Raw genomic sequence first — 57,671 nt, forward strand, 5'->3', positions numbered from 1 at the left:
GGCCTGCCGCTCGCGAGCGACAGATACGGGCTGCTCGTGACGGGCACGCCCGGACGCAGCACGGCATTACGGAAATACGGCCGATGGTCCCAGCGCGCATCGCGCGGATTCGCGACGGGATGCAGCGACCCGCCTTCGACCGCCGACGCCCTGCCCATCACTTCATGTCCGATCTGCCGCCCCGTATCGTCGAGCACGAAACAGCTGACGCATAGCTCCAGCTGCGCGAGATCGCAGAATGCATCGGCGAGCGGCACGCCCTTGAGCCATGCATCGACGCCCGCATCGAGCGCCTGCCGGTACGGCCGCACTTCCGATTCGAACAGCGCGTGCTGATGCGCGCGCCCTTGCGCGATCACATCGAATGCGTGATCGATGCGCCGGTGCACGGCATCGGGCGGCGTGACGGACGGCGACGGCCGGCCAAGCAGAAAGCCTTGCGCGAAGTCGACGTTCGACTCGACGGCGAGAATCAGCTGCTCCGTCGTCTCGACGCCCTCCACCACGACCAGCATGCCCGCCTGATGCAGCAGCGAGACGAGCTTCGGCAAGATCGGCTGCTCGACGCCGGGGCTCGTTGCGCGTATCAGCTCGCCGTCGAGCTTCACGAGATCGGGCCGGATGCGCAGCAGACGATCGAGGTTCGAGTGGCCCGCGCCGAAATCGTCGACGGCAATCAGAAAGCCGTGCTCGCGATACTGCCCTGCCGCGCGCGACATGTCGTCGACGCTGCCGCCATGCGACTCCAGCAGTTCGAGCACCACGCGATCCGGCGCGAGCCCCGCCGAGCCCACGAGCTGCGCAAGCTGACGGGCATAGCCATCGGCGATGAAAGTGGCAGGCAGGATGTTGAGAAACAGCCATGCGTCTTCAGGGATCAGGCGGCGCGCATTGCCGATATGCAACGCGTGGCTCGTCCGATCGAGATCGCCCTGATCGCTGAACGGCCTCGGCGAGAACAGCACGGCGGGCGGCACGTGCGAGCCGTCCTCGCGCTCGCCGTGCAACAACGCCTCGAAGCCGACCTGCTTCTGGTGCGAGAGGCTGTAGAGCGGCTGGAACTGCGAGGTCAGCCAGAAGTCGTCCCACAACTGGCGGATCGGTTCCGACGACGCGCCGTCCACGAGATCATGCGCCCATGTGAGGCGCGCGGGATCGACGGGCGCCGCGCGTTCGACGCACACACAGTTGCGCCCCGTATGCTTCGCTCGCAGCAAGGCCTCGTCGGCGCGATCGAGCAGCGCCATCACGCTTTCGCCGCATCGGTATTGCGCAACGCCGAAGCTCGCGCTCAAGAGGCCATCGGGACGCGCAATGCGGCCGATCGCGCTGCGCAACGTTTCGGCGAGTTGCGCAGCGGGACGCAAGGCCGCGTCGTGCAGCAGCACGAATTCTTCCCCGCCGATACGGCCCACGATGTCGGCGGGCGTCGTCATCTCCTTCAGCACGCGCGCGACGTTCGACAGCGCCTGATCGCCGATTGCATGGCCGAACCGGTCGTTCAGCGACTTGAAGTGATCGATGTCGATAAAAATGGCGCTGACGCTCGCATCTCCGTTCAGCTTCGACAGACGCATCGCCGCCTGATCGAGAAACGCGCGGCGGTTGTGCAGCCCCGTCAGCGGATCGGTTGCGGCAAGACGCGCGAGGCGGTCTTCGAGCAGAAAGTGATTGCGTCTGAAGCGGTAGAAGCCGAAGTGAAACACGGCGGCCGTCGGCAGCGCGATGGCGAGCCACATCCACCACGCGACATTCGCATCGTCTTGCGCGCGCGGCAGGCTCATCAACAGCGGCACGCCCGTTGCGCAAAAGAGCGCGCTGCCGACGAAGAAATGCGCAGGCGTGAGCCACAGCGGCGCCGCGCAGACGGGTATCGCCACCATTGCAGGCAGCACCCACACCAACGGCGCGTCGAGCCCATCGACATTCAACGCGAGCCCCGCGAGCAACACGAGCATATACGCGACGCCGAGCGCGCCGAATTGCGATGTGCTCCTCGCGCGGGCAATCGCGGCGACGAGCAGCGCAAGGCACGCGCCGCACACGAGCCGCCAGATGAGCGGCACGGCCGGCCCCGTCACGAAGCAGCGCGCGAATGCGAACGCCATGAATGCGATGACGGTAAACGCCATCGTCATGGTCGCAAGGGGTCGCTGATGTTCCAGTGAACGTCGGTGAAACCGGTGTTGCAATCCGGCGTCGGACGTCCGATCCGTTAGGGAGGAAAGCATTATTAGCTCAGGCCAGTTCCGGTGACTCTGCCGATGTATAACGGCAACTCCGGCCCGAGGTTGATACTTCATATGAAAACAGCAATGCGCGTTGGCATCGACCGATGCTGCATTTGACAATTGCTAGTCTCGCAAGCGCGAATCACTTGCACCCGTCACTTGCATCAAATGTCAATTGCGTCGCGGGTGCTACCTTATCCTCCCTCTGTGTGAGATCACGAGCGATCGAACACGTGCTCCTTCCCTTTAGAGAACAAGTGAGAGAAAGCGCGTCCCTGCAACGGGGTTCGCGTAATAGGCGGCCGTTTCGGTGAAGCCCATACGTTCGTACAGACGCTGCGCGAAGGCCGTTTGAGGAACGGAATCGAGCACGAGCTTCGCATATCCCAGCGCCTTCGCTTTGCCGATCACCGATGCAACGAGTTGCTCCCCGAGCGACAGACCTCGATATACAGGACGCACATAAAGCCGCTTCACTTCGGCAACTTCATTTGAATGTCGCAGAAGTCCCACGCAGCCCGCTATATCGCCGTCTGCTTCCGCGACGAAGAACATGCCCGATGGCAACGTGTACGTCTGTTCGAACGTCTGCATTTCATGCTCGAAGCCGCGATACGACAGGTCCATGTCGAGCCATTTCACGTATTCGCGAACGATCGCAACAACAGCAGCCGTATCGGCCGGGAAAACGGCTTCGCGAATTGAAGGAAGCACCTGATGCGTGATTGAAGCCGACATGTCGCCCTCGCGCTGAATACCCGGATCATCCGTACGGGACACAGCGTAATGCTCGCAACGGCGCACAGTCTTGAACGTTTGTGCAAACGTGTTGCGCACTTGCATTCGCACCTCTGGCGCAGAGCGCTAACGCGCACATCGATGTCGATTTCAGCTATCGTCGATCGTCGTAACGATGAAAGCCGCCTGATCGCGCGGTTTCGACAACCCATTCGAGGAGATGCAGCGATGAAAGTGATGGTGATCGTCAAGGCCACGGGCGACTCGGAAGCCGGCAAGATGCCGGGTACCGAATTGCTGGCCGCCATGGGCAACTTCAACGAAGAGCTCGTCAAGGCAGGCGTGATGCTCGCGGGCGAAGGCCTGCATCCCAGTTCACGCGGCAAGCGCGTGCGTTTCTCGGGTCCGCAGCGCACCGTGATCGACGGGCCGTTCGCGGAGACGAAAGAACTGATCGCCGGCTTCTGGCTGTGGCAAGTGAAGTCGATGGAAGAAGCTATCGAATGGGTCCGGCGCTGTCCGAACCCGATGGAAGGCGAATCGGAAATCGAAATCCGCCAGATATTCGAAGCCGACGATTTCGGCGACGAGTTCACGCCCGAATTGCGCGAACAGGAAGACCGCTTGCGCGCCGACATCGAAAAGCAGGCGAACAAGGCGAAGTGACGCTCCGCTCGTCGGCGCAATGGAATGCCCTCAGCGTCCGCTCAGCGTGTGCTCAACGCGGGCTCAACGCGTACGCAACGCATCGACGATGCTCATGCGAGCGGCACGCATCGCGGGCAGGAATCCGCCGACGAGCCCCATCGTCATCGAAAACGCGAGCGTCTTTATGACGATGGCGGGCGTCAGGATGAAACGGAACGACAGGTCCGCAAAGGTCTGAAAGTTGGTGGTCGAAAACGACGCGAACTGCATGAAGGCCGCGCAGCCCAGGCCCATCATCCCGCCGACGAATCCGAGCAACATCGCTTCGACGAGAAACGCGGCGAGCACGTTCGAGCGCCTGAAGCCGAGCGCGCGCAACGTGCCGATCTCCGCGACGCGATTCGCGACGGACGCATACATCGTGATCATCGCGCCGATCATCGCGGCGATCGAAAAGATCGTCGACAGCGTGAAGCCGAGTATGTTGATGAACGTCGAGAGCGCCTTCGACTGGTCGCTGTAGAACGTCTGCTCGCGCTTCGCTTCGTCGGCGAGGCGCGGATCGACGTCGAGATCCCGTTTGAAGCCATCGAACTGATCGGACTGCGCGAGGCGCACCACCATCGACGAATAACTGCTGCGGCGAAACGACTGCATCAGCTGATCGACGTCGCCCCAGATTTCGGAATCGAAGCCGCTGCCGCCGGCGTCGAACGTGCCGACCACTGTCCAGTCGCGCTGCGCGAAGTGCAAATGCTCGCCCGGCTGCGTGCCGCTGAAGCCCTTTGCAACGCTGCTGCCGACGATGATCTCCGACGAGCCTGGCGTGAACATACGCCCCGACGCGAGCTTCACTTGCGGCCGCAAGCTCATGCCCGCGGGCGATACGCCGCGTATCACGACGTTCGACGGTTTCCCCGTACTGAGCTTGAGCAGCGAGATCAGCACGACGGATTCCTTCGACGCCATGCGCCTGCCGTCGCCGCCCATCGCAACGGCAGGATGCATTTCGATCACGTTCGCCTGAGCGCGGTCGATCGCGCTCTGCACTTCCGTTTCCGCGCCCTTGCGGATCACCACGACGTTGTCTTCTTCGCCCGTCGAAACGAGCGTTTTCTTGAGGCCCGCGTCGAGCATCAGCACGGTCGCGAACACGAACACGACGAGCGCGAGTCCGCTCGCCGTGAGCGCCGTGGTCAGACGGCGCGTCCACAGGTTGCGAGCGATGTATGAGAGCGGAATCGCCACGATAGCCTCGCCTCTAGCCGATCGCCCGCAGGCCTTCGACGATCCGCACGCGCGCGGCCTGCATCGCCGGAATGATCGCGGCGGCAAGTCCGACGGCGAGCGCGCATGCGGCCTGCAACAGCATCGTCTGGTGCGATACGACGAACACGGGAAACACGCCGCCCGTCGCCTGCTTGAAGAAGCTCGCGGCGGGCGGCGTCGCGAGCATGCCGAGCGCGCCGCCCACCGCGCTGATCGTCACCGACTCGCCGAACATCAGCAGCGCGAGAAAGCCCGGTCCGAAGCCGAGCGCCTTGAGCGTCGCGTATTCGACAGTGCGCTCGCGCGCGCTCATCGCCATCGCGTTCGCCATCACGGCCATGATGATCACGATCACCACGTACGACACGAGACGGATCGCCGCGATGATCTGATTCGACATCGCGACGAAGCCGAGCTGGAATGCCTGCTCCGTTTCCGTAAGCGTTTCGGCGAGCGAGTTCTTGAACACGGCGTCGACGTTGCGCGAGATTGCGGCGGCATCGTCGGGATTCGAAATGCCGAGCACGTACACGCCGACCTGATCCGGTTTGCGCCCCGGCATCTTGCGCACCGTTTCGTTCAGATAGTCCCAGTGGAAAATCAGCTGACGCGTGATCGTCGATTCGTCGCGCCCATCGAGAATGCCGCGCACCGTGAATTCCCACGTGCCCGGATAGATCGTCCCCTTGATGGGAATCACGTCGCCGACCTTGAAGCCGAACGCGTTCGCAAGCTGCCTGCCGATCAGACAGCCCTTGCGGTCGCGTGCGTATTCACTACGCTGCTGCGCGGGCAGAATGAATTCGGGGTACAGGTCCAGATAGTTGTCCGACACGGCGAACTGCGCGAAGAAGTTCTTCGGCTCGCGATAGATGCCGCCAAACCAGCTCGAACGCGCGACCATCGTCACGCCGTCGACGCCTCGAATGCGGTTTTCGTAGCTGAGCGGCAGCGGGAACGTCAGCGAAATCGCATTGCGCGTGACAAGCCGCGCATTCGACGCCGCCGCCGCGCCCGCGTACCACGCATCGACCACGGTATGCAGCAAGCCGTATGCGAGCACGGCAATCGTCAGCCCGAGCACGGTCAGCATCGTGCGCAGCTTGTGACGCAGCGCGTTGCGCGTGATCAGCTTCAGCAGATGCATGGCAGCCTGCGGTTGCGCGCTTCATTGGGCATTTCAGCGAGCCATTCCATCGATCAGCTCCCCTTTCTCCAGATGCACGAGCGCCCTTGCCGCGCCCGCCGCATGCGCGTCGTGCGTCACCATGATGATGGTCTTGCCCAGCTCGCGGTTGAGCCGCTGCAACATCGACAGCACTTCCTCGGCGGACGCGCGGTCGAGGTCGCCCGTCGGTTCGTCGGCGACGATCAGAGTCGGATCGGTGATCAGCGCGCGGGCGATCGCGACGCGCTGCTGCTGGCCGCCCGACAGCTCCGACGGATAGTGATGCGCGCGGTTCGACAGATTGACCATGTCGAGCACGAGCGCCACGCGCTCGCGGCGCTCCTTGCGCGTCAGGCGCGTGAGCATCAACGGCAGCTCGACGTTCTCGAACGCCGTCAGCACGGGCATCAGGTTGTAGAACTGGAAGATGAAGCCGACATGCGCCGCGCGCCATTGCGCAAGCGCCGCTTCGGAGAGCCGCGTGATGTCGACGCCGCCGACGCGCAGCTCGCCGCCGTCCGGCCGGTCGATGCCCGCGATCAGATTGAGCAGCGTGCTCTTGCCCGAGCCCGACGGTCCCATCAGCGCAATGAAATCGCCTTCGCCGATCGCGAGCGTAATGTCCGACAGCACGGGCACCGTCTGCACGCCGCGCCGGTACGACTTCACGAGGTGACGGATGTCGACGAGGGGCATCGCCTCTTTCAGTGCCGCGCTCGCGTCATGACTCATGTCGTTCACGGCTTCTTCGCCACGGTGACTTTCGCGCCGTCCTTGATGTGCTCGTTCGGCGAGCGCACGAGCACATCGCCGGGACGCACGCCGTTGACGGCAACCAGTTCGCCGAGCGTCGCGCCCGTCGTGACGGGCACTTCGCGCACGGCATCGTCCTTGATCGCGAACACAACCTTGCGCCCGCCCCGATCGACGATGGCGGCCGGCTGCACCGCGACCACCGGCTGTCTGTCCTGCGGCGGCACCGGCTTCGACAAAAACGCGATCTTCGCGCTCATGTCCGGCAGCACGCGTTCGTCGCGATCGACGAAGCGCACCTTGACGAGCACGGTCGCCTTCGAGCGGTCGACGGTCGGCACGATGCGCGACACGCTTCCCGCGAGGCGAACCTCCGGCAGCGCGTCAAGCTGGATCTCACACGGCTCGTTGACGGTGATCTTCGCGATGTTCGATTCGGCGACGTCGGCCTCGACTTCGAGCGTCGCCATGTCGGCGATCGTCACGACCGCGCCCTTGCTGTCGGAGGCCTGCGAAAACGGCGTGATGTTGTCGCCGACGTTCGCGTGCTTTTCGATCACGACGCCGTCGAACGGCGCGCGGATCACGGTCTGATCGACGGAGACCTGCGCGGCCTGCGCGTTCGCCTTCGCCGACACGATCGCGGCGCGGGCGTTGTCGATCGACGCCTTCGCCTTGTCGTAGCGGGCGAGATCGGCGTCGTACTGGGTCGCGGGCATGGCGCCCTTCGGTGCAAGGATTGCCGAGCGGCGCAGATTGATTTCCGCGTTCTTCAATTCCGCTTCCTGCAGCGCGAGATTGGCCTGCGCGACCTTGACCTGCGCCTTGGCCTGCGCGAGCGCGGCCTCGACGTCGTTGCTCTCGATGCGCGCGATCACCTCGTTCTGCTTGACGCGCGTGCCTTCGAGCACGCCGAGCCATTCGAGCCGCCCTTGCGCCTTCGACGCCACGGCCGCCTTGCGCTGCGGCACGACGTAGCCCGTCGCGTTGAGCAGCGTGTAGGTTTGCGAAGGGTAAGCGGACACCACGGTCGTGGTGTCGACGGTCTGCGGCCCGGCAAGCCTCAGGCCCGCGAAAAGTGCGCCGGCAAGCAGCAGCGCGACGGCCCCGTAGCCGATCCAGTTGCGCCGGCAGCCGCCCGTAGCGACGGCCGGCCGGTCGATTTTGAGCCGCTTCAGATCGTGATCTGCCAATTTATATGTCGTCGCCGGATGGCTCGTGCAATTCCGAACGCCTCATGTGATTAAGAGCGCATCGGGGCACCGCCATGCCGGCTACCTGTCCTGTAGTCGGGCCCACAGTATAGCGCCGCGCATCGTCCGTACTTTTGTCCGCACGCGTGCGATTGCTTTACAGTCTTGCCGTCGACATCCGATTATTCGCAGGGAGAACATCATGCACGACAAGCAGACGGTGGCGGCCGACAGCACCGCCGTACGCGTCGCGTTGTGGCGGGCCATGCATGTGCAGGTCGATGCGCCGCCGCACGTGCTCGACGACGAGATCGGCTTGCGCCTCGCCGCGCCCGACGAAGGCTGGCGCAACCGTCCCGACATGGACGCTCAGGGCACGCGCGGCTATCGGGCATCGATCGTCGCCCGCGCGCGCTTCATCGAAGACCTGGTGACGCAAGAGGCGAACCGCGGCGTGTCGCAGTACGTCATTCTCGGCGCGGGACTCGATACGTTCGCGCAGCGCAAACCGGAAATCGCAGCGCGGCTGCGGGTGTTCGAAGTGGATCGTCCGGGCGCGCAAGCGTGGAAGTGTCAGCGCCTGATCGAACTCGGCTATGGCGTTCCGCCGTGGCTGCGGCTCGTGCCCGTCGACTTCGAAGCGGGCCAGTCATGGTGGGACTGCCTGTCGGGCGCCGGCTTTGAAGCGGGCGCGCCGTCCGTGGTCGCATCGACGGGCGTGTCGATGTATCTGACGCGCGACGCGAACCTCGCGACGCTGCGTCAGATCGCGAAGCTCGCGCCGGGCTCGACACTCGCGATGACGTTCCTGTTGCCGCTCGATCTCATCGATGCCGCCGAACGCGCGCAGCATCAGGCCGTGTATGAACGGGCGCGCGCGGCGGGCACGCCGTTCGTCAGCTTCTTCAGCCCCGACGAGATGCTGGCGCTGGCGCGCGAAGCGGGTTTCAGCCAGGTCCGGCACGTATCGACGGCCGATCTGACCGAACGCTATTTCTCTCATCGATCCGATGGGCTGCGGCCGGCGACGGGCGAGGCGTTTCTCGTCGCGAGCACCTGAGGCCCCTCACCACGTCCGCGACGCACTGGACGCCAGCGACGCGTTCGACGCGCGTCGCGGGCTGAACCCGCGGTTGGTTGAACCCGCAGCCCACGGTTGGAACCTATAACAACAAGGTGTCGAGCATGCGCGATACAAGTGAAAGTCCCGCACGCCTGAGCGTTCTGAAGGGCCTGCTCCCCATCGACCGGTCCCGGGCCTTGCGCGATGTGTTCGCGGGCATATCGCTCGCGTCGATGGACATTCCCCAAGTGCTCGGCTACGCGCGCATCGCGGGGATGCCCGCCGTGACGGGGCTTTACACCGTCTTTGTGCCGCTCGTCGCGTTTGCGTTCTTCGGCGCGTCGCGTCACCTCGTGGTGGCGGCCGACTCGGCGACGGCCACGATCTTCGCGAGCCGCGCCTCGGCGCTTGCGCCGATGGGCAGCGCCGACTATGTGGCGCTGGCGGGCATGGTCGCGCTGCTCACCGCGGCGCTGCTGCTGCTCGCGCGCATTTTCAAGCTGGGCTTTCTCGCCGACTTCCTGTCGCGCACGGTGCTGGTCGGCTTTCTGACGGGCGTCGGCATTCAGGTGTCGATCGCGATGCTCGGCGACATGTTCGGCATGACGGTGCCCTATCCTTCGTCACGCAGTCTCGCGCAGTTCGCCTACGTGATCGGCCATCTCGCTAACGCGCATCTGCCGACGCTGGCGCTCACGGCGCTGGTGGTGGCGGCTATCCTGGGCTCGAAGGCGCTGTCGCCGCGTCTGCCGATACCGCTCGTCGTCGTGGTCGGCAGCATCGCGGCCAGCAAGACGTTCGACTTCGCGTCTCACGGCATTTCCGTGCTGGGACCGCTTGCAGGCGGCTTGCCGCCGCTGCGTTTTCCGGACGTCACGTGGCAGCAGTTTCTCGATCTCGTGCCCGTCGCGGCCTCGTGCTTCGTGATGATCATCGCGCAAAGCGCGGCGGCAGCGCGCGTATTCGCGCAGCAGTATCACGAAGACGTCGACACGAACGCCGACATCCTCGGGCTGGCCGCTGCCAACGCAGCCGCCGCGTTCAGCGGCACGTTCGTCGTCAACGGCAGCCCGACGCAGACCGCGATGGCCGAACGCGCCGGCACGCGCAGCCAGCTCGGGCAGCTCGCGTTCGCCGCTGTGGTGGTGATCGTGCTGCTGTTCCTGAGCGCGTGGCTGCAATATCTGCCGCACTGCGTGCTGGCGGGCATCGTGTTCACGATCGCGATCGGCATGATCAATGTGCAAAGCCTGAAGGCGATCCGCAGCGAGAGCCCCGGCGAGTTCACGCTGGCGCTCGTGACGGCCGCCGCCGTCGTGATGGTGGGCGTCGAGCACGGCATTCTGCTCGCCGTCGCGCTGTCGCTGATGCGGCATGTCCGGCACAGCTACCGTCCGCATACGATGGTGCTGGAGCCCGCGCCCTCGACGGGACGCTGGCTGCCCGTGCCCGCGCAGCCGGGAACGATGACGGCGCCGGGGCTCATCGTGTATCGCTTCGGCTCCGATCTGTTCTTCGCGAACGATCACTTCTTCACAGCGGAAGTCTCGCGGCTGATCGACGCGGCGTCGGGTCCGCTGCACTGGTTCGTCGTCGATGCGGGCGCGATCACCGATCTCGACTATTCCGCAGCGCGCACGCTGAACGATCTGATCGACAACCTGCACGAGCGGAAAATCGGCGTGCTGTTTGGACGGGTGAACCGCTATCTGCGCTCCGATATGGACCGGCACGGCATCACGCAGACGATCGGCGACTCGAACATCTTCGAAACGCTGCACGAGGCGCTCGCGGCGGCAGGCGTCAGGAGTCCGTCGGCGCACGAACCCGGCGTGCTGTAAGGGTTGCGCCGCGCGGACAGGCGCCACGGAAAAGTACGACATGCCGTGCCATACTTGCGAACCGTCCTCTTCACACGTCAATGCGATGACCGCCCCTTCCGCTTCCATCGGCTTCAACCTGAACCCGCTCGACCGCCGCTCCGACAAGCGCGACGACGACGCCTTCATCGAACGCCTGCGCAGCGATCCCGCCGCGCGCTTTTTCGTCTTCGATGGCGACGTCCCGTTGCTCAGGCGCGGCGACGGGCAGGATGCGTGGTTTCTCGCCCGTGAAGCAGCCGCATTCGGCGAGCCGCTGCAAAGCGTGTTTCTGGGGCAGCACGACGACGGCAGCGGCCGCTTCGCGCTCGGCTTCACGCTCGGTCTCGAACCCGGCGAAGGGCAGACGCACGGCGTGCTGCACGAGCGCATCGATTTGCGCTCGATTGCGATGCGGGGCCTCGTCGCGCCCGAACTGATCGGCATGCTGGGACAGGCGAAGTCGATGCTCGACTGGCATCGCCGCCACGGCTTCTGCGCGAACTGCGGCGCGGCGAGCCGTTCGGCGGCGGCAGGCTGGCAACGCGTGTGCGATGCGTGCGGCACGCGGCACTTTCCGCGCGTCGATCCCGTCGTGATCATGCTGGCGATCGACGGCGAGCGGTGCCTGCTTGGACGCCAGCGCCAGTTTGCGCCTGGCATGTACTCGGCGCTCGCGGGTTTCGTCGAGCCGGGCGAAACCGTCGAAGATGCCGTGCGCCGCGAAGTGTTCGAAGAAGCCCACGTGACGTGCGCGCAGGTCGTCTACTTCGCGTCGCAGCCGTGGCCGTTTCCTTCGTCGATGATGATCGGCTGCTTCGCGCGGGCCGCCGACACGCAGATCGTCGTCGACGAGGCGGAGCTCGAAGACGCGCGCTGGTTCACGCGCGCGGAAGTCGCCGCGATGCTCGCGGGCACGCATGCGAGCGGACTGTCCGCGCCCAAGCCGTTTGCGATCGCGCATCATCTGCTGCGGGCCTACGTCGAGCGCGGCGAGGCGGTGTTGCAAGGCGATGGCGATCAAACGTTGGCGGCGTCAAGAGCCTCGTCATAAACCTGAACTGCCGTGCGCTCGCAAGCGAGAGGAATATCGCGCTTCAGTCGATGACCGCCACGACATTGACCGTCCCCTGGCGGGCCATCTTCGCGTAGGGACACAGGCGCTCGGCATTTCGCACCATCTCTTCCGCAATGGCCCGCTCGACGCCCGGCATCCGTACGCGGACATCGATGACCAATGCGTAGCCGCCGTCCATCGGATCGCGGCCGAACGCAACCTGCACCTCGACGGCCGTATCGTCGAGTTCCAGCTTCGCGCGCTTTCCGAGCAGATTCAGCGCGCCATGAAAGCAGGCCGCAAACCCCGCCGCGAACAGCTGCTCGGGATTCGTTCCGTTGCCGGGACCGCCGAGCGCCGTCGGCAGCCGCAGATCCACGACGAGATTCCCGTCATCCGAACGGGCCACGCCGGATGCGCGGCCGTGCCCCGTCTCGCCGCCCGAAACCGTCACCGTCGTCGTGTACAGCGGAGCGAAATCCCGGCCCCGATACCGGTCGAGCAGCGAAAGCGAAGGGGCTTGCAGTGCCTCGTTGTCTTTTTCGTTGTCCATGTTGCCCTCTGGCTCGGCGACGAGCGCGCCGGTTCCCTCTGGTTCTCTGTAGACGAGCGTACCCGATTGCCTTCGGCCCCGATATCGGCGAATCCGCTGCCGTCTCCGACGATTTGCGCGGAACGAACGATCGTATAGCCGGCATCGGCGTTCCGTTTGGTGTTCGCCCGGACCCCGGACGTATCCGCTTTGAAACGACGTGTCCGCAGGCGCAACCAACATGCTAGGCGAGCGCGGACGGGGGCGGTAGTGCCTTCCACGGCCTCACGGTGTTTCCAGTCCGGCGTCAATCGAAAGGACGGCCGCCAGAACGCTGTACCGCATCTCTTCAACGTGTCCTACACTACGAAAGCCGGCCTACAGCCCCGCCAACGTTCTGCGGCTGCGCAAAAAACTCCCGATGCTCGAATACAGACAGGCACCCCGCACGGCTCGGCGATGAAGGTGCCCATGGTCGGAGCCCTCAATGGATCAACCGGATATACCGCAGCATGGTTTTCGCGTTGGCCTGCCTAATCCCGCCGATGCCTTGTCGACCTGTTTCGCGACGAGCTACGCGGGCATCATCTCGTTCATGGCCGTCGCCACGGAAGGAAGCTTCGCCAGGGCGGGCGAGCGATTGGGAATCGGACGCTCGGCCGTTAGCCGCAATGTCCAGAAGCTCGAAACGCAGCTCAGCACGCGCCTCTTTCTGCGGACGACTCGGACGACCCATCTGACGCGCGAAGGCGAGCGGTTCTTCGAGAACTGCAACCGGGGCGTGACCCATATCGTCGAGGCGATGAACGACATGCTGGATCTTCGCCACGGCCCGCCGCGCGGCTTGCTCCGCATCAGCTCGACTGTGGGATTCGGGCGCAAGGTGGTTGCACCGTTGATTTACACGTTCACCGAAGCCTACCCGGATATCGCAGTCGATCTGCTTCTGGACGACCGCCCTACGGATTTCGCCGCCGAGCAGATCGATGTCGCGTTTCGCGACGGGCGCATCGAAGACTCCAGCATCATCGCGAAACAACTGATTCCGATGCAGATGGTGCTCTGCGCGTCCCCTCTCTACGCCGAAAAGCGGGGACTGCCCACGACGCTCGAAGAACTGGGCCAGCACGAGTGCATCAACTTCCGCTTCTCTGGCGGGCGCGTATTCGAATGGGAATTCAAGGTCGACGGCCATATGCGAAAGTTTCTGCCGACGGCGAGACTGACTTTCAACGACGTGGACCTCGTATTGCGCGCAGTTCTCGACGGACATGGCATCGCGCAAATGCCCGGCTACCAGATATGCGATCACATCGCGCGCCACGAACTCGTGATGGCTTTGAAGCGGTACGCGCCGGACGATCGCGGCCACTACATCTGCTACCTCTGCCGGCAGCATCTGCCGTCACGCATTCGCGTGTTCGTCGATTTCATGACCGAGCAGATCCGGGCGCTCAATTTGCTTTGCTTCGAAGATTTTTATACGGAATGTCCTGAACGCGAGCATCACGCATGAAAGCCGTCCGTGCCGTGGCGATAGTCTTCTGCAATTGATGCCGCTACGGAAACGGTGAGTGTTGCGATGTGCCTCTACTGAAGCAGCGACTTGGGACCTACGATTCGGGCATGGTAACGCGGCCGGCCGACTCGGTTGACGAGCCGTCGAGACCGTGAGTGGAGAACATCATGTCTCGTTTCGGACCTGCGCTCGTATTCGCCGGCTGGATCATCCTCACCGCCGTCAACATCGGACTTGCGCTTGCGGTCTCGTTCAGCGGCGCCGTCTGACGGTTGTCGACAAGTCATCGATGAATTGTCGATTTACGGATGAACCGCAGACCGGTCGCAAGCTATAAAGCTGCAACCGGCCACGATCGTCCTACCGCGCACTACGTGCACTGCACGCGCTACTGTGCCGCGGTTAGCTTCAAGCCCGCTGGCCGCAACGGCGGCGGTACTTCCTGGTGCCCGCGGCGGTCGTCGGATACCTGCTCGATGCCTTTCTTCTGCACTTCCTCGCAGAACGCGATGCGCGAGCGGTAGTAGTCCGCCTGCATCTGCGCGTCGAGGACACGTTGCTCGGCCTGATAGAGTTCCATCCGTAGATCGTGCAGCGCACGTTCAGCCTGTCTTTCAGGGGCGGCAGAGTGATGTGACGCCCAGCGGATCAGCCATTGCAGCATCGTGGAGCCCTCCTCTTCGCAGTTGTGCTTATGCGGCATGAAACACGCGCGCTGTTCCTGTTCACCACGGCTCTAGGCTATCAAAAATAAGATAGGCACTTCTGTGTCTTATCGCACGTGTTGCTAAAACGATACCTCGGCAAATCCCCCGTTGCGCATTGCCGTGGATTGCGGTGTGCATCCCGCCGACCGCGCGGCTCGGCTCGCGATCCCGTCACAGATTGCGGATGGTTTGCACAATCATTCCAGCCGGGCAGACCAGCCGATTTCAGAGCACGACGAAGCCGCACCCACAGCTCTTGAACCTGAACGCACACGTTCACGTTGACGTATAATGCGGTTCATTCTGACTGCATCTCCCGCCGTACCGAAGCGTTCGCGAAGCACGCCGTGGAGCGTTTGAACAGTGGATACATTCACCAACATGCGGATATTCGTGCGCGTCGCGGAAGAAGGCAGCTTCACGGCCGCCGCGCAGCGCCTGAACATCACGACACCCGCCGTATCGCGCGCCGTCTCCGCGCTCGAAGCCTATCTGCGCACACGCCTGCTGAATCGCAGCACCCGCAGGGTGGTCCTGACAGAAGCCGGGCATCGCTATTTGCAGCGCTGCGAGCAGATCCTCATGTTCGTCGAACAGGCGGAAGCCGAAGCCGCCGACGCGCAGGTTCGCCCGACAGGTCAATTGCGCGTGCACGCGACGTCGAGTTTCGGCCAGACGTATGTCACGCCCGCCATCGTTCGCTACCGCGAGCAGTATCCTTCCGTGTCCGTCGATCTCACGCTGTCGCAGCACATGCCCGACATCATCGACGAAGGGTATGACGTCAGCGTTCTGTTGAGCGTCGAAGAGTTGCCTGATTCGAGTCTCGTCGCGCAGCGGCTCGGCACGTTGCGCAGCGTGTTGTGTGCGGCACCCGTCTATCTGCGCGAACACGGCATGCCGCAAGATGTTCACGAACTGTCGCGGCACGCGTGCTTCCAGTTCGTCTCCGCCGTCTATCCCGTCGACCGCTGGCTGCTCGAAGGTCCGAACGGAATAGAAACCGTGCATCTGCGAGAAGCGGGTTTCAGGATCAACTCGGCCAATGGACTCGCCGTGGCCTTGAAAGAAGGAATCGGTATTGGTGCCGTGCCGATATCGACGGCGGCAGAAAGCTTGCGCGATGGCTCACTGACTCGCGTGCTGCCGGACTACCGGCTGCAGCCGCTGACCGCATACGCACTGTACACGTCGCGACGCTATCTCGATGCCAAGATAAAAACGTTTGTCGAACATCTCAGGGACTTCATTCCGCAGATGCTCGAATCTTATGAAGCGAGCCTGAAGAGCATGGCATAACGCGCGTGCACGAGCAGCACGAAACGCCTATCCGGCCAGCGCCACAAGCTGCGCGTGAAGCGCATCCGGAATCTCGATCCCGTCGCGCGCGGCCGCATCGGCGAGACTGCGCCGGCGCTCGCCTGGCAAGCGCACCTCCGCGTCCTGAAGCATCGCGGCGATCAGCGCCTCCACTCTCGACAGATACGCTTCGCTGCCCGCCAGCGCGCCCGGATCGATCGCCCAGAACAGATGGCCGATCTGCGATTTATCGCCCTCTTCCGTCAGGAACGAACCCGCCTCGTAGCCGAAGTTCGCGCCCGCTAGCGCAGCCGCGAGCACTTCGACCATCAGCGCGAGCATCGCGCCTTTCGCGCCGCCGAACGGCAACATCATGCCGTCGAGCGCGGCTTTCGCATCGGTGGTCGGCAAGCCGTCGCGCGTCGTCGCCCAGCCTTCGGGAATCGGCTTGCCTTCGCGCGCCGCCACCATGATCTTCCCGCGCGCCACGTTCGACAGCGACAAGTCGATCAGCAGCGGCGCTCCATCGCGGCGCGGAAATACAGCCGCAATCGGATTCGTGCCGAACAGAGAATGTCGCCCGCCCCACGCGGGCATCGCAGCGGGCGCATTGCTGAACGCGAGCCCCACGAGACCCGCCGCGCCGAGCGCTTCGAGGTGATACGCGCCGACGCCGAAATGATGGCTGCGCCGCACGCTCGCGACCGCGCTGCCATGCTCGCGCGCGCGGCCGATCAATGTTTCGGTCGCGAGCTCGCAGGCCGGAAACGCCATGCCGTCGGCGGCGTCGATCAGCACAGCCGCGTTGCGCGCATTCGCGATGAACGCCTGCGCCTGCGGATCGACACGGCCATTGCGCAACTGCGCGACATACATCGGCAGACGCGCGACACCGTGCGAAGACAGCCCGCGCTCGTCCGCGTAGACGAGCGCGCGCGCCGTCGCCGAGGCCGTCAGCTGCGTCGCGCCCGCAGCCAGCATTGCGCGCGTGGCGAGCGCATACAGGTCGCCGGATGAAACACGCGTCATGTCGAAACTCCTTCCCGTCGTTCTATATCGCGCTCGCCCTCGAGCAGCGCCTGCGTCACGCGCGCCGCCACGAGCGTGCTGACGCGTTCGTTCGATTGCACTGTGAGTCCCGCGATATGCGGCGTCAAGATCAGGTTCGGCACGCCCGCGAGCGGCGATCCCGGCTTGAGCGGCTCGTCGGCGAACACATCGAGCGCCGCGCCGCCGAGGCGCGCGTGCTTCAGCGCGTCGGCGAGCGCACTTTCGTCGATCACGCCGCCGCGCGACGTATTGACCACTACGGCATGCCGCTTCAGCGTCGACAGTTGCGCGGCCCCAAGCAGATTGCGCGTGCTCTCGACGAGCGGCACGTGAACCGACACGACATCCGCCGCGCGCAACGCGTCGTCGAATGTCATGCATTGCGCGCCCGTCTCTTTCCAGCACGCAGCGCTCGCCGGCTGCTGCGGATCGTAGCCCGCCACACGCATGCCGAGCGCGCGCGCCAGTTGCGCGACGAGCTGTCCGATCCCGCCGAAGCCGATCACGGCCAACGTGCTGCCCGCCGCTTCGCGTCCGTTCGACAGCGCGGTGCGCGGCCATTCGCCCGCCGCCACCGAAGCGCTCGACAGATACGCGCCGCGCAGCAGCATCAACGCCGTCGCGATCACATACTCCGCGACGGCACGCGCATTCGCGCCCGTCGCAGGCAGCACCTGCACGCCGCGCTGTGCGCACGCCGCGAGATCGATATTGTCGAGCCCGACACCGAGCCGGCCGACGGCAATCAGTTTCGGCGCGGCATCGAGCAATGCCTGCGTGACCTGCGTGCGGTTGCGCACGATCAGCGCATCGGCATCGGCGAGCAGGCTGCGCAGCGTGTCGGGCTGATCGACGAGCGATGCATTCGCATGCACGTCGAAATGCTGCCGCAGCGCTTCGATGGCGGATGCATCAATGAACTCGCTGACGACGACTTTCTTGCGATCGTTCTTCAATTCGAGCGCTCCTGTGCATAGGCGGGCGTTCTTTCGCTGATCTCTTCCGCCGTTTCGGCTTCTTCGTCCTCGCTGCTTATGGCGAGCGGCTCGGCGAGTACCTTGCGCGCGGCTTCGGCATCGAATGCGCCTTCCCAGCGCGCGACCACAAGCGTCGCCACCGCATTGCCGATCATGTTGACGATGGCGCGAATCTCGTTGAGCACGCGGTCGATGCCGATGATCAGCGTGATGCCCGCGACGGGGATGATGTCGTGCGTCGACAGTGTCGCCGTCAGCGCGACGAGCGCCGCGCCCGCGACGCCCGCGCCGCCCTTCGACGTCACCATCAGGATCGCGAGCAGGCCGATCTGCTGAGCCAGCGACAGATGCGTATTGGTGGCCTGCGCGATGAAGAGCGACGTCATCGTCAGATAGATCGCCGCGCCGTCGAGGTTGAACGAGTAGCCTGTCGGCAGCACGAGGCCGACGACAGGCTTCGGGCAGCCGAGGCGTTCGAGCTTTTCCATCAGCCGAGGCAGCACCGATTCCGTCGTCGACGTGCCGAGCACGATCAGCAGTTCTTCGCGCAGGTACTTGAGCAGCGGCCACAAGCCGACGCCCGTCCAACGGCAGATCGAGCCGAGCACGAGCACGACGAACACGATGCTCGTCAGATAGAAGCAGACGATCAGCAGGCCCAGTTGCTGCAACGTGCCGATGCCGTACTTGCCGACCGTGAACGCCATCGCGCCGAATGCGCCGAGCGGCGCGAGCCGCATGATCATCTCGACGATCTTCATCAGCGCTTCGCCGCTCTGCTCGATCACGCGCGACAGGAAGCGGCTGCGGCGCGACATGATCGACAGCGCGATGCCGAACAGCACCGAGAACAGCAGCACCTGCAACAGATTGCCGCGCGCGAACGCGCCGACCACCGAGTTCGGCACGATCTCTTCGAGGAAGCTCTGCGACGCCGCCGTATGCACTTCCGCCACGTAGTGACTGACAGCGTGCGTGTCGAGCGTCTTCGGGTCGATGTTCAGCCCTTCGCCCGGATGCAGCACGTTCGCGACGATGAGACCGATGACGAGCGCAAGCGTCGTCACCGCTTCGAAATAGAAAATCGTCTTCAGACCTACACGGCCGACGTGCTTGAGATTTTCCATCCGCGCGATGCCCACCGACACGGTGCAAAAGATCACCAGCGTGATCAGCATTTTGATGAGGCGGATGAACGTATCGCCGAATGGCTTCATCTGCACGCCGAGATCCGGCGAGAAGTAGCCAATGAGAATGCCGGCCGCAAGGCCGATCAGAACCTGCACATAAAGATGTTTGAGCACGCGCAAGATGGTGTCTCCTCCACTCGCTGCTGCTTGAAGTGAACAGCGTCGCGCATCGTGTGCCGGCCTGATGTTGTTCTATGGCCCGTTACGCACGGTACGCACGCTGTAGCGAAACTGCGTTCGCAAAGCCCGCCGCACTCGGCGAGAGCGGGCGGACTTCATGGGGACAATGCGATGTGATCGCGCAGATCAGGCGCTCTCGAACAGACGCGTCAGCACGAACTCGCGATGACCCAGCGCCTCGGCCGATGTCCAGCGGCCATTCGCCGTCGCGAGCATCGACTCCAGCAGTTTGTCGCCGGCCTGATCGAGATTCTGTTCGCGCTGCAACAGACCTGACACGTCGACGTCGACGTGCTCGCTCATCGTGCGCACGGTGCGCGGGTTCGCGCAGATCTTGATGACGGGCACGATCGGATTGCCGATCACATTGCCCTGCCCGGTCGGGAAGAAATGCACGGCGAAACCGGAGGCCGCGCACAACGTGACCATCTCCGCCGCCGCCGACGACGAATCCATGAACCACAGGCCCGAATGCGTCGGCATCTCGGCCTTGTCGAGCACGCCGTCCACGCGGCACTTCTTGCCGATCTTCTGGATATTGCCGAGCGCCTTCTCTTCGATCGTCGTCAGGCCGCCCGCGATGTTGCCCTTGGTCGGCTGCGATTCGGAGAGGTCATCCGTTTTCCAGCGGTTGATCATGTCCTGATAGCGGTCGAACATGAACTGGAAGCGCTCGCGCACCTGATCGTTCGCGCAGCGCGCCGCGACGAGTTGCTCGCCGCCCGTCAGTTCCGACGTCTCGCCGAACACGAGCGTCGTGCCGAGACCATAGAGCTTGTCGAACGCATTGCCGACCGTCGGATTCGCGCCGCAGCCCGACGTGGTATCCGATTCGCCGCATTTGGTCGATACCCACAGGTCCGAGATCGGGCACGCTTCACGTTCGAGCGACGTCGCGTACTGCACCATCTCCTTCGCCGCTTTGGATGCGCGCATGATCGTGTCGTGGTCGCCGTGCAGCTCGATGCCAAAGCCCATCACGGGCTTGCCCGACTTCGCGATGCCGTCGACGACGCGCTTGGTCCAGCCTTCCTCGATGCCGATCACGACGACGGCCGCGACGTTCGGATTGCAGCCCGCGCCGATCAGCGTGCGGAAATGCAGATCGAGGTCCGCACCGAATTGCAGGCGGCCATACGGATGCGGCAGCGCCATCGTGCCTTTGATGTTGTTTTCGACGGCTTGCGCGGCCGCATTCGACAGATCGTCGACGGGAAGAATGATCACATGGTTGCGCACGCCGACGCGTCCATTCGAACGGCGATAGCCGCGGAAAGTAGTGTTCTGGTCAATCACGCTCATGGTGGGTCTCTTTGATCGGGCTCTGTTCAGTGTGGGAGTAGCTGGGGGCCAAAAAGGCGCGCGGGATGCGTGGGGACGCATGCCCCTCGCGCCGCCTTACCAGCGTTTCGTCTTGATGTTGTGCACGTGGGCGTGCTCGCCCGTCTTGATGGGCTGCACCACCTTGCCGATATCGACGCCGTACTTGTAGACGGTGTCGCCCACGGCCATGTCCTTGAGCGCCACCTTGTGACCGATGGGAATGTCCTGCTTCGCGGAGACGGTGATGACCTCGTCGTCGTCCATGATCCACGCGTTCAACTGCGTGCCCGCCTTGATGCCCTCGACGACCGCGACACCCACGGTGTCTTTCGCTTCGTGCAGCACGATATGAATCGTCCTGCGCTCCTGTGACGGGTTGCCGGAAGCTCCAGAACCCGTTTGCGACCCACCTGCTGCCGTGTAGCTCATCGTTTGTCTCCAGTCTGATTGACAGGTTGTGTTTCGTCTCCGTGCAAACCATCTTAGGCAGCACTCATCCATATGTCAACCATATCATCTATATGTGTTTGATGAATCGGATGAAGTAGAATAATTTGGAACGAAGCGAGCAGAGCGGCATTGCGCTGCACCGGCAACAACAACGCACTAACAAGGCGCTGACGAAGCACCATGCACGAGAGGACACAGCCATGAACACGTTGACGATCGGCTCGAACAACGCCAGCGGCACCATGGGCACGCCAACCATCGGCGGCACACGCTACAAGGAAGTGAAGAACGCGATGCTCGCGGCGCTTTCCGCGCAGGAATGGAAAGGCGGCGAGGCGATACCGTCGGAAAAGCGTCTCGCGGAACGCTTCGGCGTTTCGATCGGCACGCTGCGCAAGGCCATCGACGAACTCGTCGCGGACAACATCCTCGTGCGCCATCAAGGGCTCGGCACATTCGTTTCACAGCACCAGCGCGACCGGCACTTCTTCCGCTTTTTTCGCATCGTGCGCCAGGACGGCGACAAGACCTACCCGACCGTGAGCCTCGTGTCCTTCAAGAAGGCCAAGGCGACACGCGAGATCGCCGCAATGCTCGGCGTCGAGCCGAACGCGCGCGTCTTCACGTTCGTCAACCGGCTCGCGCTGCACGGCGAAACGGTGATGATCGACAACATCACCGTGGCCGAAGCGCGTTTTTCCGGACTGACGGAAGGGATGCTGCGCGAGCGGCCGAGCACGCTGTACAACTTCTATCAGGATTCCTTCCACATCAACGTCGTCGGGACGGAAGAGCGCCTGCGCGTCGCCACCGCAGACGACGCGGAAAGCAAGCTGCTCGAAGTGCCGCACGGCACGCCGCTGCTCGAAGTGCGGCGGGTCGCGTACTCGTATCATCACGCGCCCGTCGAAGTGCGCATTTCCCATGTGAACACCGCGCGCTACGAATACGTCGGGCCGTCCGCGTCGCATGAAGAGCCGCTATAGCCGCACGCGTTGCACGCTTTAAAGCGCTCGGCAATCACACGACAAAAGGGACGTGCCCAGCACGTCCCTTTTTCACGTTTTCCCGCAGTTGCAATCGGCCAGGTCATCACCTACACTCGACACTCATACAGATGAGTTAAATCACAGGGCACTTAACGCGCCGCCGTGCACGGTGCCCGACAACAGACCATCAAGGCACCGGGTTCCCGTCGCGCGCCGTCATGCAACGCTTCGCGGCGCGAACGAACGGAACTCAAGGAGACACTCGCGATGCGTACCCCGCTTCATCGTCGTCCTGCACATCTGTTCCATCGTCAGCGGCCGCGTCCGCATGGCCGCGCGTCTGTCCGCGCGCGGTTCGCCATCGTTTGATTCCGTCGCGCGTGCGTACCGGCTTGCCCGGTGCGCACGATTGCCTGTCGCGCACTCGCACTATCCGACCGCCCCGCCGTGCTTTGTCACGCACGGCAACTATAAGGAGTGACCCGCAATGAGCCTCCGCAGACTTGTCGTTTTCTTCTCGACGCTGCTCGCGCTGTGCGCGATGCTGGCAAGCGCGCCCGCGCGCGCCGAACTCTCCGAGATCCGCATCGCGCGGCAATACGGCGTCAGTTATTTGCCGCTGATGATCATGCAGGATCAGAAGCTGCTCGAAAAACACGCGGCGCAACTCGGCGTGCCGAATCTTAAAGTGTCGTGGGTCGAATTCGCGGGCGGCAACGTGATGAACGATGCGCTGCTCTCCGATTCGCTGCAGATCGCATCGGGCGGTGTCGCGCCGCTCGTGCTGCTGTGGGCGCGCACGCACGGCACGCCCGTCGAAGTGAAGGCGCTCGCCGCCATCAATTCGATGCCGCTGCTATTGAACACCCGCAATCCCGCCGTGAAGACGCTGAAGGACTTCAGCAGCAAGGACAAGATCGCGCTGCCCGCAGCGAAGGTGTCGATTCAGGCGATCACGCTGCAAATGGCCGCGGAAAAGGCATTCGGCACGGGCAATCAGGGGCAGCTGGATAAATACACGGTATCGCTCTCGCATCCCGACGCGCAGCAGGCACTGCTGTCGGGCAACAGCGAAGTGACGGCGCATTTCGGCTCGCCGCCGTTCCAGGAACAGGAGCTTGCGCACGGCGGCGTGCGCACCGTCGTCAATTCGTATGACGTGCTGGGCGGCAAATCGACGTTCAACCTCGTGTGGTGCACGTCGAGGTTCTACCAGCAGAACCCGAAGCTCGTGCAGGCGTTCATGGCCGCGCTCGACGAAGCGGAAGCGCAGATCAACAAGGACAAGCACGCGGCGGCGCTCGCGTATCTGCGCATCAGCAAGGACAAAAGCAATGTCGCGGACATCGAGAAGATGATTTCGTCGCCCGACGTCGCCTTTACGACGACGCCGGAAAACACCGTCAAATACGCGGACTTCATGGCACGCACGGGTCTCATCAAGGCGAAGCCCGCTTCGTGGAAAGACATGTTCTTTCCGACCGTTCAATCGCTGCAAGGGAGCTGACGATGTCACGTACGCGCGCAGCAGCCAGATCCGATACGTCATCGCATGATGGCGCACCATTGCTCGATGTCAGCGGCGTCACGTTGCAGTACAAGACGCCGAAGCATCTCGTGATGGCCACTTACCGCGTCGACTTCAAGGTATTCGAAGGCGACCGCTTCGTGCTGCTCGGTCCGTCCGGCTGTGGAAAATCGACGCTGCTCAAGAGCGTCGGCGGTTATCTGCCGCCGGCGGAAGGCACGATCACGCTGAAGGGCAAGACGGTCACCAGGCCCGGTCCCGACCGGATGATGGTGTTTCAGGAATTCGACCAGTTGCTGCCGTGGAAAACGGTCAAGCAGAACGTGATGTTTCCGCTGCAGGCGTCGCATCGTTTGTCGGGACGCGAAGCGGAAGAGCGCGCGATGCACTACATCGACAAGGTCAATCTGACGAAATTCGCCGACAGTCATCCGCACACGCTGTCGGGCGGCATGAAGCAGCGTGTGGCGATTGCGCGCGGCATGGCGATGGAGCCCGACATCCTGCTGATGGACGAACCGTTCGCCGCGCTCGACGCGCTCACGCGCCGCAAGATGCAGGACGAACTGCTCGCGCTGTGGCAGGACACGCATTTCACCGTGCTGTTCGTCACGCACTCGATTCCGGAAGCGATCAAGGTCGGCAGCCGTATTCTCTTGCTGTCGCCGCATCCGGGCCAGGTCAAGGCGGAACTCGACACGGCAGCCGCCGGCGAAACGCCTGCCACGCTCGAAAAACGCATCCACCACATGCTGTTCGAAGACGAGATCGAAGAGGCCGAGAATGTCTGAAGCTACTGCAACCGGCGCAGCACCCGTTCATTCGACGCGGCGCGATGCCGGCACGCGCACGCCGCGCGCCGAAATCATCCGCGAGCCGAGCGACGCCGCGCATTTCCGCGTGGTCGAGAAACCGTTGTCGGCTTTCGAGCGGCTCTATAACCAGGGGTGGCTGCGCAAGGCGATGATTCTCGCCGTGCTCGCGATCATCTGGGAAGCCTACGCACGCTGGCTGAACAATCCGCTGCTGTTCCCGACCTTCACGGCGACCGTCGAAGCATTGTTCCGCAGCATCGCGAGCGGCGAACTGCCCGGCAAGGCATGGGCATCCATTCACGTACTGCTGATGGGCTATGCATGCGGCGTGGTGCTCGCATCACTGCTGACAGCGGCCGCGATCACATCGCGCATCGGCACCGACTTCCTCGAAACGATGACGTCGATGCTCAACCCGCTGCCCGCGATTGCGTTGCTGCCGCTCGCGTTGATCTGGTTTGGGCTTGGCAATGGCAGCCTGATTTTCGTGCTGGTGCATTCCGTCACGTGGTCCGTTGCATTGAATACGCACTCGGGCTTTCTCTCCGTCAGCAATACGCTGAAGATGGTGGGCCGCAATTACGGACTGCGCGGCGGCGCTTACGTGGCGAAGATACTCGTGCCCGCTGCGTTTCCGAGCATCCTGACGGGCCTGAAGATCGGCTGGGCATTCGCATGGCGCACGCTGATCGCGGCGGAACTGGTGTTCGGCGTCAGCTCGGGTTCGGGCGGCCTCGGCTGGTTCATCTATGAGAACAAGAACCTGCTCGATATCGCCAATGTATTCGCGGGCCTGTTCACGGTGATCCTGATCGGCCTTGCTGTCGAGAACCTGATTTTTCGCGTGCTCGAACGGCATACGGTGCAGCGTTGGGGCATGCAGTCTTAAAGGCTTTATCTGTTACCTGTTTTGATTAGAAAGAAACGGCGGGCGCGATTGAATGCGCCCGCCGTTTTTTATTGCGTCAGTATTTTTTCAACCGCGAACCGCGCCAGTCTCCAGACTCTTTTCACGCTCATCCAGAATCGTTTCGCCCGGTCTGACGCGCGTGAATGTCACAGGCTCTTGCGATACGCAGATCTGTCCTTGCTCGCGGCGAACCGTCGTAAATGCCGAGCTGAAAAGATCGCCTGCATCGGGAAAGTCTTCTCTGAAATGCGCGCCCCGCGAGTTCTCGCGAGCAATTGCCGCTTCCGTAATCACCTGGCTGACCGATATCAGGTTCTTCAAATTGAGCCAGTCGTGCCATTGCAGATTCAACGCGCGATCGCCATCGGCAACGCCCGTGCGCATCAACTGGCCGTAAAGATCTTGCAAAGCCGCTCGCGCGCGAAGAAGCCCGTCGCCGTCGCGAATAATGCCGACGTCTTTCCACATGCATTCGTAGAGCGCTTCGCGAATGTGCTCCAGATCTTTTCCGTTCTGTTTGAAAGGCGCTTCGGCTTCGCTGACGGCGGCCCGGATTGCGTCATCGTCGGGGGCATGATATTCGCCCTGTTCGCTGACCCACGTCGCCATGCTGTCACCCGCAATGCCGCCGAATACGGTGGAGTTCGCGACGCCATTGCCACCCAGACGGTTCGCGCCATGAACTCCACCCGTATCTTCGCCCGCCGCGAACAAGCCTGTGAGTTCCGTGCGGCAATCGGGCTGAAAAACCACGCCGCCCATCATGTAGTGCGCCGTGGGCACGACTTCGACAAGACCGCCTGCAAGATCGAAGCCGCAATCGGCGCAGCGTTCCACCATGCCTTTGAACTGCTTGCGCACCTTGTCCGGTCCGAGGTGGCCCATCTGAATGTACACGCCGCCATTCGGCGATGTACGGCCCTCTCGCATTTCCGAGTAAATGCCACGCGATACGATGTCGCGCGTCGCACGCTCGCCGCGCGCGTCATAGCGATGCATGAAGCGCTCTTTAGCGCCGTTCAGCAGATGACCGCCCGCGCCGCGCAAGCCTTCTTCGAGGACCGTGCCCGTCATCCGCGTGTGACTTCCGGCGAGAAGCCCTGTCGGATGGAACTGCACCATTTCCATGTCGCGCAGCGGCAAGCCTGCGCGCAGCGCCATCGCGAGGCCATCGCAACTCTTGTCGCCCGATGGCGTATGAAACCTGTACATCGTCGGGCCGCCGCCCGTCGCTAGCAGCACGGCTCGGGCCTGCACGAATACGAACTGCCCCGAGCGCATGTCGATCATCAGGACGCCCGCGAGGCTCTTGCCGTCCCGGCTTCTGATCAACTCGATTGCGCGGTGCTCTTCGAGCCGGTTGATGCCACGGCTCCATACCTGCTCGGCAAGACGGTTGATGATCTCGATACCCGTCAGGTCGCCCTTGTGCACGGTCCGATCGAACGTCTGTCCCGCAAATGCCTTTTGATGAATCGAGCCATCGGGATTGCGATCGAAAAAGCAGCCCAACTCGTTTTCGAGTTCACGAACGCGCTCGACGGCCGTGCTCACCAGTGTCCACGCGAGATCCTGATTCGACAGCCATTTGCTGCCCTCGATCGTGTCCATGAAATGACGCTCGACGGAATCGCCCGGCGCCAGTGCCACGTTATATCCGCCTTGTACCATGCGCGTGCAGCCGCACTTCCCTAACAATCCTTTGACAGCGACGGTAATCGAGAGCTGAGGCGCGGTCTGATGCGCGTGCAACGCCGCGAAGAGGCCCGCGCCGCCCGAGCCGAGTATCAGGATATCCGTCCGGATGTGCGCGATATTCATTTGACGTGTACTCCAAGACTCGTGAGCACGGCCGCGCGACGGTCCGCTGCATCGTGCTTCACTGCGTCGTAAAGACTCCCGCCGTGGCTATCCATCGCCACCAGCAAGGGACCGAAGTTGCTGATCCTGAATCGCCACAAGGATTCGGGATTGAGATCGTCGAGATCGACGGCTTCGATCTGCTCGATCCACGTCGTCTCGAGCGCGGCCGTGCCGCCGATGATCGCGAGATAGACGCCGCCCAGTTCGCTGAACGCCGCTTGCGACGCTTCGCGCAGGCCGCCTTTGCCGACGATCATGCGCACGCCGTATTGCTCCATCAGCGGCCGCGTGAAGCGCTCCATCCGGTCCGATGTCGTCGTGCCGATACAGACCGGCTGATAGCCCGCAGGAAATTCGTCGCTGACGGGAACCTTGCGCACGTTCGGTGCCGTGTGAATGACGGCATGACCGCGAAGATCGAAATGCGTCGTGCGCCCTCTGTCGAACATATGAATTTGCGTCGCGTCCCGAATGCCGTAAAGCGTTCGATGCAATGTCACCGTATCGTTCACACGCAACTGCCGGATCTGTGTCTCGTCGACGGGCGTGAATAGATCGTAGTGGGCCATTTTCAGAAACCGTATGAAAGTCCGTCGGTAGAGAACACGGCTTTTGCGCGCCGCGCCGAATGGCATTGCATGTTCACTGCAATGGGATTCATCGTGATGTGCGTCGAAGCGAGTTCGATGTGAACGGCGAATGCCGTGCTGTCGCCGCCCAGACCTTGCGGACCGATGCCGAGCTGATTCACGGCTGCCGACAGTTCCTCTTCGAGCGCCGCGCCGTCGGGATCTTCGCAACGTGTGCCGAGCGCGCGCGTAGCCGCCCGCTTCGCGAGTGCAATCGAAAGATCGGACGTGCCGCCGAGTCCGACACCGACAATCGTCGGCGGACAGGTCTTGCCGCCCGCAGAGAGCACGCAATCGACGACGAAGGTCTTGATCGCATCGATTCCTTCGGAAGGCACGGCCATCTTCAGAAACGAATTGTTTTCTGAGCCGCTGCCTTTAGGCACCATTTCGATGGCCGCCATATTCGCGTCGCCGGAAAAGTCGATGTGAATGACGGGTACTTCGATGCCGCAAGACGTGTGATTGTTCTTGCGCGTCAAAGGATGTACGACCGACGAGCGCAGCGGATGCTCACGCGTCGCTCGCTCACAACCCTTGCGAATCGCGGCCTTGAGTTCGACCCCGTCGAACTCGACATTGCGACCGATCACGACGTTGTAGATGGGAATTCCCGTGTCCTGGCAAAGCAGGTTGTCGGTTCCCTCCGCCACCTGAATGTTCGTACGCATCGTTTCGAGCACGCGCCTTGCCACAGGCGACGTATCGGTTGTCACGAGCCTGTCGATGCCCTGCTTCACATCCGGCGGCAGCATTTTGAGCGCGCGGATATAAAGCTCTTTAGACGCTTCCTCGACAGCGCCGAGATCCAGTTTCATGATCATTTCCTCCCGGATAGCGTTTCGAATCCAGACCTGGCCGGCTTCGCAAACGCGGCATCAGTACTTCAGTGCATGAGTGCAAGCAGAAACGCGAGGCCGGCACATGTGCTCGCTCCCAACCCCAGCGCGAGCCAGTTCTTTCGCAGCCCGGTCCAGGGAAGAAACTCGATCAGCAACAGCCGGATGCCGCCCATCAAATGAAGTGAGAGCAGGATCACGAGGCCCCATTCGCCGAACTTGAAAAGCGGCTGGTCAGCAACGCGAATGAAATTTTCGAGTGCGCCCTCGCCGGCAATCGACTGTCCAAGCGCCCAGAAATGAACGGGCAAAAACAGAGCAAGGCCGAGACCGGACAAGCGGTGTACGAGAAACGCCCAGTACGCCGGATGCGTACGCGCGCGATAGTCGTTCTTGCGCATCATGCGACGACTCCATAGACCGCGCGCAGTCCCATGAATGCCAGCAATGCGGAGATCGCAACGCTCGCCGCCACTGCGGATTTGCCGCGCCATTGCAACCACTCTTCCGCTATCCGCAGCAGACCGATGGGGACGTGAATCGCGCACGCGATCACGAACAACGTATAGAACGCGCCGAAGAACCAGTTGCCCTGCGTACGGCCAAGAATGGCAGTGGCACTCAGCCCCTGATGCACCGCGTACACGATGACGGCGATGTGAACCAATACGCAGCACGCGAGAACCGTCGCGCTCATTCTCTGCCAGTACCACAAACGCGCCTGCGTTTTCAGCGACATCGCGTTCATCACAACTCCCCTTCGAGCGCGGCCTTCATCGTCATCCGCTTCAGGCCCGCAATGCCAGCCGTCGGCGAGATGTGCTTGGGGCAACGCTCCGTGCAGGTCGCCTGCGTGTGACACGAATGGCATCCCGCATCGCCTGCCACCGCGCGAAGCCGTTCGGCACGCTTGCTGTCGCGCTCGTCGTTGACGAGCGTCCATGCGCGGTTGAGTGCGGCAGGCCCCAGGTAATCGGGACGCCAGGTCACGACATCGCACGACGAATAGCAGACGCCGCAGCCGATGCACTCGATACCCGCATCGGCCGCTTGCCGTCGAGGACTATCTGGCTGCACGCGCGCGAAGTCATCGCGACGCGTACGCTCCCCGCTGAACTGGCCTTTCGCCTGAACCCATTTATCGAAGAAGCGGCTCATGTCGGTCACGAGATCCTTGATCACGGGCAGATTCGACAGCGGCGCAATTTCAAGCTGATTGCCCGCTGCCACCTTTGCGACATGCGTGCGGCACGTCCACCGCGCCTTGCCGTTCACGTTCATCGCGCAGGAGCCGCACATCCCCACGCGGCACGCGAAGCGATAGGCCAGATCGGGTTGCAGGTGACGCTGGATATAGGTCACAACGTCCAATACGGTCTGACTTTCATGGCGAGGCACTTCGTAGGCGACCAGTTCGCCATCCGTGCGACCTCTCCAGACCTTGACCTGTAGTGTGTCCATATCGACAGTGCCTTTAATGAGGAATGACCCATGCAATAGCCAATAGCGGCTTGTCAGTCACTAGTGTTCTGCATCCTCAGATAAAGGAAAAGCGAATATTTCTTGGCTTGAGAGAAAGGATTGCTTTCTTCAGGCGAGCGCGCGACGGCTCGACAACAAAGAGCCGCTTATGAGCGAGGTGTCTTGCAGGAAACTTCAAGAAGGAACGACGCGGCATGCCCGCCCAATAGCGAGATCACGCCAGCATTCCGATTGAAGAGCGGACGATGAGATTGGCGCCTGCCAGAATCAGCACGGCCCAAAGAAGCGTCGACACTCTGGCGGCGGGCACTCTGCTGCGCAATAACGCGCCCGCTGCGAGACCGAGTGCGCCGCAAGGCAGGAGCCATCCTGCCAGCGGCAACACTACCGGGTTCTTGTACAAGCCGGAGGCACTGAATAGAAAAAGCCGCGCAACAGCAGTCGCGGTGATCAGCGTGCTGACGGTTGCGCGTCGCTGGTCGGCGTCACGCAGCCGCCCCGCGAGATAAATCGTATAGACGGGTCCGCCCGTGCCGAATACGGCTGTCAGGCATCCGCCGCCGAGCCCCAAAGGCAGCGCCCAGCCTGCGCCCAGCGCGCGAAATTCACCGCTCGACATGATTCGCCATGTCGAATACACGAGCAGGCAGACACCCAGTATGAGTTCGAGCGGCTTTTCCGGCGCGGAGACGAGTACGGTCACGCCGAGCACGAGCCCGATGCAAAGCCACGGACCTATCTTGCGAAGCTCGCCGATCTGCACGTCTTTCAGATTGCGTATGCCGACGAGCAGTCCCGCCATCAGATCCAGTATCAGCATGATGGGCGTGGCCGTCTTCAATGGAATGAGCTGGGTCAGCATCGGAATCGCGACGATCGACGAACCGAACCCCGTCATGCCGTACACGAGATACGCAAGCGCGACGATCACACCCGACACGGCTATCGAAGCAATGTCGATTCCGATCGTGGACAGAGCAAGATACGCATGATCAAGCATCGGTGCATTGCCTCGTGGTATCGGGTTCCATCGGGGTTCCTTTCCACGAGTCATTATGAAAGCGATGTTGATAAAGAAAAATCCAATAATGGTTTTCCTTAGCACAAGGAAAACTTTCGCTTTTGTATCATGCGTTCAATCCAATTGATCGCACTACCGCGTCGACGCGCGGCCTGACATATCGTCATGCCTTCGATCAGAACCCTGAAAATCTTCCTCACAGTCGCCCGTTGCGGCACATTCGCGGCGGCGGGTTCCGAGGTCGGCCTCACGCCCGCCGCGATCGGCCTTCAGGTTCGCGCGCTCGAAGACGAGCTCAAGGTGCAACTCTTCGATCGAAGCGCACGCGCGGCCGTGCTCAATTCCGTCGGCCGTGCGCTGATTCCCGATGTGCAGGAGATCGTGCGCCGCTATGAACTACTCGAATCCGCAGTGGGTGGCGGCGAAATGTCGGGCACGGTGACGATGGGCGCGCTCGTATCGGCATTGATGGGTTCGTTTGCCGATGCGCTATGGTCGATCCGTCAACGCTATCCCCGGCTCGATGTGCACCTGTTTGCGGGCATGTCGAGCGACTTCGCGCGAAAAGTGGAAACGGGCGAACTGGATGCAGCGGTCGTCACGCAATCACCCCGCGCGCTTGCTTCCAATCTTCTATGGACGCCGTTGTATTCGGAGCCGATGATTCTGATCGTCCCGAGAAACCCGCACTTCGATTTGCCGCGCAACCAGAACGACATATTGCGTGAAGCGCCGTTCATGCGCTTCGACAGAAGCACGTGGACGGGACATCTCGTGCAGGACGTATTGAATCAGTGCGATACGCTCGTCAACGAGGCGATGGAACTGAACTCCGTCGAAGCCATCATCGAGCTGGTTCGGCAGGGCTTCGGCATTTCAATCGTGCCGAAGCTCGCCAACGTCGCGTGGGCCAATGACCAGAAGCTGCAGGTGATGCCTTTGAATGGCGTCGAAGTACTTCGTCACGTCGGTTTGCTCGAACGCGCGCGGCACAACCGCATGGCATTCACCGACGCGATCAAAGGGTTCTTCAATACGCCGTTGCGTCCGTCATGAACGCGAGCGACGCGAGCGACACGCGTGCGCGCGTCTTTACAGATAGCTGCACACGTAGTCGAGCGTTTCGATCACGTCGATATCGAAGCGGCTCTTGCCGGGCACTGAGAACGACTCGCCTGCGCGATAGGTCTTCCACTCGTCGCTGCCTTCGAGGCGGATGCGACATTGGCCCGCCTGCACTTCCATGAACTCCGGCGCATCGGTGCCGAAGTTGAGCGTGCCGGGCAGGATCACGCCGAGCGTCTTGCGGCTGCCGTCGGCAAAGAGAACGGTGTGCGACACGCACTTGCCGTCGAAGTAGACGTTGGCCCGTTTGATAACGGAAACCTGATCGAATTGCGTTGCGGCCGTCATGGCGGTCTTCCTGTTGTCGTCGCGAATGGATGGAGTCGCGCCGCATCGCGATCCGCACGGCGCGAGCCCGCCATCATACAGGCGATTCGCGCAGTACAAATGCGCGATTCATTCCTGGGCTTTGATTCCTTCGACTCCCCTCGCATCAGAGGCCGCCCGTGACGGCTCGACTGAAGTCGAGCAGTGATCACAGTTCCCCGGCGGCCGTCCGACGAACGCATGAAAGGCGGCTCGCGACGATAAACATCATATGAATAGAACGGCCTCAATTACGGGTTTCCCCGCGTCAGGTCTTGCCCGTGGCGCGCCGTTATACCCATCGGGCAGCTGTTATCAGCCGCCACGAAAACCCGCTGCGTCAGCAACCGCCAATATCAGCGACACCGGCAATAAGCAGCAAGAAGCAGCAACGATCAGCCACAACACGCAAGCCTCGACCCCAGCCGCAGCAAACCGACCATCCTGACTTCATCATGACTCTCAACAAGAAACTCGCCTCGATGATTGCGATCCTCTGGATCGGCCTGATCCTCATTGGCGCGTTCGGCGCGTGGCAGAACCGCTCGTCGATGATTTCCGACCGCCGCGACCAGTTGACCACGCTCGTCGAAGAAGCGAACGCGATCGTCAACCACTACTACACGCTGTCGCAGCAGCACGCGATGCCCGAAGCCGACGCGAAGAAGCAGGCGCTCGACGCGGTCTCCGCGCTGCGTTACGGCACCGACGGCTATTTCTCCATCAACGACTCGCAGCCCGTCATGCTGATGCATCCGTTCAAACCGGCTCTCGTCGGCAAGAACCTGGCGGATTTCGCGGACCCGGCGGGGAATCACCTTTTCGTCGATATCGTGAAGGCGGCGAACCAGGGCAAGGGCGGCTTCGTCGACTATCTGTGGTCGAAGCCCGGCAGCGACGCGCCCGTCGCCAAGACGAGCTACGCGATGCGCTTCGCGCCGTGGGACTGGGTGATCGTCACGGGGATGTACATGGACGACGTGCAGAGCGCGTTCTACGCGGATCTCGTGCGCTGGCTCGCGATCACGTTCGCGCTCGGCGCGCTCGCGACCGTCGCGATGGTGCTCGTGCTGCGCAGCGTGAAGCAGACGCTCGGCGGCGATCTCGAAGTGGCCGTCGAAGCGGCGCAGCGCATGGCGCGCGGCGATCTCGCGACGCCCGTCCCCGTCGCGCATCACGACGGCGCGAGCCTGCTGCACGCGCTGCGCACGATGCAAAAAGGTCTCGTCGATACCGTCTCGCGCGTGCGCGCCGGCACCGAGAACATCAACGTCGGCGCAAGCGAAATAGCGGCGGGTAACACCGATCTGTCGCAGCGCACGGAACAGCAGGCGGCCGCCCTCGTGCAGACGGCATCCAGCATGGACGAGATGACGTCGAACGTGAAGCAGAACGCCGACAGCGCCGCCACGGCCGCTCACCTCGCAAGCCAGGCCGCCGACGTCGCGACACGCGGCAGCCGCGTCGTCGATGACGTCGTTCGCACGATGGGCGACATCACGAACAGTTCGCGGCAGATCGGCGACATCATCGGCGTGATCGACGGCATCGCGTTCCAGACCAACATTCTTGCGCTGAACGCTGCCGTCGAAGCGGCGCGCGCCGGCGAACAGGGCCGCGGCTTTGCCGTCGTCGCGGCGGAAGTGCGCAGCCTCGCGCAACGCTCGGCGACGGCCGCGAAGGAGATCAAGGCGCTGATCGAAACGTCGACGGGCAGCGTCGACGAAGGCGCGTCCCTCGTCGCGAACGCCGGTTCGACGATGACGGAGATCGTCACATCGGTGCGCCGCGTGAACGAGATCCTCGAAGAAATCAGCCATGCGTCGCGCGAGCAGAGCGCGGGCATCGAGCAGGTGAATCGCGCCGTCGGCGAAATGGATCAGGTCACGCAGCAGAATGCGGCGCTCGTCGAGCAGGCGGCCGCAGCCGCGCATTCGCTGAAGGACCAGGTCGGCGTGCTGCGCGAGGCGATTTCGAGTTTCTCGCTGCCCGCGTGAGTGTGCTAACGGCGTTTGCCCTGTGCGCGGCGCTCGACGCGGCCAGGGCCGGTCAAGCCAGGGCCAGTCAATAAAACGCAGCCTGCAAAAAGGCAGTCGACAAAAAGAAGGCGCTCATCGCGAGCGCCTCTTCAACACGCCGCGTCGGAGACGACGCATAAGTTGAACGGGCGATCCGTCCGATTTTTCAATTCCACATTGCCCGCATTCCGCCCGATGTGAGCGCGGCCGCACGGAGCGCACGGCTCCGAAGCGGCCCTCTTCCATCGCGATTCCTTGCGCGAAACTCGCGCCGAGATTACGTTCTTATTACAATCCGTTCCACGTTCACTGTGGACCGGTCATCGGAACGGCCGGCTTCGCCCTCATGACACGCAAGCAAAACCACGACCCGTACGCGCCCGTCGCGAAGAATCCCGTCCTCGTCGCGCGGCTGCCGATGTGGCGTTCGAAGCTGATCGTGATCCTCGTGTTCGCGGCGTTCGCGTCGCTGATCGGCCGCGCGCTGTGGGTGCAGGTCGTCAATCGGGACTTCTACGTCGAGCAGGGGCAAAAGCGCTATCAGCGGACCATCGAACTCGATGCGACGCGTGGGCGCATCGTCGACCGGCATGGCGCGATGCTCGCCGTCAGTCTCGCGACGTATGAAATCTGGGCGTCGCCGAAACTGCTCGACGATGCCGCTCATGCGCCGCTCGCGAAGCTGCTCGACATGCCGCGCGCGGAACTCACGCGCCGCGTATCCGGCGACAAGAGCTTCGTGCTGCTCAAGCGCCAGGTCGATGCGCAGACGGCCGCGCATATCGACAAGCTCGACCTCGCAGGCATCACGCGCATCGCCGATTCGAAGCGCTTCTATCCGGAAGGCGAAGCGGCCGCGCACGTGGTCGGCTTCACCGATATCGAGGACAACGGGCAGGAAGGCATCGAGCTCTCGGCGAACGAGATGCTCACCGGCGAGCCGGGCGAGCGCGAAGTGATTCGCGATCGTCTCGGGCGCGTGGTCTCCGATACGCGGCCGCTCACGCCCGCGCAAAACGGCGCGACCGTGCATCTGACCATCGACCGCCGCATCCAGCAGCTTGCGTATGCGCAGCTCAAGACGGCCATCGCGAAGCACAGCGCGCAGGCGGGCAGCGTCGTCGTGCTGGACTCGCGCAACGGCGAGATTCTCGCGCTCGCCAATTACCCGAGCTTCGATCCGAACGACCGCGCGCGGCTCACGGGGCATCAGCTGCGCAACCGCGCCGTCGTCGATACGTTCGAGCCGGGCTCGACGATCAAGCCGCTGGTGGTCGCGCTGTCGCTCGATCGCGGCCTCGTGCGGCCCGATTCGATGATCGATACGGCACCGGGCTGGTACAAAATCGGCCCGAACGTGGTTCACGACACGTCGAATCATGGACGCATGACGATCGCCGAGGCGTTGCAGAAGTCGAGCAACATCGCGCTCGCGAAGCTCGCGCTGAACCTGCCCGCCGAGACCATCTGGGACAAGTATCAGGAGTACGGACTCGGGCGCGCGCCGCAACTGACGTTTCCGGGCGTCGCGGCGGGCCGCGTGCGACCGTTCGCGCGCTGGCGCCCGATCGAGCAGGCGACGATGGCGTATGGCTACGGCCTGTCGACGTCGCTGTTGCAGATCGCGCAGGTGTACACCGCGTATGCGGGCGACGGTACGCTGCACCCGGTCAGCCTCATCAGCGATCCGGCGCGTTCCGCCGCACGAGGCGATGGCCAGCGCGTCACGACGCCCGCGACGGCTGCGGCAATCCGCTCGATGCTCGAAATGGCGACGGGCGCGGGCGGCACGGGGCGCGCGGCGAATGTGGACGGCTATCGCGTCGGCGGCAAGACGGGGACGGCGCGCAAGCAGGTCGGCGCGACGTATGCGAAGAACCGCTACCGGTCGCTCTTCGTCGGCATGGCGCCGATGAGCGATCCGCGTGTGATCGTCGCCGTGATGATCGATGATCCGGCGGGCCGCGCGTTCTACGGCGGCACGGTCGCGGGGCCGGTGTTCAGCGCGGTGACGGGCGGCGCGTTGCAATTGCTCGGCGTGCCTCCCGATGCGCCTGTGACGGTGCCTGCATCGGAGGCCACGCATGCGCCCGACGTGTGACGCTTGCCATGCCGCACTGTCGGCACGCGCGTTGTCTCGTCACGCGCGCCTTCGTACAAGCGCTCGCAAATCGCTTGCGACTTCATCCATCACCGGCTGCCATTGCGCGAACTGCCGCTGCCGGTAGAGCGTGGCCGTCGGATACCACGGACTGTCGCGCCCGTCCGTCATCCACGTCCAGTACGGGTTGACGTCGAGCAGCACCCACGTGCGCCGACCGAGCGCGCCCGCGAGATGCGCCGTCGACGTGCATACGCTGATCACCAGATCGAGTTCGCTTATGCAGGCCGCCGTGTCGTCGAAGCTGCGCCATTCGTGCAGCGACGCGTTGCCGGGCGCAAGCTCGCAGGCCTGCTTCGCGTGAGCGAGCGCGTCGTCCCAGTGCTGCGACTCCTTCAGCGCCTGCGCGAGATTGCCGTGTGCAAGCGCGCTGCGCGGATCGAGTTCGACCGCCCTCATCGCGGCAGCGAGCGATCCTTCGACATCGAAGCACGCGCGCCGCGCGCCCATCAGATTGATCCACGCGCTGAAATCCGCGGGGTCCGCGGCGACGGCCGCTTCGAGCAACTGCCGCTCCTCTTCGGGATCGCCGCCCGTGCGGTTGAGCGCGATCGCGAGATTCGTGCGCAACCGTGGTGACGCCGGATCGATCGCGAGCGCATGGCGATACGGCGCAAGCGCATCGCGATGCCGGTTCGCGCTTTGCAGCGCGTAGCCCAGGCGCACGCTTGCCGCCGCGTCGTGCGGTTCGAGTTGCGCGATCGTTTCGACGAGCGATATGGCTTGCGCGATCTGCTGTTGTTGAAGCAGATCGACCATCATCCTGTCGATCGAAGCGCGATCCGTCGGATGAAGATGTGCGGCCGCTTCAAGCCACAGCGAACGCGCACGCGCATCGCCGCTCGACTGCGCGGCGGCGGCCTGGCGAAGAAAAGTCAGAAACGGATCGAAGATCGGCTGCATATGCGCTGAACGAAGCGTTGACCTGTGCGCACGACGTGGTGCGCGCGGCATGGACGGATGCGAGTTGCACATTGTCCGATGCGACCGCACAGCGACGCGTAAAGAATCGTCAACGCGCGCTGCTCTTCCAGGCGCGGCTTCTCGCAATCGCACCGCTTTCAAACGGCGTCGGCGCCTAAAGTTGCCTCCCGCGCCGCCGATATTCCAGCAGAGGCCAACAACGCTTCATTCCCTTGCTTCAGCGCTCCCCGTCATCAGTCCGCTTCGTGCGCCGACGCCCGTGAGGCCGCTTGACGCGCATCGCGGTCCGACACGCCGGCACGGTCACCGATGTCCTGCCCCATCGCCGGCGACACCGAAAGGACACCTGCGATGGGCAGCCAGCGCTCGAAACCGATAGCGGCACGCGTCGCGATTTTTGCGTTGCCGATCGCGCTGCCGATTGCGCTGCCGCTTGCCGCGACGCTCGGCGGCTGCGGCGGCGGAGGCGGCGACAGCGCGCCCGCGTCGAACACGGCCAAGGGCGCGCCCACCACGACGGGCACGTCAGCGCCCGCCGGCAACGCTATCGTGCTGCATGCCGCGTGCTCGTCGTGCTCCGCAGCCGACGATTCGACTTACACGGGCAGCGGCACGGCCGTCTGGCAGGCGATCAACACGAATGCATCGGCGATCGACGTGCCCGTCAGCATCAAGGGACTATCGGGGCAGAACGTGACGCTCGTCTTCACGAACGAAGGCGCGAGCGCGCAGCGGATGCCGACCATCGCGTTGAATGCGTCGAGCGCGAACATGTCCGCGTCGGTCATGCGCGCGCAGTCGCTGGCGGCTGCCACGGCAACCGCAACGGCAACGACCACGAGCGGCGAAAATCCGACGCTGGCCGCTATCCGCGACTTCAACTATCAGGGCTGGGCCACGCTCGCGACGAAACAGGTCGCGCCGACCGCGCTCTATTCGACGAACGGCACGGGCACATCGACGACGACATACAACGTCGGCGATACGCGTACGTTCTATTACGCCGATTACTCGCCGCGCACGACGACACTCGCGCAGACGATGAGCACGTCCAACGGCACTACGGTCAATCTGTGGGTCGAATCGGCCGAGCTGGGTGCGGCGAAGATTTCGCCGCAAATCATCGACACGCTGATCATGAAGTATGCGCAGCCGGGCGGCATCTACGACATGCTGACGCGCATCGGCGGCCCGCTGTATGGTCCCAATGACCAGACGAGCCTGATCGACGGCACGCATCAGCCCATCGATCTCGTCGTGATGAACTTCGACCACAACAATCTTCCATACGGACTGATCGGCTACTTCTGGGCGCTCAACGACTTCAGGAACGGAGCGGGCCAGCTCGCGTACAGCAACGAATCGATCTCGCTGTATCTGGACTCGGAGACGCTCTATCTCGGCGGCACGTTCGGCATGGACCAGATGCTGACGACGATGGCGCACGAGAGCATGCACATGCAGAACTTCTATCGGCGTGCGGTGCTGATGGGCGCGCAATATGCATTCGAGCCGTGGCTCGAAGAAATGACGGCGATGATGATGGAGGACTGGGCGAGCGGCACGATCGTGCCCGGCTACAACGCGATCCGCGACATGCGCTTCATCACGTACATGACGTATGCGGGCCACGGCAGCTACAACTGTGGCCTCACGACGTGGACACCCTATGGCGCGGATTGCGAAAGCTATGCGGTGAACGGCTCGTTCGGCGGCTATCTGAACCGTCAGTTCGGTTTGACGTTCTATCAGTCGCTGCTGAACAACAAGAACCACACCGTTTCGCTCGATATCCTCGACGACGTGATCGGCAACGCGGAGGCTGGCGCAACGGTGGCCTCCGAATTGCGCGATTTTGCAGATGCGGCGAGCGGGCTGATTCCGTTGTCGTCGAATGTGCGCGGCTTCACGTTCCCGGCTCGCAGCGAAGGAGGTTTCACGCTGCCCGCGATCGACCCCGCTTCGCTGTCGAACGGCGTGGCGCGCGCTCTGCCCACGACGGTTCCCGCCTCGCTCGCCGTGCTCGGCGCATTCCCCGTCGTGCGTCCGCATGTGAGCGGCACGTACAGCGAAACGGTGCATGTGCCGGCGGGCACGACGCTGTCCGTTGTAATCGACTGATACGCACGACAACGCACAACGACTCGCGACGGCATCGTGCATGCGTGCTTTAATCGCTCGAATGGACTGCCAGCGATAACGGTCCCCACGATGCCCACGATGCTCAGACGCACTGCGATGCTCGCCGCAATGGTGCTGATGCAAACCGCCTGCGCCGCGACGATGCAACCGACGATGCAACAGGGCGACGCCGTCGATCTTTCGGGACGGCTCGCGCTGCGCGGCAACGAGCCGTTTATCTATCCCGTCGTCTACGATGCGCGCGGCGTGTTCGAACTCGAAGGCATCACGCGCGAACGGGCGCTCTCGTTGCAGAACCAGCAGGTGAAGGTTCACGGCACGATCACACGCGTCGATAACGCCGATACGCAACACGTGCAACTGCCCGCCGTGCGCGTCGAATCGCTCGACATTGTGCCGTCTGCTGACGCCACGTCGTCATCGCCCGCGCCGCCGGCGCGATGACGCTCCGCTTCCTTCCGTAAGTACGATGCAAGACAAACTCCATCCGCGCCGACGTTGCGCGGACATGCATTGACGATTTGACAATCGACGCCTTTCACAAAGCTGTCCGACGATGACAGCGACGAAAGTTACACGACTCCATAAGTTCACACCTGTTTGATTCAATCTGGTCGCGTCGGCATAGTCGACACGCGGCCCGCATCGCCATGCCGATCGTCACGCGTCTGATCGGCGCGCTCACGATACGAGCGGCCTGAAACACATCAACAGTTCATTCCCGGGAGCTACGTCATTATGTTTCGCCGGGCATCGATAGCCGTTCCCTGCGCGGGGTTGGCACTGTCGCTCGTCGCATGCGGCAGCGATCACAACAACTCGACCGCGCTGAACTCGATGTTCGACTTCTCGAACGGCGGCAAGAACCCGACGCTGTTGCTCGACCAGACGCAAGGCGCGCCCGTCAGCCCGGTGCCCGTCATCTGAGGCACGCATCGAGCGCGTCAGGCGTCTAGCAGCATGGCCGTGTTGCAGCCGGGAAACCGGCGCAACGCGACGCTTTCGTTTTCGAGGCGCGGCCTGTGCGGCGCGTCTGTCCCGAATCAGTCATTGCATCGCGATCGAATATGACCGAGCTCTCTACGCCGTCAGCGAATCCCGCGCCTCTCGCGCCCAACAACGCCCCGAGCGGTTCGCCGTACGGCTCGCGGCGCCGCGCGCTCGCGCTGTGTGCCGCGGCCGTCGTCGTCGTGGCGCTCGGCGCGTGCGGATTCGCCATCGCGTATCCGCAGTACATGCCCGACGCCATCGGCGAAATCGTCGAGGACATGACGGGCGCCAATGCACATCCCGTCGCATTGCAGCGCCCGTCCGTCGCGCCGCTCTCCGCTGTCGCAATGCTCGGCAAGGAGATCTTCTTCGACACGTCGCTGTCGGCGTCCGGCAAGCAGTCGTGCGCGACGTGCCATAGTCCCGCGCACGCGTATGGCCCGCCCAACGATCTCGCCGTGCAGATGGGCGGCGAGCACATGACACTGCAAGGCTACCGGCCGCCGCCTTCGCTGATGTACCTGTACCGTCAGCCGAATTTCAGCATCGGCCCCGACAGCGCGGAAAACGACGACAACCCCGCCAACCTCGCGCAGCTCGCAAGCCAGGCAGCGGGCACGCAACGCGCGCAAAAGACGGCGGGCGCGGCGCCCGCGGCGGCGGAAATGGTGCCGCAGGGCGGGCTCTTCTGGGACGGGCGTGTCGATACGCTGCAACAGCAGGCGTCCGGCCCGATGCTCAATCCCGTCGAGATGGCGAACAAGGACGACGCCGAAGTGCTCCACAAGCTACAGAACGCGCGCTACGCGAAGACGATGATGCAGCTGTTCGGCCCCAACATCTTCAAGGACCAACGGCTCGCCGTCGCGGAGGCGATGTTCGCCGTCGCGCGCTATCAGATCGAGGACCCGTCGTTCCATCCGTACACCAGCAAGTACGACTACTGGCTCGAAGGCAAGGCGCGTCTGTCGCAAGCCGAACTGCGCGGACTGCACCTTTTCAACGATCCCGACAAGGCCAACTGCGCGGGCTGCCATCTGTCGAAACCGGGCCGCGACGGCCTGCCCCCCATGTTCACCGACTTCCAGTACGAAGCGCTCGGCGTGCCGCGCAATACGGCGCTGACGCAGAACCGCGATCCGCACTTCTTCGACATGGGCATCTGCGGCCCTTTCCGCACCGACCTGAAGGATCAGACGCAATACTGCGGGATGTTCCTCACGCCGACGCTGCGCAATTCGGCGACGCGTCACGCGTTCTTTCACAACGGCATCTACAACAATCTCGACGACGTGATGGCGTTCTACAACGCACGCAATACCGATCCCGTGCGCTTTTATCCGCGCGGCGCCGACGGCAAGCCGGAGAAGTACAACGACATTCCGCCTGCGTATCGCGCGAACGTCGACGTGAAGGATGCGCCGTTCGACCGCAAGTTCGGCGAGCAGCCGGCGATGACCGATCAGGAAATGCGCGACATCGTCGCCTTCCTGCATGCGCTGACCGACGGTTATGGCGAGCAGCACTAGCAACTGGCCTGCGCATCCGCGAACGGCGGAGCCACCACTTTTAAGGCTCGTTTAATTCTTTCCTGTGAACATGCGGCTCAACATCCCCTGTTGAGCCGCCTGAGCATCGGCGGCGTTTTTTTATCCGCCCGGGGGTGACGCCTTCCGTTGCAACTCTTTGCATGGGACGGGAGTGGGTGCTCAAGCCGCGAACTCCCGTCCACCGCGCTGCATGGGATCGGATTGAGTGCTTTGCATGGGGCTGGAGTAAGTGCTGAAGCACTAACTCCAACCGACAGCTAAAGCGCCAACTCCGATCGACCGCGCTGCATGGGGCTGGAGTAAGTGCTGAAGCACTAACTCCAGCCGACACAGGAGATATACGATGGTCGAAGATACGGTGCTCGAACATCTGCGCGCGCTGCACGGCAACGCGCAAACGCTCACGATCCGCAGCTGCACCGTTTCGCCGCCGATGCAGCATCCGTGGGGACGCTCGTACCGGCTCGTCGAATGGACCTTCAGGCACGACGTTGAATCCTGCCGGCGCGTCGTGCCTGCCGAGAGCACGCCTCGTCAAATCGCCGAGGCCGTAATGTCGCACGTGCCCGGGCGGCGCTTCTGCCAGCCTGGCGGATAGATTGCGCGCCGCACAGCGCAAGCCGCTCGATGCGCGGGCCGCGTGCGTTGCACGCCGGGTCGCCGTTTTTCATCACGCAGTCCTCCATGCGGACATCGCCGGCCGCGCTTGCGCCGGCGGGAACACATTCCACGATCCGTCGTCGTGACGGAAGAAGAAGATCGACAGCAGCCCGCCGGGACGCGCGGCCTCGACGCACACGCAGCGCCGATGCATCTGCGTGCGGCAGAAGCGAACGACGCGCGCAGGCATCGCGGGCGTGGGCGCGAGCCATTTGTCGACGGCCCAGTGCAATGTCTTTTCGGTCGGGCTCATGGTGGTCTCCTTCGCGTCTTTGTGTGCTTCAAACTTCAAATGCCGGGTTCATACCGCCGGGTTCATACTGCGTTAACCACGGCGTGGCCGATTTTCATCCGGTTGCGGACGAAAGCGCTCACGAGGCACAGCAGCGCATGCACGCCCGCGCGCGGATGTGTGAAGCATTCGTGAACCTGTTCGCTGCGGCTTTCACCGAGCAGGCACCATGCGCAGAAGTGCTCGCAGTTGTTCGTCAGCAGGCGATAGCGGTTTTCGCCGAGGCGCGTACGGGCGCGCAGCACGGTTTCTTCGCCGGAAAACTTCGGGAACGGATGCGGACGCACGGCGACGGCGTGACCATCGGCGAACTGTTCGAGCGGCACTTCTTCGACGGGACCGCGATGCGCCGACTTGGCGAAACCAGCGTAGTGAATGACCTTGCCGTTGCCCGCATAAATGCCGTGGTGTTCATAGCCGCGGCGTTGCGTGATGAGGTGAGCACCGAGAGCGGGTTCGTCATCGGAACCGCCGAACGCGACATCCGCCGATGCATAAGCGGCCGCGCGGTTTGCGCCTTGTTCACTGCTTGATTGTTGGAGGTTGCGGTTCATGGCTTTGGTCCAGCTATCCGATTCAAAAGGCCAACACTGTTGCCGACTCTTTTGCATCAAGCGGACCAGGCGAATCAAGCCATTGATTTAACGATAGATTTCCTCCGAAAGAGCAACTTGCAGGCGCGCTGTGTATGGATGATCCCAACAGGAATTCGGGCAGTAGTGTTGCGCCGACACCATCACTTTGCGTGCAGCCGCGACGCCCGGAGCCGCGCGCAAGGTGTTGGCTTCCCCACCTTTTGCGGCCGCCGTTAGTCGGGCCGCCGCCAACGCAACGAGTCGCCCGCATGCCGCGCAATCAGAGGGCCGTCGCCGTCATGCCGCGCCCAGCAACGATCGGCAAGAAAGCTCGCGAGCGTGAAGCAAACTGGCATAGGCCTTGCACTTTAACCGGCATCACGCATCATTCTCTGACTCGCGGCCTCATGACTGATGGCCCATCGGGAGACACGTCATGGCATCCATCAACATCAGCGACCTGCCCCTCAACCTCGCACTCGATCGCAAGGCAATGTCCGCGATCAGCGGCGGCGGTGGCGCTCCGTGGGTATTCGGCTGGATCACGCCGTTCGTGCAGAACACACCGAGCGTCGGCCCCGTCGTGAACCTGTACGACGTCACGAACAACTTCTATGCTAACCAGATGATCAACCAGTTCCAGACGGTCAACGTCCAGAACACGGGCAACAACTCGAACGTCATTACCGCTCCTGACGAACGAAGCCTGAACCGGGCTTAGATGCCGTGACCTGTATCAGTCAATTCCGGTGGGCGTCGGCGGCACGCTCCGACACCGGCCGCGTGCGCGAGATCAACGAGGACGCCTGCCTCGATGAGCCGCGACGCGGCCTTTGGGCCGTGGCCGACGGCATGGGCGGCCACGCCGTCGGCGATCTCGCGAGCCAGCTCGTCGTCGGAATACTCGCGCAGCTACCGGACGTAGCGGGCATCAAGCAGTCCATCGCCCAGGCGCGCACGTGCCTGCAAGACGCGAACCGCCAGTTGCGCGAAGAGGCGAGCCGCCGGCAGGTGCCGCGCATCGGCACCACCGTCGTCGTGCTGCTCGCATGCGACCGCTTCTGCGGCTACCTGTGGGCGGGCGACAGCCGCATCTATCTGTTGCGTGCAGGGCAGTTGCGCCAGCTGACGCGCGATCACAGCCAGGTGGAAGAGCTGCGCCGCTCCGGTTATCTGACGGAAGAAGAAGCGCGCAATCATCCCGCGCACAACATCATTACGCGCGCGGTCGGCGCAACCGATCATCTCGATCTCGACGAAGACGCGATCGAAGTCGCGGACGGCGACGTGTTCCTGCTATGCAGCGACGGCCTGAGCAACGAAGTGACGGACGAGGAGATTCACAAGACGCTCTCCACCGTCGATTGCCTGCATGCCCCCGGCGAACTCGTCGATATGGCGCTGGCGCGCGGCGGCCGCGACAACATCACGGCCATCGTCGTGCAGGCCGAAGACCCGCATGCGTCAGACAAGACGCTGCTCAATCCGGCGCCCTGATACGACGCTTCGTTTTGGTCATTGTGTTGCGTCATTGCGCTTCGTCGTTGGCTTCCGCCTCGTCCTTGCGCGCATTGGCCTGCGCATGCTGGCGGCGAAAATCCTTCGAATGCAGCCCGTGCTTCTTCAGCAGCATCTGAAGATGCGAGCGGTTCATGTCGACGCGCCGCGCCAGTTCCGCGACCGTGCCGCCCACTTCCTGCAAACCGCGCTGCAAGAACGCCTTCTCGGCTTCGTCGCTCGCGGCGCGCTTCGCATCGCTGAGCGAAAGCAGGTTCGTCACGCTTGCTGCGCCGTTCGCGGTGTCGCTCGCCACGCCGGGCATCAACGAAGCAATTGGAGACGAAGGGCGCATGTCCGACGGCAAATGATCGACATCGGCGATATCGCCCGCGAGGCACGAAATGCGGTACATCACGTTGCGCAATTCACGGATATTACCCGGATACGAATAGGTCAGCAGAAAGTCCCTTAATTTAGGGGTTATTCTCACGGGACGGCGCTTGAGCACGCCCGCTGCCTCATCGCCGAAGTACTGGATCAGCAGCGAAATTTCATCGCGCCGCTCGCGCAACGGCGGCAGCGTCACATGAATAACGCTCAGCCGATAAAACAGATCTTCTCGGAACGTGCCCTGCTCGCTCAGCTTGCGCAAATTGCGATTGGTCGCGGCGACGATGCGCGTATCGACGCCGATCGGCTCGTCGGAACCCACGCGCTGTATTTCGTGCGCTTCCAGCACGCGCAGCAGTTTCACCTGCCCCGTCAACGGCAGCTCGCCGATTTCGTCGAGAAAGATCGTACCCGTATGCGCGCTTTCGAATTTGCCTTTGCGGTCGTTCGTCGCGCCCGTGAATGCGCCCTTGCGATGACCGAACAGTTCCGATTCCAGCAGGTTGTCCGGAATCGCGCCGCAGTTGACGGAGATAAACGGCTTGTCCGCGCGGCTGCCGTTCGCGTGAATGACCTTCGCCATCAGCTCCTTGCCGGTGCCGCTTTCGCCGTCGATCAAAACGGGCAGATCGGTCGGCGCGGCCTTCTCCGCGATTTCGAGCGCTTCAAGCAGCTTCGGGTTGTCGCCAAACGTGCCTTCGAAAATGAAGCTGCGCGCAAGCAGCGCCTGCCGCCGCGCGCCACGCGACTGGTCGCCGCGCAACGGCTCGACGACAGCCGCCTGCACGAAGCGCTCCTTGTGCGACATCTGCATCACTTCGTCGCGCAAGGAACTGGCCTGTTTCAGGACCTTTTCGATATCCGCGCGTTCGAGCCGCGACGACCAGCGCAGCGTCGAACGCAATATCTCGATCTTCTCGATCAATCCCGCGTACGAGAGGGCGGAACTGCTTTCTTCAGGTTGCTGGTCGAGTATCTTCATCACGCGCTCAACTGTTTCTGGACGAGCTGGTAATACATGCCCTTCCGGTTGACCAGTTCCTCGTGACGCCCCTGCTCGACGATCGCGCCTTCGTACAGCACGAGAATCTTGTCTGCGCGCATGATCGTGCTCAGACGGTGCGCGATGATGACGGCCGTGCGTCCCTTGAGGATGTCGTGCATGTTGCTGAGGATATTGCTTTCCGACTGCGTATCGAGCGCCGACGTTGCCTCGTCGAATACGAGCAGACGCGGATCGTGATACAGCGCGCGTGCAATGCACAGACGCTGGATCTGTCCGCCCGACAGGCCAATGCCGCGCTCGCCGACGATCTGTTCGTAGCCGAGCGGCAGCTTGCTGATGAACGCATGCGCGTCGGCCATCTTCGCGACTTCTTCGATGCGCCGCCGGTCGGGCGTATCGTCGCCGCTCGCGATGTTCTCGGCAATCGTGCCCGAGAACAGCAGATTGGACTGCATCACATAGCCGATCTGCGCGCGATAGAACGCCTTGTCGACCACATTCATGTCATAGCCGTCGACGGTCATCTTGCCGTCGCTCGGCGCATAGAAGCCGACCAGCAGCTTCGCGAGCGTCGTCTTGCCCGAGCCGCTTCTTCCGACTATTGCGACGAGTTCGCCCGGCTTGATGTCGAACGTGATGTTCTCGAGCACATACGCGCCCTCGTTTTCGCCATAACGGAAATAGACGCCATTGAGGCTGATCGCGCCTTGCAGGTCCGGCAGCATCACGCGCGAAGGCAGATCTTCCGGCTTCTGCTCGGGCTCGATATCGAGCACGTCGCCGAGGCGCTCCATCGCGACGCCCGCATCGTTCAGCATGCTCCACAAGCTGACGAGTCCCATCAGCGGCGTCAGCACGCTGCCCATGAATGCATTGAATGCGATCAACTGGCCAATCGTCATCTCGCGCGCAAGCACGAGATTCGCGCCGACCCAGAGAATCGCAATCGTCGTCGCGGCATTCAGCAACTGGCTGATAAAGCCGATCAGGATGTTGAACGCGTGCGCGCGGTACTGCACTTCGAGAGCTTTTGCGTACTTCTTCTCCCAGCGCAGACGCACGGGCCGTTCGATGCCCATGCCCTTTACCGTCTCGACGCCCGATAGCGCCTCCATCAGGAACGACTTCGAATCCGTTGCCGCCGAAAACGTCTCGCGCGCGTAGTTCTTGATCTTCGGCGTAGCGACAACCGTCAGAGCCGTGATGGGAATGACGAATGCGATCAGCACCATCGTCATCTTCGCGTTGTAGAAGAACATGATCGCGAAGTAGATGAACACCATCAGCAGATTGAGCGCCGTCGTCACCGTCGATTCCGTCAGGAACGCGCGGATCGTCTGGTTCTCCTGGAAGCGCGCGAAAATGTCACCCGTCTTGCGCTTTGCGAAGAACGAGAACGGCAGCGACATCGTGTGCTTGAAGAACTGCGACATCATCGCGAAGTCCATGTTGCGAACCATGAAGTTCGACAGGTACGCACGGATCATCGACATCAGTTGCGAGAACACATTCGAAATGATCAGACCGAGTATCAGCAGATGCAGCAGGCTGATGTTCTGATGCACGATCACGCCATCGAGGATATTCTGGATGATCAACGGCGGAATCACGCCCAGCACCTGAATCACGAACGTCGCGAGAAACAGATGCATCAAGATCTTTTTGTACGGCGTCAGATACGCGACGAAACGCAGCCACGGCGAGCGCGACGCCGATAGCTGCACGAGGTTCGGCCCCGGCGTGAACAGCAGACACGTGCCGCTCCAGCCGCGCTCGAAGTCTTCGATATTCAGCTTGCGAAAGCCCAGCGCGGGATCGGCGAGCCAGACGTGATCCTTCGACACGCCGTACACGATGATGTAGTGGTAGCCCTCCCAGTGCACGATAAAAGGCAGATCGAAGCCGCGCAACGAATCGAACGTGCATTGCACGCCGCGCGCGGTGAAGCCCAGCGATTCGCCTGCGCGCGCGAGGCTGTCGAGCGTCGCGCCCTGTGTCGTCACGTTCGCGAGCTCACGCAGCTTGCCGAGTGTCATCGGTATGCCGTAGTGCTTGCAGATCATCGCAAGGCACGCAGCGCCGCAATCCATTTCCTCCGCCTGCTCGACGAGCGCGAAGCGCTTGATCACGCGTTCGCCGAACTCCGGCTTCGTATGAAGATCGAGCCGCAGCGGCATCTTGCGGCGCTGTTCGATGCGCTTTTGCCGGTCCAGCTCGCGATCCGCGTATTTGATGCGCTCGTCGAGTACTTCGCGCAGTTTCGGATTGCGCTCGAGAATGAAATGCACCGTGCGCTCGGGAATGACGAGCAGCCGCGTGTCGGTCGTGGCAATCACCGACGCTGCCTGCTCCTGCCGCATCAGGCAGGCCTTTTCACCGAAGATCTCGCCGTCGCGCAGCGTCGCGAGCGTATAGTCCGTGCCGTCTTCGTGGCGAACGATGCGCACTTCGCCTTGCCGCACCACATAGAGACGCCGGTCGTCGCGCCCGTCCTGCTTGAGGATCTCCTTTCCGGCCGTGACGCGCTTGACGCCGACGCTGCGCACGTATTCTTCGAGTTCCTGCCTGTTCAGCTTGCCGCGCAAATCGAATAGCTGCGCAACGAAGCCGCCCGCCGAATTGATCGCGACATAGCTCGCGACAAATGCGAGCGCGGCCTGATTGCCACCGATGACAGGCTCGATCGCCGCGCGCGGAATGAACAGCAACTCCGTCTTGCCCGAAGAACGCACGGACGACTCGTGCACATACGCGCGCAGCATCGCGATGTCGGCGAACACTTCGCCCGACTTGCGCACGCCCATGCTGATTTCCTTGCCGTGCTCTTCGGTGAAGATGCGCACCGAGCCCGACTTGATCAGATAGAGACCGTCGGCGGGATCGCCCACGTTGCACACCGTTTCGCCAAAAGAATAAAAGCGCGATTGCACGTGTTCCGCGAGTCGTTCGAGTTCTTCGCGTGTGAACGGCGACAGGATCTCGACCGTCGACAGAAAATCGGCAACGGACGGCGTGGTTTGCGGTGCATCCATGATGCTCGTGGTCCCCGGCAGTAGCGCGCTTCAGCTCAGAGCGCTTCGATGATGTGTTCCTGGGCGCGTGTCATCAGCCACTCTTCGCGCAGCAGGCGTTTGATTTCCGATGCGGCATCGGCGTCGAGCTCTGCCGGATATTTCGCCGTCACGGCAAAGATCTCGAAGCACGAACGGTCCGGCGAAGCGAACGGCCCTAGCAGGTCGCCGACTGCCGCGTTAAAGATCTTCGCTTCGATATCCGGTTTCAGCGAACCGCGCAGTACCTTGCCGATCACGCCGCCCGATACATTCGTATCCGCAATCGAATGCTCGCGGGCCATTTCCGCGAATGCATCGGGATCGTCGTTCAGATACGAGATCATCTCCTTGGCCTTGCCTTCGTCGTCGAGAAGAATGTGACTGATCTCGATCGCGTCGAACTTCGGCGAATTCATCGAGAAGTACTCTTCTATTGCGCCGTCGCTGCACACCTTGTCGAGCATCTTCTCCTGATACAGGCTATCGGTGATGAACCCCTCGAACTCGTCGAGACTGATCTTGAGCGTGTCGAGGTACTGGTTCATGTCGGCCGCGCGATGCAGCCCCCGCACGCGCCGGAACTGGTCGGCACGTTCCTGGATTTCGTCGGCGCTCACCGTCACGCCATGCTTCTTTGCGGCGTGCACGGTCAGCTTGTCGCGCACCATCTGCTCGATCAGGCTTTCGAACTGGCCGGTGAGCTTCAGCAGGCGTGTGAATTCGCCGACATCCACGACTTCATCATCGATTCGTACGATCGCGGTCATTTCGTCCGCTCCTTCTAATGGTGGCCCGAACGAACTGGCGGGCTGGCGGTTGTATGTTGACTACGGCTTGCGTTGCAGCGCGTTCAGATCGTGGCCGGCTATCCAGCCAATTGCCTGAACGGGTCCAGCCCCAGGTCGATCAGCCGCCGCTCGCGCACGACGATTTCGGCGCTTGCCGTCATCCCGTAACGCAGCGGATAGCGGTTCTCCGCGACCTGGTAGTAATTCTTGTCGAGCGACACGCGGCCTTCGTAGACAGGCTGCTTGTCCTGCGCCGAAGGTTTCGTCGCCGGCGAGATATACGCGAGCGTGCCGTTGATGAGCCCATAGCGCTGATACGGAAACGCGTTGAATTTCAGCTTGACGGGCATGCCTTCGTGCAGGAAAGCGCGGTCGCGCTCGGCGATTTCGATCTTCAGCACGGGGCGCGCGTCCTTCGGCGCGATGCCGCCTAGCGGCGTATTCGCCTGGATCTTGTCGCCCGTTTGCGTCGATGTCACATCCGTGATGACGCCCGATGTCGGCGCGAGGATCAGCAGGAAATTGTCCTTGTCGATGTTCTCGAAGCGGATGCGCGCAGCAGCATCGGCGACGAGGCGCGCCGTCTGCAATTGCAGGCGCAGCTTTTCTTCGGTGCTCGTGATCTCGCGAATCGCGGCGTCGTATTGAAGCTGCAAGCTCGTTGCCTGCTGGCCGCTCGTTTCGAGTTGCGCATTGGCCTGCGCGTATTCGTGGCTCAGCTTGAAGTCGAGTTCCGTGAGCTTCGATTGCGCGACGCGATAGGCGTTGTCCGCTTCCAGATACGCATTGCGCTTCGCATCCACCTGCAGTTCGGCCACGCCGCCGCCGCCCGGCTGCGCGAAGAGGCGCGCGTACTTATCCGCTTCCTGGCGCGCGGCGTCACGCGTGCGGCGCGCATTGTCGAGCGTGCTGCGCGCTTCTTCGAGTTCCGCCTTCTGGCCTTCCGCGAGCTTGGTCGTGCCTTCGGAAATGCGGTTCTCGTGCAGACGCTCTTCCACTTCGAGTTGATCCTTGAGCGCGGCCGCCCTTCGTTCCATCAACTCCTTCTTTTGCGGAAACTCTTTCCATTCGCGCTCGGCATCTTCGAGTTTCAGTTGCGCCTGCAACGCATTGGTCGCCGCTTCGATTGCGCCGCGCGCATTGATGCGCGCGAGCACGTCGCCCTTCGAGACGGGCTGCCCTTCTGCGATATACAGATCAGTCAGTTCGCCGTCGATCGGTGCGTAGATGCGCCGCACGTCCGATTCCGGCGCGAGCATGCCTTGCGCCGTCACGATCACATCCGCGCGTCCGATGAACGACCACAAGAGACCCGCGACGACCAGCGCGACCAGCGTCAGCACGAGCGCGGTCGCAATGCGCACGGGCTCCGCGGTGAGGATCGCGATGCCCTCGGCACTGTGATCTTCGAGCGCTTCGTAAAGCGGCTTCGGATGATTGTCGCGCTTCACTCGTCAGTGCCTCCAATCAACGTGAGCTTGGACTTCAGCAAGCCAGGCTCGAGCACCATCCGCAACTCCTGCAATGAACGGCGCTGCAATTGCGTTTCCGCTTCAATGTCTTCGAGCAGCTGATCGGACCCGGCGGGAGGCGGCGCTTTCAATTGCGTATAGATGCGCATGCCCTGTTGCGCGGACGTATTCGCTTCCGAAAGCAGACGCGCCTGATTGCGAAAGCCCTCCGAAACGCCCGCTTCGAGACGTTGCGTGCCGCCGATCGAACCGTTCGCGCGATATTGCCGCCACAGTGTCTGCGCGCGATTGATCGAGTCCTGCGCGCGAGCGAGCGCCCGGTCGCGCAGCGCATCGACATCGGATTGAATTGCGCGCACGTAGTACGCGTCTTCGACGGGGTCGAGGCGCGCGTAAAACGACAGCAGCTTGTCGTCGCGATTGCCCGCGCCGCGGCTTTTCTGCAAGTCCGCGAACTGGTCGAGCACCGCCTTCTTGTGCGCAAGTTCCGCCGCGAGTACATCGGACCACGGGCCAGCGGGCATAGCCTGCAAGCCGGCTAGCGCCTGCTGGCTGTCGCCGCTCTGCCACGCCGCGCTCACGGCATCGTGCTTCGCAATGACTTCCGCCGACGGCAAGCGAGTCGCGCTCAATTGCCTGTATTGCGACTGAAACGGCGGCGTGCTGAAGCTCGCCTTCTTCATCAATGCGAGCAGCGGCGTCAGATGACGCGCCGTCATTTCGTTGAAGATCTCCGTGTACTGCCGCAAATCTGCGCGCACCGCATCGAGTCCGGCGAGACGCGGATAACGCTGCGCGTAATCGTCGAGCACGGCCGTCAACGCGTTCGGCTTGTCGCGTCCCAGTTCTGTCGCGATCGTCGAATTGAGCCGATCGATCGCGGCGAGATACACCGAATCGTCGCTTTGCAGCTTGCGCAGATGGCTCATCGCGAGCGCATACGGCTCGGTAAATTCAGGCACATACGACGCAATGCGGTCCAGTATGCGCTGATGCCCTTTCGCATCGTCATCCCAGCGCTTCAACAGATTGTCGATGCGGCGTTCGTCGCTGTAGATGTGAATCGGCGCGTCGGGGCCGCCGCGGCCCACGACGAAACGCTCGAGTTCGCCGACCCAGCGCAACTGGTCGATCAGCGAAACGGCGTCCGGGTTGCCCTCGCTCGATGTGCGCATGCCTTCCACCAGGGACGCAGCGTGGTCGAACTGCCCGGTGCGCAATGCGGCGAGCCAACCGGGCACGCGCGCTTTCATCAACGCTTCGCTCGCGAGCGACCTGATCGAATCGCTGGCGGGATGATGTTGCAGATAAGACGTGGCGGAATCCGCCGCTTGTTCGTATTCGCCCGCCGAGAGCAGATTCTTCACTTCGCGCTCGGACGCACCGCGCATGTAGAGCGCAACGGCAATGCCTCCGACGACGATCAGCACCGCAAGGCCGCCCCAGCCGATGCGCCGCATCGTCGTGCGATCGCCGCCCGCGAAGGTGCGCGTCAATTCGCTGAGCAGCAGTTGCCAGCGGCGGCGCGGACGGCGCGGCGGCGTTTCCGACGACTCTTCCGGCGTCAACGGCGGCGAGTTCTCGTTGACTTCGTCTTCACGCTGCAACGCGCGATCGACACAAAAGATGTCGAGAAACGAATGCGCCGCGCCGACGAACGTCGTCTTGTCGGGATCTTCCGCAGGCATCGCGACGGCAGCAACGGGCGCAGGCGTGTCGGCAACGACGGGCGAAGCGTCGGCGGCGAGCGGCGGCGGCATCTGCGTGACGGTGGGCTCGATTTCGAAAGACTTTTCGAGCGCAATCCGATAGACGAAATGATCTCCGCCGAATCCGACCACATCGCCGTTTTCCAGCGCGACAGCCGACTCGCCCAGCCGCTTGTGATTGACGAATGTGCCGTTCGTGCTGCCGAGATCTTCGATCCACGGTTCGCCGCTCTTCAGAAAAATATGGGCGTGGCGCCGCGAAATGTAATTGACCTGATGCGGATAGCGGTCCTTATAGCGCGCAAACAGTTCGTCCGTCTTGCTGACAAGAAACGGAAATACAGGGATGTCGATCGCTTCGAGTCCCAGATCGGCACGTTCCGGCTTGAGCGTTACCGTCAGATGCTGAACGCCGCGTGCGGATGCGGAACTGAACGGGCGAGGTTCGACGGCGACGCGATAGCTCAACTCGCCGCCAAAGCACAGTTCGTCGCCTGCACGCACGCGTGCCGGCGACTGACGCACGGCATTGCCGTTTACCGTCGTGCCGTTCTTGCTGTCGAGATCTGCCACATAAACCGCGCCGTGCTCGCTAAAGATGCGCGCGTGACGCCGCGAAAGCTTCGTGACCAGATCGCGCGAATACTCGGCAAAAGGCGGCTCGCTGCGGCCGATCGCGAACAGATCGTCGACGATGCGGATAGGGCCCAGGGACGGATGCGAGACGGGAAGCAGCAGGACGTCGAACTCCTTGTCCAGAGCCGCCCGCATCTCAGCAATCGGAGCTTCGCCGGGATTCATGTCTTTGCATCACCAAGCGTGGACACCTGACGCATGAGCGACAGGACAGAGCTTTCGACAGGCGCGGCGACCAGAGCGTATTCGACGCAGCCACCGGGTTGGACGCTAATCCGGCAGCTAATCAGGAATTTTAAGTCACGCATGGTGTTAGTCAATTATTGGTCCGGCTATTGCCGCTGCCGCAAATCGTTTGACTCGACGCAGTACTTTTAAGAACCGTGCCAGTGCTTTCCATTGGCCAGCAGTACCCGTTCATGACGGAATTTGCTGCCGCGCTCACTGCTTGACTTGCGCTTCGACATTGACGGCCGGCCAGCCGCCGCCGAGTGCCTTGTAAAGCAGTACCGTGTCCGACAGTATTTGCTGATGATTCGTCAACAGGTCGAGTTGCGCCTGAAGCAGCGTGCGCTCCGTTTCGAATACTTCCAGTTGCGACACCACGCCCTCGCGCAATTGCGACTGGATCTGTTGCGCTACCACGCCAAGGCGCTGCACTTCCTGTTGCAATTCCACCCGCTGCTGCCTGTGCGCATCCAGACTGACCAGCGCGTTTTCGACTTCTTCGAATGCCGCCATCACCGTTTGCCGGTACTGCTGTTCGGCGACGGCCATTTGCGCTTCCGTCGTCTTCACGTGAGCACGCACGCCCGGATCGAGCAGCGGAATATTGATGCTCGGCATCAGACCGAACGTGAACGACTTCAGCAGCTCGGACAGCGCAAAGCTCGCTGTGCCGCCGTGCGCCGTCAGACTGACAGTCGGCAATTGCGCGAGCTTCGCTTCGCCGACGAAGTCATAGCCTTCGAGCACGCGCAATTCCGCCGCGACGATGTCGGGCCGGCGCGACAACAATTGCGAAGGCAGTCCGCCCGGCACGGGCGGCAGTTGCACGCGCTGCTGCAAATGGCCGACAGGCACCGTGAATTCGCCGGCGGGCACGCCGATCAGCGTGCACAGCGCGTTGTTCGCGATGCTGCGAGAACGGCGCAGATCGATCAGATCCTTCGTTAGACGATTGACTTCCGCCTGCTGGCGCATGACCTGCGTCTTCGGAATGAGGCCGTTGCGGTTCATGCCGTCGAAGATCGAGAGAATCTGCTTGTTCTCGTCGACCATTTTTTGCTGCGCTTCCATCTGGTCGTCGAACTGAAGAATCTGGAAATACGTGGTCGCCACGTTCGACACCAGTTCCAGATAGCCCGCGCGCCAGTCCGCTTCCGTCGCGTGGAATTCGGCCTTTTGCGCCTGCACGCCCTTCTCGACCTTGCCCCAGATGTCGATGTCCCAGTTCACCTGGGCAGCGACGTTGTACTGCTTGGTAAACGGCTGCCCTGTGACCTTTTGAAAATTGGCGCCCGCGCCGAGATCGGCCGTCGGCAACGCGCCCGCCTTCGCTTCGCCGATCTGCGCGCCCGCGACGTCGATGCGCGCGGCCAGTACCTTGATATCGAAGTTGCCCTGAATCGCCTTGTCGATCAGCGTGTTCAGATACGGGTCCTGGAAGCCCTTCCACCAGTCGGGCACGATGGTGTCGGCGGGCGAAACGAGCGAGCCCGTCTTGTCCGACCACGATGCTTTGGCCGGCGTATCGGGACGCTTGTAGTCGGGCTGGTGAACGTCGACGCAACCGGCTAGCAGTGCCGCGCAGATGGCGGTGGATGCGATTGCGCGAACGACATTGGCGATACGGCTTTTCGGCGCTTCGTCGCGGGTATCCGCATGAACGCTCGCGGACGAACCCCGTTGCGTGCAGCAGGCGACGAACGAATCAGGCAACGCAGACACGATATTCTCCGATCTTTCCCGGCTCTACTGCACGTGCAAAGCGCGCCATTCAAGTAAAGCACGTCCAGCGCGGCATCACTATGGATGTCGGCGGATTTCGTTCGGCGTGGAGTTCGTGCGGTGACGCGGCGGTCTTGTGAAAAGGACGATTACGTTTTCGATCTTTTTGACGGCGGTGGCGACGTCTTTAGTGCGAGCGCGCCTGGCTATCCGAGGCGGCCGGTCCAGACAGCCTCGGATGCGCGCGCGAACGTCAGTTCATGACGATACTGTTTCCGGCCGTCATCATCGGAATGATCTGCGTCGTCGAGTTGCTGTTGGCGCCCACGTTCGTGATATTCATCTGTTGCTGAACGAACTGCGGCGCGTTGAGCGTCTTGCTGTTGTCGAACATGAACGACAGGCTCGGGAACAACGGATTGGCAAGATAGCCGCCGCGGACGGATTTCAGTGCTTCGCTGTCGAGTTCTTCGGCAACGGGCAGGTCCTTGATCATCAGTGCGCTCATGACAGTTCTCCCATGAGAAAAGCGAAGGATTCGCGAGATATTTGGGTGGGTGCTTCAAGCATCTTGTCTGCTCGAGCCTCACTCATGCATGGGTCGTGCCAGGTGCACTGCGTACACTTCGAAAAAGCTTTAGAGCCTTTCCCGCATTGCGTTGCCTGTCAAAACGCGTCTGTGTATACGAATTACGCATGCATTCGCCTGCCGCGCATGTGACGCCGCATGGCAAACACTCACAGCGGATCTGTTGGGTCGAAAAGAACACACGCAAAGTACTCACTAATCCCGGACTATTGAGTACATGCGTTCGTTTACTTCGCAATCACGGTGATCTTTTTCGAGTAGACGGGTGGATCGTGCGGAACGTGGTTTTCGTCGCCCATCAGCAATTGAAGCGTGTGCTTGCCGGGCGGCAATTCGATCATCGTCTCGGTTTCCCCCGCGCCGAAATGCAGATGCTGGCGATCGGAAGGAATCCCCTGATCCACCGGCGGCAGGTCGGTGTCGATCAGCAAGTGGTGGTGGCCCGTATTCGGGTACTTGACGCCCTTGGGCGCGACGCCCATGTAGCGCAAGCCGAACCACACGCGAAAAGGCTTGTTGGCGGGCACGACCTGTCCGTCATTCGGATAGCCGA

At 62.6% G+C, this 57,671-nt stretch carries 51 protein-coding genes and 1 pseudogene (2 of these 52 only partly in view); 20 read left to right on the forward strand and 32 right to left on the reverse strand.

The annotated features are described in order from the left end of the window. Window positions 1–2,231, reverse strand: partial view of a diguanylate cyclase gene (locus tag BMW76_RS18270; protein ID WP_090867502.1) — the 5' portion only. It extends 112 nt beyond the left edge of the window; 2,231 of the gene's 2,343 nt are visible here — the first part of the coding sequence; it begins with the start codon at window positions 2,229–2,231; the stop codon falls past the left edge of the window. A gap of 246 nt (window positions 2,232–2,477) precedes the next feature. Next, a complete protein-coding gene (locus BMW76_RS18275) occupies window positions 2,478–2,969 on the reverse strand; it encodes a GNAT family N-acetyltransferase (RefSeq protein ID WP_090867664.1) in 492 nt (163 codons plus the stop codon). A gap of 228 nt (window positions 2,970–3,197) precedes the next feature. Between BMW76_RS18275 and BMW76_RS18280 the strand changes: the two genes are divergently transcribed. Next, complete coding sequence (locus tag BMW76_RS18280; RefSeq protein ID WP_090867504.1) at window positions 3,198–3,635, forward strand: YciI family protein; 438 nt, start codon at window positions 3,198–3,200, stop codon at window positions 3,633–3,635. A gap of 63 nt (window positions 3,636–3,698) precedes the next feature. On the opposite strand, the gene BMW76_RS18285 is transcribed toward BMW76_RS18280, so the two are convergent. From BMW76_RS18285 to BMW76_RS18300, 4 genes are read right to left on the reverse strand one after another with little or no spacing between them, the layout of a single operon-like run. After that, window positions 3,699–4,865, reverse strand: coding sequence for an ABC transporter permease (locus tag BMW76_RS18285; protein WP_090867506.1), 1,167 nt, complete (start codon window positions 4,863–4,865; stop codon window positions 3,699–3,701). A gap of 13 nt (window positions 4,866–4,878) precedes the next feature. Next, window positions 4,879–6,033: an ABC transporter permease gene (locus BMW76_RS18290; RefSeq protein ID WP_090867508.1), complete on the reverse strand. Its 1,155-nt coding sequence runs from the start codon at window positions 6,031–6,033 to the stop codon at window positions 4,879–4,881. Window positions 6,034–6,066: 33 nt separating this feature from the next. Beyond that, window positions 6,067–6,786 carry an ABC transporter ATP-binding protein gene (locus tag BMW76_RS18295; RefSeq protein WP_245763276.1) on the reverse strand — a complete coding sequence of 240 codons (720 nt, stop codon included), beginning with the start codon at window positions 6,784–6,786 and terminating at the stop codon, window positions 6,067–6,069. A gap of 5 nt (window positions 6,787–6,791) precedes the next feature. Beyond that, entirely contained in the window at window positions 6,792–8,000 is a 1,209-nt protein-coding gene (locus BMW76_RS18300) for an efflux RND transporter periplasmic adaptor subunit (protein WP_090867511.1), read from the reverse strand. Window positions 8,001–8,202: 202 nt separating this feature from the next. Here BMW76_RS18300 and BMW76_RS18305 point away from each other — a divergent pair, with 202 nt between their 5' ends. From BMW76_RS18305 to nudC, 3 genes are all read left to right on the forward strand, one after another. Next, window positions 8,203–9,060 (forward strand): class I SAM-dependent methyltransferase, encoded by an 858-nt coding sequence (locus BMW76_RS18305; protein WP_090867513.1) that lies wholly within the window; start codon window positions 8,203–8,205, stop codon window positions 9,058–9,060. A gap of 125 nt (window positions 9,061–9,185) precedes the next feature. Further along, window positions 9,186–10,904: a SulP family inorganic anion transporter gene (locus tag BMW76_RS18310; RefSeq protein WP_090867515.1), complete on the forward strand. Its 1,719-nt coding sequence runs from the start codon at window positions 9,186–9,188 to the stop codon at window positions 10,902–10,904. An 85-nt stretch (window positions 10,905–10,989) separates the two neighbouring features. After that, window positions 10,990–11,976, forward strand: a complete 987-nt coding sequence (gene nudC, locus BMW76_RS18315; RefSeq protein ID WP_090867517.1) for an NAD(+) diphosphatase — start codon at window positions 10,990–10,992, stop codon at window positions 11,974–11,976. Window positions 11,977–12,019: 43 nt separating this feature from the next. Here the strand turns inward: nudC and BMW76_RS18320 are convergent, their stop codons facing one another. Further along, window positions 12,020–12,532, reverse strand: coding sequence for an Ohr family peroxiredoxin (locus BMW76_RS18320; protein ID WP_090867519.1), 513 nt, complete (start codon window positions 12,530–12,532; stop codon window positions 12,020–12,022). Window positions 12,533–12,998: 466 nt separating this feature from the next. Between BMW76_RS18320 and BMW76_RS18325 the strand changes: the two genes are divergently transcribed. After that, entirely contained in the window at window positions 12,999–14,027 is a 1,029-nt protein-coding gene (locus tag BMW76_RS18325; RefSeq protein ID WP_090867520.1) for a LysR family transcriptional regulator, read from the forward strand. Window positions 14,028–14,418: 391 nt separating this feature from the next. Here the strand turns inward: BMW76_RS18325 and BMW76_RS18330 are convergent, their stop codons facing one another. After that, window positions 14,419–14,694, reverse strand: a complete 276-nt coding sequence (locus BMW76_RS18330; protein WP_090867668.1) for a hypothetical protein — start codon at window positions 14,692–14,694, stop codon at window positions 14,419–14,421. 406 nt (window positions 14,695–15,100) lie between these two features. On the opposite strand from BMW76_RS18330, the gene BMW76_RS18335 reads away from it, so the two are divergent. Continuing rightward, on the forward strand, window positions 15,101–16,036 hold the full coding sequence (locus BMW76_RS18335) for a LysR family transcriptional regulator (RefSeq protein WP_177200422.1): 936 nt from the start codon (window positions 15,101–15,103) through the stop codon (window positions 16,034–16,036). Between the two features lie 27 nt (window positions 16,037–16,063). Here BMW76_RS18335 and BMW76_RS18340 read toward each other — a convergent pair whose 3' ends face one another. From BMW76_RS18340 to BMW76_RS18360, 5 genes are all read right to left on the reverse strand, one after another. Further along, window positions 16,064–17,065, reverse strand: a complete 1,002-nt coding sequence (locus tag BMW76_RS18340; protein WP_090867524.1) for an Ldh family oxidoreductase — start codon at window positions 17,063–17,065, stop codon at window positions 16,064–16,066. After that, entirely contained in the window at window positions 17,062–18,042 is a 981-nt protein-coding gene (locus BMW76_RS18345) for a hydroxyacid dehydrogenase (protein ID WP_090867526.1), read from the reverse strand. The genes BMW76_RS18340 and BMW76_RS18345 overlap by 4 nt, the downstream gene beginning before the upstream one ends. Beyond that, window positions 18,039–19,373, reverse strand: a complete 1,335-nt coding sequence (gene dctA / locus BMW76_RS18350; RefSeq protein ID WP_218162542.1) for a C4-dicarboxylate transporter DctA — start codon at window positions 19,371–19,373, stop codon at window positions 18,039–18,041. The genes BMW76_RS18345 and dctA overlap by 4 nt, the downstream gene beginning before the upstream one ends. A 186-nt stretch (window positions 19,374–19,559) precedes the next feature. Then, the gene (locus BMW76_RS18355) at window positions 19,560–20,735 is read right to left on the reverse strand and encodes a UxaA family hydrolase (RefSeq protein WP_090867528.1); all 1,176 of its coding nucleotides are present in this window, start codon (window positions 20,733–20,735) and stop codon (window positions 19,560–19,562) included. A 96-nt stretch (window positions 20,736–20,831) separates the two neighbouring features. Next, window positions 20,832–21,101, reverse strand: coding sequence for a UxaA family hydrolase (locus BMW76_RS18360; RefSeq protein WP_245763277.1), 270 nt, complete (start codon window positions 21,099–21,101; stop codon window positions 20,832–20,834). A 305-nt stretch (window positions 21,102–21,406) separates the two neighbouring features. On the opposite strand from BMW76_RS18360, the gene BMW76_RS18365 reads away from it, so the two are divergent. The 4 genes from BMW76_RS18365 to BMW76_RS18380 all read left to right on the forward strand — a co-directional run bounded on the left by BMW76_RS18365 (window position 21,407) and on the right by BMW76_RS18380 (window position 25,427). Beyond that, window positions 21,407–22,192: a GntR family transcriptional regulator gene (locus BMW76_RS18365; RefSeq protein ID WP_245763270.1), complete on the forward strand. Its 786-nt coding sequence runs from the start codon at window positions 21,407–21,409 to the stop codon at window positions 22,190–22,192. A 490-nt stretch (window positions 22,193–22,682) separates the two neighbouring features. After that, a complete protein-coding gene (locus BMW76_RS18370) occupies window positions 22,683–23,702 on the forward strand; it encodes an ABC transporter substrate-binding protein (protein WP_090867532.1) in 1,020 nt (339 codons plus the stop codon). A 2-nt stretch (window positions 23,703–23,704) separates the two neighbouring features. Then, window positions 23,705–24,514, forward strand: a complete 810-nt coding sequence (locus BMW76_RS18375; protein ID WP_090867534.1) for an ABC transporter ATP-binding protein — start codon at window positions 23,705–23,707, stop codon at window positions 24,512–24,514. Further along, window positions 24,507–25,427, forward strand: a complete 921-nt coding sequence (locus BMW76_RS18380; RefSeq protein ID WP_090867536.1) for an ABC transporter permease — start codon at window positions 24,507–24,509, stop codon at window positions 25,425–25,427. Before BMW76_RS18375 ends, BMW76_RS18380 begins: the two co-directional genes overlap by 8 nt. 87 nt (window positions 25,428–25,514) lie before the next feature. Here BMW76_RS18380 and BMW76_RS18385 read toward each other — a convergent pair whose 3' ends face one another. The 7 genes from BMW76_RS18385 to BMW76_RS18415 form a co-directional block, all read right to left on the reverse strand. Next, window positions 25,515–27,269, reverse strand: coding sequence for an L-aspartate oxidase (locus BMW76_RS18385; protein WP_090867538.1), 1,755 nt, complete (start codon window positions 27,267–27,269; stop codon window positions 25,515–25,517). Continuing rightward, window positions 27,266–27,880, reverse strand: coding sequence for a fumarate hydratase C-terminal domain-containing protein (locus BMW76_RS18390; protein ID WP_090867540.1), 615 nt, complete (start codon window positions 27,878–27,880; stop codon window positions 27,266–27,268). Before BMW76_RS18390 ends, BMW76_RS18385 begins: the two co-directional genes overlap by 4 nt. A gap of 2 nt (window positions 27,881–27,882) precedes the next feature. Next, complete coding sequence (locus BMW76_RS18395; RefSeq protein ID WP_090867673.1) at window positions 27,883–28,758, reverse strand: fumarate hydratase; 876 nt, start codon at window positions 28,756–28,758, stop codon at window positions 27,883–27,885. Between the two features lie 68 nt (window positions 28,759–28,826). Continuing rightward, window positions 28,827–29,180 (reverse strand): succinate dehydrogenase, cytochrome b556 subunit, encoded by a 354-nt coding sequence (sdhC, locus tag BMW76_RS18400; RefSeq protein ID WP_090867675.1) that lies wholly within the window; start codon window positions 29,178–29,180, stop codon window positions 28,827–28,829. Continuing rightward, on the reverse strand, window positions 29,180–29,527 hold the full coding sequence (locus BMW76_RS18405; protein WP_090867542.1) for a succinate dehydrogenase: 348 nt from the start codon (window positions 29,525–29,527) through the stop codon (window positions 29,180–29,182). Before BMW76_RS18405 ends, sdhC begins: the two co-directional genes overlap by 1 nt. Next, the gene (locus tag BMW76_RS18410) at window positions 29,527–30,240 is read right to left on the reverse strand and encodes a succinate dehydrogenase/fumarate reductase iron-sulfur subunit (RefSeq protein ID WP_090867544.1); all 714 of its coding nucleotides are present in this window, start codon (window positions 30,238–30,240) and stop codon (window positions 29,527–29,529) included. Before BMW76_RS18410 ends, BMW76_RS18405 begins: the two co-directional genes overlap by 1 nt. Window positions 30,241–30,475: 235 nt before the next feature. Then, the gene (locus tag BMW76_RS18415; RefSeq protein WP_177200423.1) at window positions 30,476–31,261 is read right to left on the reverse strand and encodes a sulfite exporter TauE/SafE family protein; all 786 of its coding nucleotides are present in this window, start codon (window positions 31,259–31,261) and stop codon (window positions 30,476–30,478) included. Between the two features lie 186 nt (window positions 31,262–31,447). Here BMW76_RS18415 and BMW76_RS18420 point away from each other — a divergent pair, with 186 nt between their 5' ends. Next, entirely contained in the window at window positions 31,448–32,338 is an 891-nt protein-coding gene (locus BMW76_RS18420; protein ID WP_090867548.1) for a LysR family transcriptional regulator, read from the forward strand. Between the two features lie 36 nt (window positions 32,339–32,374). On the opposite strand, the gene ppnP is transcribed toward BMW76_RS18420, so the two are convergent. After that, entirely contained in the window at window positions 32,375–32,695 is a 321-nt protein-coding gene (gene ppnP, locus BMW76_RS18425; RefSeq protein WP_090867550.1) for a pyrimidine/purine nucleoside phosphorylase, read from the reverse strand. Between the two features lie 473 nt (window positions 32,696–33,168). Here ppnP and BMW76_RS18430 point away from each other — a divergent pair, with 473 nt between their 5' ends. Further along, a complete protein-coding gene (locus BMW76_RS18430; protein WP_090867552.1) occupies window positions 33,169–34,710 on the forward strand; it encodes a methyl-accepting chemotaxis protein in 1,542 nt (513 codons plus the stop codon). Window positions 34,711–35,077: 367 nt separating this feature from the next. Beyond that, a complete protein-coding gene (locus tag BMW76_RS18435) occupies window positions 35,078–36,832 on the forward strand; it encodes a peptidoglycan D,D-transpeptidase FtsI family protein (RefSeq protein ID WP_090867554.1) in 1,755 nt (584 codons plus the stop codon). Between the two features lie 39 nt (window positions 36,833–36,871). On the opposite strand, the gene BMW76_RS18440 is transcribed toward BMW76_RS18435, so the two are convergent. After that, window positions 36,872–37,795, reverse strand: a complete 924-nt coding sequence (locus tag BMW76_RS18440; RefSeq protein ID WP_090867556.1) for a tetratricopeptide repeat protein — start codon at window positions 37,793–37,795, stop codon at window positions 36,872–36,874. A gap of 372 nt (window positions 37,796–38,167) precedes the next feature. Here BMW76_RS18440 and BMW76_RS18445 point away from each other — a divergent pair, with 372 nt between their 5' ends. The 5 genes from BMW76_RS18445 to BMW76_RS18460 all read left to right on the forward strand — a co-directional run bounded on the left by BMW76_RS18445 (window position 38,168) and on the right by BMW76_RS18460 (window position 43,096). Beyond that, complete coding sequence (locus BMW76_RS18445) at window positions 38,168–39,937, forward strand: M30 family zinc metallopeptidase (RefSeq protein ID WP_090867558.1); 1,770 nt, start codon at window positions 38,168–38,170, stop codon at window positions 39,935–39,937. A gap of 99 nt (window positions 39,938–40,036) precedes the next feature. Continuing rightward, window positions 40,037–40,402, forward strand: coding sequence for a hypothetical protein (locus BMW76_RS18450; RefSeq protein ID WP_143062280.1), 366 nt, complete (start codon window positions 40,037–40,039; stop codon window positions 40,400–40,402). A gap of 333 nt (window positions 40,403–40,735) precedes the next feature. Continuing rightward, the gene (locus tag BMW76_RS41190; protein ID WP_177200424.1) at window positions 40,736–40,885 is read left to right on the forward strand and encodes a hypothetical protein; all 150 of its coding nucleotides are present in this window, start codon (window positions 40,736–40,738) and stop codon (window positions 40,883–40,885) included. A gap of 140 nt (window positions 40,886–41,025) precedes the next feature. Beyond that, window positions 41,026–42,477 (forward strand): cytochrome-c peroxidase, encoded by a 1,452-nt coding sequence (locus BMW76_RS18455; RefSeq protein WP_090867562.1) that lies wholly within the window; start codon window positions 41,026–41,028, stop codon window positions 42,475–42,477. 364 nt (window positions 42,478–42,841) lie between these two features. After that, window positions 42,842–43,096, forward strand: a complete 255-nt coding sequence (locus BMW76_RS18460) for a DUF2866 domain-containing protein (RefSeq protein WP_090867564.1) — start codon at window positions 42,842–42,844, stop codon at window positions 43,094–43,096. Window positions 43,097–43,168: 72 nt separating this feature from the next. On the opposite strand, the gene BMW76_RS18465 is transcribed toward BMW76_RS18460, so the two are convergent. Then, window positions 43,169–43,411, reverse strand: coding sequence for a hypothetical protein (locus BMW76_RS18465; RefSeq protein WP_090867566.1), 243 nt, complete (start codon window positions 43,409–43,411; stop codon window positions 43,169–43,171). Window positions 43,412–43,473: 62 nt separating this feature from the next. Continuing rightward, window positions 43,474–44,004 (reverse strand): lecithin retinol acyltransferase family protein, encoded by a 531-nt coding sequence (locus BMW76_RS18470; RefSeq protein WP_090867568.1) that lies wholly within the window; start codon window positions 44,002–44,004, stop codon window positions 43,474–43,476. A 457-nt stretch (window positions 44,005–44,461) separates the two neighbouring features. Here BMW76_RS18470 and BMW76_RS18475 point away from each other — a divergent pair, with 457 nt between their 5' ends. Together BMW76_RS18475 and BMW76_RS18480 are read left to right on the forward strand one after the other, a co-directional pair. Beyond that, on the forward strand, window positions 44,462–44,746 hold the full coding sequence (locus BMW76_RS18475; protein ID WP_087739001.1) for a hypothetical protein: 285 nt from the start codon (window positions 44,462–44,464) through the stop codon (window positions 44,744–44,746). Between the two features lie 5 nt (window positions 44,747–44,751). Next, entirely contained in the window at window positions 44,752–45,522 is a 771-nt protein-coding gene (locus BMW76_RS18480; RefSeq protein WP_090867570.1) for a PP2C family protein-serine/threonine phosphatase, read from the forward strand. A 31-nt stretch (window positions 45,523–45,553) separates the two neighbouring features. Here the strand turns inward: BMW76_RS18480 and BMW76_RS18485 are convergent, their stop codons facing one another. From BMW76_RS18485 to BMW76_RS18520, 8 genes and pseudogenes are all read right to left on the reverse strand, one after another. Next, on the reverse strand, window positions 45,554–46,900 hold the full coding sequence (locus BMW76_RS18485) for a sigma-54 interaction domain-containing protein (RefSeq protein ID WP_090867572.1): 1,347 nt from the start codon (window positions 46,898–46,900) through the stop codon (window positions 45,554–45,556). Beyond that, window positions 46,897–49,953 (reverse strand): peptidase domain-containing ABC transporter, encoded by a 3,057-nt coding sequence (locus BMW76_RS18490; RefSeq protein WP_090867575.1) that lies wholly within the window; start codon window positions 49,951–49,953, stop codon window positions 46,897–46,899. Before BMW76_RS18490 ends, BMW76_RS18485 begins: the two co-directional genes overlap by 4 nt. 35 nt (window positions 49,954–49,988) lie before the next feature. Beyond that, complete coding sequence (locus tag BMW76_RS18495; protein ID WP_090867577.1) at window positions 49,989–50,741, reverse strand: peptidylprolyl isomerase; 753 nt, start codon at window positions 50,739–50,741, stop codon at window positions 49,989–49,991. 98 nt (window positions 50,742–50,839) lie between these two features. Continuing rightward, a complete protein-coding gene (locus tag BMW76_RS18500; protein ID WP_090867578.1) occupies window positions 50,840–52,213 on the reverse strand; it encodes an HlyD family efflux transporter periplasmic adaptor subunit in 1,374 nt (457 codons plus the stop codon). Continuing rightward, window positions 52,194–54,744, reverse strand: a pseudogene (locus BMW76_RS18505) (FHA domain-containing protein); the annotation flags it as partial. The gene BMW76_RS18500 and the pseudogene BMW76_RS18505, both read right to left, overlap by 20 nt. A 276-nt stretch (window positions 54,745–55,020) precedes the next feature. Then, entirely contained in the window at window positions 55,021–56,529 is a 1,509-nt protein-coding gene (locus BMW76_RS18510; RefSeq protein WP_177200425.1) for an efflux transporter outer membrane subunit, read from the reverse strand. A gap of 253 nt (window positions 56,530–56,782) precedes the next feature. Next, on the reverse strand, window positions 56,783–57,037 hold the full coding sequence (locus tag BMW76_RS18515; RefSeq protein ID WP_090867581.1) for a hypothetical protein: 255 nt from the start codon (window positions 57,035–57,037) through the stop codon (window positions 56,783–56,785). A 308-nt stretch (window positions 57,038–57,345) separates the two neighbouring features. Further along, on the reverse strand, window positions 57,346–57,671 hold the 3' portion of the coding sequence (locus BMW76_RS18520; protein WP_090867583.1) for a DUF4399 domain-containing protein. Its footprint extends 100 nt past the window's final position; only the last 326 of its 426 coding nucleotides appear in the window; its start codon lies off the right edge, out of view; it ends in the stop codon at window positions 57,346–57,348.

The sequence above is a fragment of the Paraburkholderia diazotrophica genome, from assembly GCF_900108945.1.
Taxonomy (GTDB): Bacteria; Pseudomonadota; Gammaproteobacteria; order Burkholderiales; family Burkholderiaceae; genus Paraburkholderia; species Paraburkholderia diazotrophica.

Bases quoted from the DNA above. Each gene is read 5' to 3' on its own strand.
- BMW76_RS18275 (WP_090867664.1), bottom strand. From the start codon at position 2,969: ATGTCGGCTTCAATCACGCATCAGGTGCTTCCTTCAATTCGCGAAGCC.
- BMW76_RS18280 (WP_090867504.1), top strand. From the start codon at position 3,198: ATGAAAGTGATGGTGATCGTCAAGGCCACGGGCGACTCGGAAGCCGGC.
- BMW76_RS18290 (WP_090867508.1), bottom strand. From the start codon at position 6,033: ATGCATCTGCTGAAGCTGATCACGCGCAACGCGCTGCGTCACAAGCTG.
- BMW76_RS18295 (WP_245763276.1), bottom strand. From the start codon at position 6,786: ATGAGTCATGACGCGAGCGCGGCACTGAAAGAGGCGATGCCCCTCGTC.
- BMW76_RS18305 (WP_090867513.1), top strand. From the start codon at position 8,203: ATGCACGACAAGCAGACGGTGGCGGCCGACAGCACCGCCGTACGCGTC.
- BMW76_RS18310 (WP_090867515.1), top strand. From the start codon at position 9,186: ATGCGCGATACAAGTGAAAGTCCCGCACGCCTGAGCGTTCTGAAGGGC.
- nudC (WP_090867517.1), top strand. From the start codon at position 10,990: ATGACCGCCCCTTCCGCTTCCATCGGCTTCAACCTGAACCCGCTCGAC.
- BMW76_RS18320 (WP_090867519.1), bottom strand. From the start codon at position 12,532: ATGGACAACGAAAAAGACAACGAGGCACTGCAAGCCCCTTCGCTTTCG.
- BMW76_RS18325 (WP_090867520.1), top strand. From the start codon at position 12,999: ATGGATCAACCGGATATACCGCAGCATGGTTTTCGCGTTGGCCTGCCT.
- BMW76_RS18330 (WP_090867668.1), bottom strand. From the start codon at position 14,694: ATGCTGCAATGGCTGATCCGCTGGGCGTCACATCACTCTGCCGCCCCT.
- BMW76_RS18340 (WP_090867524.1), bottom strand. From the start codon at position 17,065: ATGACGCGTGTTTCATCCGGCGACCTGTATGCGCTCGCCACGCGCGCA.
- BMW76_RS18355 (WP_090867528.1), bottom strand. From the start codon at position 20,735: ATGAGCGTGATTGACCAGAACACTACTTTCCGCGGCTATCGCCGTTCG.
- BMW76_RS18365 (WP_245763270.1), top strand. From the start codon at position 21,407: ATGAACACGTTGACGATCGGCTCGAACAACGCCAGCGGCACCATGGGC.
- BMW76_RS18370 (WP_090867532.1), top strand. From the start codon at position 22,683: ATGAGCCTCCGCAGACTTGTCGTTTTCTTCTCGACGCTGCTCGCGCTG.
- BMW76_RS18375 (WP_090867534.1), top strand. From the start codon at position 23,705: ATGTCACGTACGCGCGCAGCAGCCAGATCCGATACGTCATCGCATGAT.
- BMW76_RS18380 (WP_090867536.1), top strand. From the start codon at position 24,507: ATGTCTGAAGCTACTGCAACCGGCGCAGCACCCGTTCATTCGACGCGG.
- BMW76_RS18385 (WP_090867538.1), bottom strand. From the start codon at position 27,269: ATGAATATCGCGCACATCCGGACGGATATCCTGATACTCGGCTCGGGC.
- BMW76_RS18390 (WP_090867540.1), bottom strand. From the start codon at position 27,880: ATGGCCCACTACGATCTATTCACGCCCGTCGACGAGACACAGATCCGG.
- BMW76_RS18395 (WP_090867673.1), bottom strand. From the start codon at position 28,758: ATGAAACTGGATCTCGGCGCTGTCGAGGAAGCGTCTAAAGAGCTTTAT.
- sdhC (WP_090867675.1), bottom strand. From the start codon at position 29,180: ATGCGCAAGAACGACTATCGCGCGCGTACGCATCCGGCGTACTGGGCG.
- BMW76_RS18405 (WP_090867542.1), bottom strand. From the start codon at position 29,527: ATGAACGCGATGTCGCTGAAAACGCAGGCGCGTTTGTGGTACTGGCAG.
- BMW76_RS18410 (WP_090867544.1), bottom strand. From the start codon at position 30,240: ATGGACACACTACAGGTCAAGGTCTGGAGAGGTCGCACGGATGGCGAA.
- BMW76_RS18415 (WP_177200423.1), bottom strand. From the start codon at position 31,261: ATGCTTGATCATGCGTATCTTGCTCTGTCCACGATCGGAATCGACATT.
- BMW76_RS18420 (WP_090867548.1), top strand. From the start codon at position 31,448: ATGCCTTCGATCAGAACCCTGAAAATCTTCCTCACAGTCGCCCGTTGC.
- ppnP (WP_090867550.1), bottom strand. From the start codon at position 32,695: ATGACGGCCGCAACGCAATTCGATCAGGTTTCCGTTATCAAACGGGCC.
- BMW76_RS18430 (WP_090867552.1), top strand. From the start codon at position 33,169: ATGACTCTCAACAAGAAACTCGCCTCGATGATTGCGATCCTCTGGATC.
- BMW76_RS18435 (WP_090867554.1), top strand. From the start codon at position 35,078: ATGACACGCAAGCAAAACCACGACCCGTACGCGCCCGTCGCGAAGAAT.
- BMW76_RS18440 (WP_090867556.1), bottom strand. From the start codon at position 37,795: ATGCAGCCGATCTTCGATCCGTTTCTGACTTTTCTTCGCCAGGCCGCC.
- BMW76_RS18445 (WP_090867558.1), top strand. From the start codon at position 38,168: ATGGGCAGCCAGCGCTCGAAACCGATAGCGGCACGCGTCGCGATTTTT.
- BMW76_RS18450 (WP_143062280.1), top strand. From the start codon at position 40,037: ATGCTCAGACGCACTGCGATGCTCGCCGCAATGGTGCTGATGCAAACC.
- BMW76_RS18455 (WP_090867562.1), top strand. From the start codon at position 41,026: ATGACCGAGCTCTCTACGCCGTCAGCGAATCCCGCGCCTCTCGCGCCC.
- BMW76_RS18460 (WP_090867564.1), top strand. From the start codon at position 42,842: ATGGTCGAAGATACGGTGCTCGAACATCTGCGCGCGCTGCACGGCAAC.
- BMW76_RS18465 (WP_090867566.1), bottom strand. From the start codon at position 43,411: ATGAGCCCGACCGAAAAGACATTGCACTGGGCCGTCGACAAATGGCTC.
- BMW76_RS18470 (WP_090867568.1), bottom strand. From the start codon at position 44,004: ATGAACCGCAACCTCCAACAATCAAGCAGTGAACAAGGCGCAAACCGC.
- BMW76_RS18475 (WP_087739001.1), top strand. From the start codon at position 44,462: ATGGCATCCATCAACATCAGCGACCTGCCCCTCAACCTCGCACTCGAT.
- BMW76_RS18490 (WP_090867575.1), bottom strand. From the start codon at position 49,953: ATGGATGCACCGCAAACCACGCCGTCCGTTGCCGATTTTCTGTCGACG.
- BMW76_RS18495 (WP_090867577.1), bottom strand. From the start codon at position 50,741: ATGACCGCGATCGTACGAATCGATGATGAAGTCGTGGATGTCGGCGAA.
- BMW76_RS18515 (WP_090867581.1), bottom strand. From the start codon at position 57,037: ATGAGCGCACTGATGATCAAGGACCTGCCCGTTGCCGAAGAACTCGAC.